58 protein-coding genes and 1 pseudogene (2 of these 59 running past the window's edge) are annotated in these 55,410 nt (G+C 58.3%); 21 read left to right on the plus strand and 38 right to left on the minus strand.

What is annotated here, in order from left to right:
- The 5 genes in view from GCM43_RS10025 to GCM43_RS10045 are tightly spaced (at most 3 nt apart) and all read right to left on the minus strand, a layout consistent with a single transcriptional unit that may run on beyond the window.
- Positions 1-506, minus strand: partial view of an MFS transporter gene (locus GCM43_RS10025; protein ID WP_152243787.1) — the beginning only. Its footprint begins 763 nt before the window's first position; only the first 506 of its 1,269 coding nucleotides appear in the window; it begins with the start codon at positions 504-506; the stop codon falls past the left edge of the window.
- On the minus strand, positions 503-1,084 hold the full coding sequence (locus GCM43_RS10030; protein ID WP_152243789.1) for a chalcone isomerase family protein: 582 nt from the start codon (positions 1,082-1,084) through the stop codon (positions 503-505). Before GCM43_RS10030 ends, GCM43_RS10025 begins: the two co-directional genes overlap by 4 nt.
- A 3-nt stretch (positions 1,085-1,087) precedes the next feature.
- Positions 1,088-2,311: an SAM-dependent methyltransferase gene (locus GCM43_RS10035; protein ID WP_152243791.1), complete on the minus strand. Its 1,224-nt coding sequence runs from the start codon at positions 2,309-2,311 to the stop codon at positions 1,088-1,090.
- Positions 2,308-3,111, minus strand: a complete 804-nt coding sequence (locus GCM43_RS10040; RefSeq protein ID WP_152243793.1) for a DUF1365 domain-containing protein — start codon at positions 3,109-3,111, stop codon at positions 2,308-2,310. Before GCM43_RS10040 ends, GCM43_RS10035 begins: the two co-directional genes overlap by 4 nt.
- A complete protein-coding gene (locus GCM43_RS10045; RefSeq protein ID WP_152243795.1) occupies positions 3,101-4,405 on the minus strand; it encodes an NAD(P)/FAD-dependent oxidoreductase in 1,305 nt (434 codons plus the stop codon). Before GCM43_RS10045 ends, GCM43_RS10040 begins: the two co-directional genes overlap by 11 nt.
- Positions 4,406-4,603: 198 nt before the next feature.
- On the opposite strand from GCM43_RS10045, the gene GCM43_RS10050 reads away from it, so the two are divergent.
- The 5 genes from GCM43_RS10050 (at position 4,604) to rpoH (ending at position 9,707) form a co-directional block, all read left to right on the plus strand.
- Entirely contained in the window at positions 4,604-5,545 is a 942-nt protein-coding gene (locus GCM43_RS10050; RefSeq protein WP_152243797.1) for a MerR family transcriptional regulator, read from the plus strand.
- Positions 5,546-5,677: 132 nt separating this feature from the next.
- Positions 5,678-6,745, plus strand: coding sequence for a signal recognition particle-docking protein FtsY (gene ftsY / locus GCM43_RS10055; protein ID WP_152243799.1), 1,068 nt, complete (start codon positions 5,678-5,680; stop codon positions 6,743-6,745).
- Positions 6,746-6,751: 6 nt separating this feature from the next.
- The gene (locus GCM43_RS10060) at positions 6,752-7,495 is read left to right on the plus strand and encodes a cell division ATP-binding protein FtsE (protein ID WP_152243801.1); all 744 of its coding nucleotides are present in this window, start codon (positions 6,752-6,754) and stop codon (positions 7,493-7,495) included.
- Complete coding sequence (gene ftsX, locus GCM43_RS10065; RefSeq protein ID WP_152243803.1) at positions 7,492-8,412, plus strand: permease-like cell division protein FtsX; 921 nt, start codon at positions 7,492-7,494, stop codon at positions 8,410-8,412. The genes GCM43_RS10060 and ftsX overlap by 4 nt, the downstream gene beginning before the upstream one ends.
- Positions 8,413-8,816: 404 nt before the next feature.
- Positions 8,817-9,707, plus strand: coding sequence for an RNA polymerase sigma factor RpoH (gene rpoH, locus GCM43_RS10070; RefSeq protein ID WP_152243805.1), 891 nt, complete (start codon positions 8,817-8,819; stop codon positions 9,705-9,707).
- An 80-nt stretch (positions 9,708-9,787) separates the two neighbouring features.
- On the opposite strand, the gene GCM43_RS10075 is transcribed toward rpoH, so the two are convergent.
- The 3 genes from GCM43_RS10075 to GCM43_RS10085 form a co-directional block, all read right to left on the minus strand.
- Positions 9,788-10,051: a hypothetical protein gene (locus GCM43_RS10075; RefSeq protein WP_152243807.1), complete on the minus strand. Its 264-nt coding sequence runs from the start codon at positions 10,049-10,051 to the stop codon at positions 9,788-9,790.
- A 457-nt stretch (positions 10,052-10,508) separates the two neighbouring features.
- Positions 10,509-12,107, minus strand: a complete 1,599-nt coding sequence (locus GCM43_RS10080; RefSeq protein ID WP_152243809.1) for an RNA-binding protein — start codon at positions 12,105-12,107, stop codon at positions 10,509-10,511.
- Entirely contained in the window at positions 12,073-12,492 is a 420-nt protein-coding gene (locus tag GCM43_RS10085; RefSeq protein ID WP_152243811.1) for a plasmid mobilization protein, read from the minus strand. The genes GCM43_RS10080 and GCM43_RS10085 overlap by 35 nt, the downstream gene beginning before the upstream one ends.
- Before the next feature lie 313 nt (positions 12,493-12,805).
- Between GCM43_RS10085 and GCM43_RS10090 the strand changes: the two genes are divergently transcribed.
- Positions 12,806-13,183, plus strand: a complete 378-nt coding sequence (locus GCM43_RS10090) for a hypothetical protein (RefSeq protein ID WP_152243812.1) — start codon at positions 12,806-12,808, stop codon at positions 13,181-13,183.
- Between the two features lie 18 nt (positions 13,184-13,201).
- Entirely contained in the window at positions 13,202-13,375 is a 174-nt protein-coding gene (locus tag GCM43_RS25805) for a hypothetical protein (protein WP_193315590.1), read from the plus strand.
- A gap of 418 nt (positions 13,376-13,793) precedes the next feature.
- On the opposite strand, the gene GCM43_RS10095 is transcribed toward GCM43_RS25805, so the two are convergent.
- The 3 genes from GCM43_RS10095 to GCM43_RS10105 form a co-directional block, all read right to left on the minus strand.
- The gene (locus GCM43_RS10095) at positions 13,794-14,357 is read right to left on the minus strand and encodes a hypothetical protein (protein ID WP_152243814.1); all 564 of its coding nucleotides are present in this window, start codon (positions 14,355-14,357) and stop codon (positions 13,794-13,796) included.
- Positions 14,358-14,453: 96 nt separating this feature from the next.
- Positions 14,454-15,008 (minus strand): hypothetical protein, encoded by a 555-nt coding sequence (locus GCM43_RS10100; protein ID WP_152243816.1) that lies wholly within the window; start codon positions 15,006-15,008, stop codon positions 14,454-14,456.
- A gap of 6 nt (positions 15,009-15,014) precedes the next feature.
- Entirely contained in the window at positions 15,015-16,337 is a 1,323-nt protein-coding gene (locus tag GCM43_RS10105) for a site-specific integrase (RefSeq protein ID WP_152243818.1), read from the minus strand.
- Positions 16,338-16,632: 295 nt separating this feature from the next.
- Here GCM43_RS10105 and GCM43_RS10110 point away from each other — a divergent pair, with 295 nt between their 5' ends.
- A complete protein-coding gene (locus GCM43_RS10110; protein ID WP_152243820.1) occupies positions 16,633-17,088 on the plus strand; it encodes a hypothetical protein in 456 nt (151 codons plus the stop codon).
- On the opposite strand, the gene GCM43_RS10115 is transcribed toward GCM43_RS10110, so the two are convergent.
- Both GCM43_RS10115 and GCM43_RS10120 read right to left on the minus strand, forming a co-directional pair.
- Positions 17,085-17,444 carry an antibiotic biosynthesis monooxygenase family protein gene (locus GCM43_RS10115; protein WP_152243822.1) on the minus strand — a complete coding sequence of 120 codons (360 nt, stop codon included), beginning with the start codon at positions 17,442-17,444 and terminating at the stop codon, positions 17,085-17,087. The genes GCM43_RS10110 and GCM43_RS10115 overlap by 4 nt on opposite strands.
- Positions 17,441-18,286, minus strand: a complete 846-nt coding sequence (locus GCM43_RS10120) for a cytochrome P450 family protein (RefSeq protein WP_152243824.1) — start codon at positions 18,284-18,286, stop codon at positions 17,441-17,443. Before GCM43_RS10120 ends, GCM43_RS10115 begins: the two co-directional genes overlap by 4 nt.
- Before the next feature lie 157 nt (positions 18,287-18,443).
- Here GCM43_RS10120 and GCM43_RS10125 point away from each other — a divergent pair.
- The 3 genes and pseudogenes from GCM43_RS10125 to GCM43_RS10135 all read left to right on the plus strand — a co-directional run bounded on the left by GCM43_RS10125 (position 18,444) and on the right by GCM43_RS10135 (position 22,169).
- Positions 18,444-19,059: pseudogene (locus GCM43_RS10125) on the plus strand (helix-turn-helix domain-containing protein).
- A gap of 54 nt (positions 19,060-19,113) precedes the next feature.
- The gene (locus tag GCM43_RS10130) at positions 19,114-19,848 is read left to right on the plus strand and encodes an ABC transporter ATP-binding protein (protein ID WP_152243826.1); all 735 of its coding nucleotides are present in this window, start codon (positions 19,114-19,116) and stop codon (positions 19,846-19,848) included.
- Complete coding sequence (locus tag GCM43_RS10135) at positions 19,845-22,169, plus strand: CPBP family intramembrane glutamic endopeptidase (RefSeq protein ID WP_152243828.1); 2,325 nt, start codon at positions 19,845-19,847, stop codon at positions 22,167-22,169. Before GCM43_RS10130 ends, GCM43_RS10135 begins: the two co-directional genes overlap by 4 nt.
- Before the next feature lie 45 nt (positions 22,170-22,214).
- On the opposite strand, the gene GCM43_RS10140 is transcribed toward GCM43_RS10135, so the two are convergent.
- From GCM43_RS10140 to GCM43_RS10160, 5 genes are all read right to left on the minus strand, one after another.
- Positions 22,215-22,436, minus strand: a complete 222-nt coding sequence (locus GCM43_RS10140; protein WP_319636955.1) for a YqaE/Pmp3 family membrane protein — start codon at positions 22,434-22,436, stop codon at positions 22,215-22,217.
- A 77-nt stretch (positions 22,437-22,513) separates the two neighbouring features.
- Positions 22,514-23,095 carry a TerD family protein gene (locus GCM43_RS10145; protein WP_152243830.1) on the minus strand — a complete coding sequence of 194 codons (582 nt, stop codon included), beginning with the start codon at positions 23,093-23,095 and terminating at the stop codon, positions 22,514-22,516.
- Positions 23,096-23,123: 28 nt separating this feature from the next.
- Positions 23,124-23,819, minus strand: a complete 696-nt coding sequence (locus tag GCM43_RS10150; RefSeq protein ID WP_152243832.1) for a TIGR00266 family protein — start codon at positions 23,817-23,819, stop codon at positions 23,124-23,126.
- A gap of 34 nt (positions 23,820-23,853) precedes the next feature.
- The gene (locus GCM43_RS10155) at positions 23,854-24,429 is read right to left on the minus strand and encodes a TerD family protein (RefSeq protein WP_152243834.1); all 576 of its coding nucleotides are present in this window, start codon (positions 24,427-24,429) and stop codon (positions 23,854-23,856) included.
- Between the two features lie 103 nt (positions 24,430-24,532).
- Positions 24,533-25,603: a DUF475 domain-containing protein gene (locus GCM43_RS10160; protein ID WP_152243836.1), complete on the minus strand. Its 1,071-nt coding sequence runs from the start codon at positions 25,601-25,603 to the stop codon at positions 24,533-24,535.
- A 131-nt stretch (positions 25,604-25,734) separates the two neighbouring features.
- Between GCM43_RS10160 and nhaR the strand changes: the two genes are divergently transcribed.
- The 3 genes from nhaR to GCM43_RS10175 all read left to right on the plus strand — a co-directional run bounded on the left by nhaR (position 25,735) and on the right by GCM43_RS10175 (position 29,546).
- Positions 25,735-26,640: a transcriptional activator NhaR gene (gene nhaR / locus GCM43_RS10165; protein WP_152243838.1), complete on the plus strand. Its 906-nt coding sequence runs from the start codon at positions 25,735-25,737 to the stop codon at positions 26,638-26,640.
- A gap of 131 nt (positions 26,641-26,771) precedes the next feature.
- A complete protein-coding gene (locus GCM43_RS10170; protein ID WP_152243840.1) occupies positions 26,772-28,112 on the plus strand; it encodes an MFS transporter in 1,341 nt (446 codons plus the stop codon).
- 93 nt (positions 28,113-28,205) lie between these two features.
- Positions 28,206-29,546 carry a hemolysin family protein gene (locus GCM43_RS10175; RefSeq protein WP_152243842.1) on the plus strand — a complete coding sequence of 447 codons (1,341 nt, stop codon included), beginning with the start codon at positions 28,206-28,208 and terminating at the stop codon, positions 29,544-29,546.
- On the opposite strand, the gene GCM43_RS10180 is transcribed toward GCM43_RS10175, so the two are convergent.
- From GCM43_RS10180 to GCM43_RS10205, 6 genes are read right to left on the minus strand one after another with little or no spacing between them, the layout of a single operon-like run.
- The gene (locus tag GCM43_RS10180; protein WP_152243844.1) at positions 29,543-30,622 is read right to left on the minus strand and encodes an AI-2E family transporter; all 1,080 of its coding nucleotides are present in this window, start codon (positions 30,620-30,622) and stop codon (positions 29,543-29,545) included. The two genes, GCM43_RS10175 and GCM43_RS10180, sit on opposite strands and share 4 nt — an antisense overlap.
- Positions 30,623-30,666: 44 nt before the next feature.
- Positions 30,667-31,263, minus strand: a complete 597-nt coding sequence (locus GCM43_RS10185) for an SCO family protein (RefSeq protein WP_152243846.1) — start codon at positions 31,261-31,263, stop codon at positions 30,667-30,669.
- Complete coding sequence (cyoE, locus tag GCM43_RS10190; protein ID WP_152243848.1) at positions 31,260-32,159, minus strand: heme o synthase; 900 nt, start codon at positions 32,157-32,159, stop codon at positions 31,260-31,262. Before cyoE ends, GCM43_RS10185 begins: the two co-directional genes overlap by 4 nt.
- Positions 32,156-33,328 carry a COX15/CtaA family protein gene (locus GCM43_RS10195; RefSeq protein WP_152244215.1) on the minus strand — a complete coding sequence of 391 codons (1,173 nt, stop codon included), beginning with the start codon at positions 33,326-33,328 and terminating at the stop codon, positions 32,156-32,158. The genes cyoE and GCM43_RS10195 overlap by 4 nt, the downstream gene beginning before the upstream one ends.
- Before the next feature lie 19 nt (positions 33,329-33,347).
- Positions 33,348-33,902, minus strand: a complete 555-nt coding sequence (locus GCM43_RS10200) for an SCO family protein (RefSeq protein ID WP_226929441.1) — start codon at positions 33,900-33,902, stop codon at positions 33,348-33,350.
- Positions 33,903-33,957: 55 nt separating this feature from the next.
- Positions 33,958-34,647 (minus strand): SURF1 family protein, encoded by a 690-nt coding sequence (locus tag GCM43_RS10205; protein ID WP_319636956.1) that lies wholly within the window; start codon positions 34,645-34,647, stop codon positions 33,958-33,960.
- A 78-nt stretch (positions 34,648-34,725) separates the two neighbouring features.
- Here GCM43_RS10205 and GCM43_RS10210 point away from each other — a divergent pair, with 78 nt between their 5' ends.
- Positions 34,726-34,926 (plus strand): twin transmembrane helix small protein, encoded by a 201-nt coding sequence (locus GCM43_RS10210; protein WP_152243854.1) that lies wholly within the window; start codon positions 34,726-34,728, stop codon positions 34,924-34,926.
- Positions 34,927-35,171: 245 nt separating this feature from the next.
- On the opposite strand, the gene GCM43_RS10215 is transcribed toward GCM43_RS10210, so the two are convergent.
- From GCM43_RS10215 to GCM43_RS10240, 7 genes are all read right to left on the minus strand, one after another.
- Complete coding sequence (locus GCM43_RS10215) at positions 35,172-36,032, minus strand: cytochrome c oxidase subunit 3 (protein WP_152243856.1); 861 nt, start codon at positions 36,030-36,032, stop codon at positions 35,172-35,174.
- A gap of 39 nt (positions 36,033-36,071) precedes the next feature.
- Positions 36,072-36,269, minus strand: a complete 198-nt coding sequence (locus GCM43_RS10220) for a DUF2970 domain-containing protein (RefSeq protein WP_152243858.1) — start codon at positions 36,267-36,269, stop codon at positions 36,072-36,074.
- Complete coding sequence (locus tag GCM43_RS10225) at positions 36,266-36,847, minus strand: cytochrome c oxidase assembly protein (RefSeq protein ID WP_152243860.1); 582 nt, start codon at positions 36,845-36,847, stop codon at positions 36,266-36,268. Before GCM43_RS10225 ends, GCM43_RS10220 begins: the two co-directional genes overlap by 4 nt.
- Before the next feature lies 1 nt (position 36,848).
- On the minus strand, positions 36,849-36,953 hold the full coding sequence (locus tag GCM43_RS26115) for a cytochrome oxidase small assembly protein (protein WP_226929426.1): 105 nt from the start codon (positions 36,951-36,953) through the stop codon (positions 36,849-36,851).
- 49 nt (positions 36,954-37,002) lie between these two features.
- Complete coding sequence (ctaD, locus tag GCM43_RS10230) at positions 37,003-38,607, minus strand: cytochrome c oxidase subunit I (protein ID WP_152243862.1); 1,605 nt, start codon at positions 38,605-38,607, stop codon at positions 37,003-37,005.
- Positions 38,608-38,619: 12 nt separating this feature from the next.
- Entirely contained in the window at positions 38,620-39,825 is a 1,206-nt protein-coding gene (coxB, locus tag GCM43_RS10235; RefSeq protein WP_152243864.1) for a cytochrome c oxidase subunit II, read from the minus strand.
- 458 nt (positions 39,826-40,283) lie between these two features.
- Entirely contained in the window at positions 40,284-41,180 is an 897-nt protein-coding gene (locus GCM43_RS10240) for a methyltransferase domain-containing protein (protein WP_152243866.1), read from the minus strand.
- Between the two features lie 77 nt (positions 41,181-41,257).
- Between GCM43_RS10240 and GCM43_RS10245 the strand changes: the two genes are divergently transcribed.
- Entirely contained in the window at positions 41,258-42,001 is a 744-nt protein-coding gene (locus GCM43_RS10245; RefSeq protein ID WP_152243868.1) for a ComF family protein, read from the plus strand.
- 43 nt (positions 42,002-42,044) lie between these two features.
- Positions 42,045-42,515 carry a tRNA (uridine(34)/cytosine(34)/5-carboxymethylaminomethyluridine(34)-2'-O)-methyltransferase TrmL gene (gene trmL, locus GCM43_RS10250; RefSeq protein WP_152243870.1) on the plus strand — a complete coding sequence of 157 codons (471 nt, stop codon included), beginning with the start codon at positions 42,045-42,047 and terminating at the stop codon, positions 42,513-42,515.
- A gap of 104 nt (positions 42,516-42,619) precedes the next feature.
- Here trmL and GCM43_RS10255 read toward each other — a convergent pair whose 3' ends face one another.
- The 7 genes from GCM43_RS10255 to rfaE2 all read right to left on the minus strand — a co-directional run bounded on the left by GCM43_RS10255 (position 42,620) and on the right by rfaE2 (position 52,561).
- Entirely contained in the window at positions 42,620-43,384 is a 765-nt protein-coding gene (locus GCM43_RS10255; protein WP_152243872.1) for a hypothetical protein, read from the minus strand.
- 15 nt (positions 43,385-43,399) lie between these two features.
- The gene (locus GCM43_RS10260; RefSeq protein ID WP_193315591.1) at positions 43,400-44,446 is read right to left on the minus strand and encodes a hypothetical protein; all 1,047 of its coding nucleotides are present in this window, start codon (positions 44,444-44,446) and stop codon (positions 43,400-43,402) included.
- Positions 44,447-44,645: 199 nt separating this feature from the next.
- On the minus strand, positions 44,646-48,386 hold the full coding sequence (locus GCM43_RS10270; RefSeq protein ID WP_152243876.1) for a tubulin-like doman-containing protein: 3,741 nt from the start codon (positions 48,384-48,386) through the stop codon (positions 44,646-44,648).
- A 40-nt stretch (positions 48,387-48,426) separates the two neighbouring features.
- A complete protein-coding gene (locus GCM43_RS10275; protein ID WP_152243878.1) occupies positions 48,427-48,852 on the minus strand; it encodes a hypothetical protein in 426 nt (141 codons plus the stop codon).
- A 54-nt stretch (positions 48,853-48,906) separates the two neighbouring features.
- The gene (locus tag GCM43_RS10280; protein ID WP_226929427.1) at positions 48,907-50,388 is read right to left on the minus strand and encodes a hypothetical protein; all 1,482 of its coding nucleotides are present in this window, start codon (positions 50,386-50,388) and stop codon (positions 48,907-48,909) included.
- Positions 50,385-51,875, minus strand: coding sequence for a hypothetical protein (locus tag GCM43_RS10285; RefSeq protein WP_152243880.1), 1,491 nt, complete (start codon positions 51,873-51,875; stop codon positions 50,385-50,387). Before GCM43_RS10285 ends, GCM43_RS10280 begins: the two co-directional genes overlap by 4 nt.
- 209 nt (positions 51,876-52,084) lie before the next feature.
- Entirely contained in the window at positions 52,085-52,561 is a 477-nt protein-coding gene (rfaE2, locus tag GCM43_RS10290) for a D-glycero-beta-D-manno-heptose 1-phosphate adenylyltransferase (RefSeq protein WP_152243882.1), read from the minus strand.
- A 175-nt stretch (positions 52,562-52,736) separates the two neighbouring features.
- On the opposite strand from rfaE2, the gene GCM43_RS10295 reads away from it, so the two are divergent.
- From GCM43_RS10295 to GCM43_RS10310, 4 genes are all read left to right on the plus strand, one after another.
- A complete protein-coding gene (locus GCM43_RS10295; RefSeq protein ID WP_152243884.1) occupies positions 52,737-53,672 on the plus strand; it encodes a hydrogen peroxide-inducible genes activator in 936 nt (311 codons plus the stop codon).
- A gap of 81 nt (positions 53,673-53,753) precedes the next feature.
- Entirely contained in the window at positions 53,754-54,608 is an 855-nt protein-coding gene (gene ubiA / locus GCM43_RS10300; protein WP_152243886.1) for a 4-hydroxybenzoate octaprenyltransferase, read from the plus strand.
- A 94-nt stretch (positions 54,609-54,702) separates the two neighbouring features.
- A complete protein-coding gene (locus GCM43_RS10305; RefSeq protein WP_152243888.1) occupies positions 54,703-55,056 on the plus strand; it encodes an ElaB/YgaM/YqjD family protein in 354 nt (117 codons plus the stop codon).
- 54 nt (positions 55,057-55,110) lie between these two features.
- Positions 55,111-55,410: the 5' portion of a phage holin family protein gene (locus tag GCM43_RS10310; RefSeq protein WP_152243890.1), read on the plus strand. It continues 87 nt past the right edge of the window; the window shows 300 of its 387 coding nt (coding positions 1-300); the start codon lies at positions 55,111-55,113; its stop codon lies beyond the right edge, outside the window.

Here is a 55,410-nt window from a genome sequence, read left to right on the forward strand (position 1 = left end):
CCGAGCAGCGACGTGAGCGCTGCGGCCGTCATCACGCCCACCAACGCACAGCCTTCGCGCACGCCGGTCAGGCGCGCACGCAGCCCCTGCGTCTGTGACAGCGCCGCGCCCCAGCTCTGGTGCGCAATGCTGGCCAGGCCATAGCCGCCATACACCAGCAGCAAGGTCACCAGAAACCACGCCAGCGCGCCATATTGACTCAGCGAAGGCGGATGAAACAGCGCGCCAAAACCCAGCAACAGCAAAGGCAGCGACCAGGCGATACAGCCAGCGTAGCTGCGCCGGCCGTTCGCCATCCACCCACCCAGCACCGGGTCGACAAACGCTGCCGCCACCCGCGCAGCGAGCAGCACGCTGCCGATTTGCGCCAGGCTCAAGCTGGTGCGCTGGGCATAGAACTGCGGCACATAGATATAAATGGGCAGCGCCAGCATGGCCAGCGGCAAACCGAACAGCCCATAGCTGAACAGGCTGGCCAGCGACAGCGCATCAGCGCCGCGTTTCATGGCGGCGAGGCGGCCATCGGCTGCGCGTCGCGCAACAGGGCGCTGCGCAAGGCGGGCGCGGTAGTGGCTGGCGACAGCCAGATGGCAAAGAAGGCACGCGCAAAATCGCCATCGGGCACGTCGGCCATCACCTTGCCGTCAAGATAAAAACGCACGCCCGGCGCCACGCCCGCGCGCCAGGCAGCGGCAATGCGCTGTCCCTGTTTTACATCGGGAAAGATGCGCAGCATGGTGTCGCGCCAGACCAGGCGCTGCGGCTCGGTGCCGGCCTTGATCTTTTGCATCTGCTCGTAGCTGGCCTCGGCAATCTTCTGGCCATCGAGTCCGCGCGCATAGCGCAATTCGAGCACGAACGGCGCCGTATCAGGCATGGCCGGCTGATAGCCTGCCGGCCCCACCCACAACTGCGCGTGGTAAAGCCGCAGGCCGAACCAGCTGAAGTCGCCCTCGCCTGCCAGGCGCGCCTCGGGCACGTCGCTGCTGATATAGGCCGGCGGCGGTTCAGCTATCGGCGGCGCGGCCAGGGTTGTCAGGGTCACCAGCGCCAGGCTGGCGGCAAGCAAAAACCGTTTGATCATTTTCTACTCCTTGACCAGCGTAAATTGCACTACATCGGTATTGGCGGCGCGGAACGCCGCTTCGCAATAAGCCAGGTAAAACTCCCAGGTCAGCAGGAAAGCCGTATCGAAGCCCTGCAAGCCCAGCGCCAGGCGCTGCTGCAAAAAACTGATGCGCCACTGGCGCAGCGTTTCTGCATAGTCCAGGCCGAAACAGAAGGCGTCTTCCATGCGCAGGCCGTGCTGCGCGGCAGCCTGGCGAAATGCCGAAGGCGACGGCAGCATGCCGCCCGGGAAGATGTACTGCTGGATAAAGTCGGTGCTCTTGCTGTAGCGCTCGAACAGCTCGTCGGCAATCACGATGGTCTGTATACAAGCGCGTCCACCTTGCCTGAGATTGCGCGCCACGCACTCGAAATAGCCCGACCAATAGCTCTGGCCGACCGCCTCGAACATTTCGATCGAGGCGATCGCGTCATACTGGCCGGCGCTGTCGCGGTAGTCGCACAGGCGCAAGTCGGCTTGCGCCGCCAGGCCAGCGTCCTGCAGGCGCTGGCGCGCGTAGGCCAGCTGTTCGGTCGACAGCGTCAGTCCCGTGACGTAGGCGCCATGTTCGCGCGCCGCCACCTCGGCAAAGCCACCCCAGCCGCAGCCGATTTCCAGCACCGCCGCGCCCGGCTTCAGCTGCAACTGGCTGGCAATGCGCCGGTATTTGGCCTGCTGCGCCTGTTCCAGCGTCGCGCCCTCGCTGAACAATGCGCTGGAATAGGTCATCGACGGGTCGAGCCACAGCTGATAAAAGGCGTTGCCGATATCGTAATGGGCGTGGATGTTTTTCTTGCTGCCGGCACGCGAGTTGCGGTTCAGCAGATGCTTGACGCGGTACAGCAGGCTGCCCCACCAGTTGCCGTAAATGAGCGACTCGAGCTGCGCGCGGTTGCGTATCATCAATTCAATCAGCCCCGGCAGGTTATCGGTCTGCCAGTCGCCAGCGATATAGCTTTCGGCAAAGCCAATGTCGCCCGCGCGCAGCACCGCGCTGCACAGGCGCCAGTCATGCAGTTCCAGCGTGATCGGTGTGCTGGCGTCGCCGAACAGCAGCACGCGGCCGTCCGGCAAATGCAGGCGCAGCGCACCATGCTGCAGTTTCTCCAGCAGCGACAGCAGCATGCGCGCTGCCGCCGGTGCACTTTCCTGGCGGCGCGAAGCGCCCGGCTGCAAGCGCGTGGGCAGGGAATTGGAACTCATCGTGACACCTTTTCTGAGGGAGGCAGCGGTTTATGGAAGAAGGGCACGCGGCGCAGCCACAGGCGCAGAGCCTGCCAGTGGATGCGCGCCATCACGCCGAAAGTCATCAAGGGATAGCGCAGCAGCGCAGCGGCCAGCAGCCGGTCCTGCAAGGGCAAGGCCACGCCAGCCAGGCTGGTCTGCAGCAACGTGCCTTCGCTGTCGTCGTAATCGATACGCGCCAGATGTCGCTCGCTGCCATTGCGCTCATCCTTGCTGCGCATGAAGCGAAAGCGGTAGCCGCCCTCGACCTGGCAAAACGGCGACACATGAAAGATCTTGCGCGCCGTCAACTCACTGCCCCAGACGATGGGCGCACCGTGGTCGAGCAGGTAAAAATGGCGTTCGCCAAAGGTGTTGCGCACATCGCACAGCACCGCGCGCAAGGCGCCGTCACTGCGGTGGCAGAACCAGAAACTGACGGGATTGAACACGTAGCCGAACACGCGCGGCATGGTTTGCAGCCAGATTTCCCCATCGGCATCGTGCACGCCCTGCTCTGCCAGCAAGCCGGTAATCCATTGCAGCAAGGGGGTGCGGCCATCGCCATGGTCACTGTCGCGAAACGACAGGATATTGCGGCCGTTGCGCGAAATCAGGCGGGCGGCAAAATCGCGCTGCCCCATGCTGCGCACCGGCAGGCGCAGATAATAGATGCCGTAGCTGAAAGCATGGTGCACCGGACGCAACCGCGCATGGCGTACCTGCCCCAGGCACAGCTGCGGCTGGGCCAGTGCAACCTGGGTCGGATCACGCGGCACGGTCGAGCTCCGCTGCAATGGCGTTGATGGCCGAGGCCACCATCAAGCCCGACTTCAGACCATCTTCATGAAAGCCGTAGCCGGTCCAGGCGCCGGCAAACCAGGTGTGCTGGCGCCCCTGCAAGCCAGGCAGGCGCTGCTGCGCAGCAATAGCGGCCGCATCGAAAACCGGATGCGCATAAGAAAATTCGTCGATGATGCTGGCCGGATCGGGCTCGTCGATCGGGTTGAGCGAAACGATTACCGGTGTGGTGAATGGTACCGGCTGCAGCTGGTTGATCAGATAGTGCACGCAGACCTGCGGCGCTTCGCCGGCAGCGGCGGCGCTGCCCTGGTAATTCCAGGCCGACCATGCACGCCGGCGCGCCGGCAGGCAGGCAGCATCGGTATGGAGTACAGCGCGATTGGGCTGATAACGCACCGCCTGCAGCACGCTGCGCTCGTCGTCGCGCGCGTCGCCCAGCAGGGCCAGCGCCTGGTCGCTATGGCAAGCGAGCACCACATGGTCGACATGCTCGACGCCAGCGGCGGTCTGCAGCTCGACCATGCGCGCACCGGCATGGCCCTGGCGGCGCACGGCCAATACCGGGCAACCAAGGCGCTGCTGCGCGATGCCGGCCAGCAGTTTCTGCACATACACGCGTGAACCGCCGCGCACGGTGCGCCATTGCGGCCGGTCATTGACCTGCAGCAGACCGTGGTTATGGCAGAAACGGACGAAGGTCGCCAGTGGAAAGGCCAGCATCTGGTTGGCCGGGCAGGACCAGATACAGGCGGCCATCGGCAACAGATACCAATGGCGGAATTGCTCGCCATAGCCGTTCGCGTCGAGAAAATCACCGAGCGAGACGGCCGTCGCTTCGCCGGAAATGGCCATGGCGCTGGCCTGGCGGTTAAAGCGCACGATATCGCGCAGCATGCGCCAGAACGACGGGCGCAGCAGGTTGCTGCGCTGGGCAAATACGGTGTCCAGATTCGCGCCAGCCCATTCCAGCACGCGTGCGCCATTGGCCAGCCCCAGCGGCAGTTTCACGGAAAACGACATGTCGCTGTCTGCTGCTTCAACCCCGAGCTCCTCGAACAGCTGCACCAGATTCGGATAAGTGGCGTGGTTGAACACCAGGAAACCCGTATCGACGCCATGCGTGACGCCGTCCAGCGTAACGTCGACCGTATGGCTATGCCCGCCGAAATAATCGCCGGCCTCGTAAAGCGTGACGTCCTGGCCGGCCTGCGCCAGGCGATAGGCGCATGACAATCCGGCAATTCCTGCTCCTACTACGGCGATCTTCATAAAACACCTGTGTATGTTTGTCCTGGACAAAAAATGCTGTTGCATAGTCAAACAAATATTGACTCATGTCAATGACGCACTGTTGAGTTCGGAAACTTATACGCAGAAAGATTGTCGTCGGATTCATGTGTGTGGCCCAAGGCGCAGGAAAGCGTAAAATACCCTCACGTTTGATACAGGCCTGCGCAGGCCCCTGATATGTCTACTGACTTGCAATACACTCAGGCTTTCAGTATCAGCGACGTCGAGCGCGATACCGGACTGGCCAAAGAAACCCTGCGGGTGTGGGAGCGGCGTTACGCCTTTCCCCAGCCGCAGCGCGACGCCTATGGCGAACGCAGCTACCCTTTTGATCAAGTGCAAAAGCTGCGCATGGTCAAGCATTTGCTCGACATGGGCTATCGCCCGGGCAAAATCATGCAGCACAGTACTGGCGAACTGCAGCAGATGGCCAACGGCGGCGCGTCGGCGCCACGCGCCACTGCGCCAGAACTGACAGCCTATCTGGCCATGTGCCGCAGTCACCGCATGGGCGAACTGGGTGAAGCCATGCGCCGTTCGCTGGCCATGCTGGGCCTGAAAAAATTCACGACAGACCTCGTTGCACCGCTGACCGGCCTGGTCGGCGAAGCCTGGGCCTGCGGCGACCTGGCCGTGTATGAAGAGCATCTGTACAGTGAAACCTTGCAAACGGTAATGCGCCACGCCATTTTTTCGCTGCCGGAAGCAAGCCGCGCCAGCACGCGCACGCCACGCATCCTGCTGACCACCCTGCCGCATGAACGCCATGGTCTGGGCCTGCTGATGGCCGAAGCGCTGTGCGTGGCCGGCGGCGCCCACTGCCAGTCGCTGGGTGTGGAAACGCCGCTGGCCGATATTGCCGCTGCGGCGCGCGGCCAGCATGCCGATATCGTGGCGCTGTCGTTTTCCAGCGGCAGCAAGGAAAGGCAGGCGCGCGACAGCCTGCAGCAACTGCGCGATGCCTTGCCGGCACGTGTGGAAATCTGGGCCGGCGGACGCAGCCCCGTGCTCTACAAACGGCCACCGGCTTTTCTGCAGGTGCTGGACCTGCGCGACGTGGAAGGCACGCTGGCCGACTGGCGACGCCGCCATCAGCGCGAGACGGCAGCGCCACATTAACCCACGTCAACGATATCATCGCAATGTTGCCAATCGAACAGTGCATCATGAAGCGGGCGGCGCGCTCTGGTAGAATAGTTGTTCAGCGTCCGGCGCCGCCGGGCCAAGCGTCAGCACCCGCCCCCACTATCCATGTTTAGTTTCTTCAAGAAAAAACCTGCTCCTGAAGCCGTGCCCGACAGCGCCCCGCCTGTTGCTGCGCCGCCTGCACTTCCCGTCACGCCTACCACGGAAGCCCTGAGCGGCGCACCGGCCGCAGTCGTGCCAGCTATCGTGCCGGTTATCGTGGCGATCGAGCCCGAAAAGAAATCGTGGATGACGCGCCTGAAGGCCGGCCTGTCGAAAACCTCGAACACGCTGTCGGTACTGTTTGTCGGCGCCAAGATCGACGAAGCACTGTATGAAGAGCTCGAAGCGGCGCTGCTGATGTCCGATGCCGGCATCGACGCCACCGATTACCTGCTGACGGCGCTCAAGAAAAAGGTCAAGGAAGACAAGCTGCTCGACGCCGCCGCCGTCAAGGCCGCCCTGAAAGAGTTGCTGATCGAGCTGCTCACGCCACTGCAAAAACCGTTCGAGCTGGGCCGCCACAAGCCGCTGGTGATGATGATCTCGGGCGTCAACGGCGCCGGCAAGACCACCACCATCGGCAAGCTGGCCAAGCACATGCAATCGAACAACCAGTCGGTGCTGCTTGCGGCCGGCGACACCTTCCGCGCCGCCGCGCGCGAGCAATTGATGGTCTGGGGCGAACGCAACAATGTCACCGTGATTTCCCAGGAGTCCGGCGATCCGGCCGCCGTGGCCTACGACTCGGTGCAGTCGGCCAAAGCGCGCGGCATGGATGTGGTGATGGTCGATACGGCCGGGCGCCTGCCGACCCAGTTGCACCTGATGGAAGAGCTCAAGAAAATCAAGCGCGTGATCGGCAAGGGCATGGAAGGCGCGCCGCATGAAACGCTGCTGGTGATCGATGGCAACACGGGCCAGAATGCGCTCACGCAAGTAAAAGCGTTTGACGATGCGCTGCAGCTGAGCGGCCTGGTGATCACCAAGCTCGACGGCACTGCCAAGGGCGGCGTACTGGCCGCCATTGCGCGCGTGCGCCCGGTGCCAGTGTACTTTATCGGCATCGGCGAAAAAATCGAGGACTTGCAGCCGTTCGTGGCTGCCGAATTTGTCGAAGCGCTGCTCGGATAAGCCTACATGATTGAATTTCAGCACGTCTCCAAGCAATACGCCACCGATGCCGTCGCGCTCAGCGATATCTCGCTCAATATTGCCAGGGGCGAACTGGTGTTCCTGGCTGGCCCATCGGGCGCCGGCAAGTCCACGCTGATGAAAATGATCGCGGCCATGGAGCGCCCCACCTCCGGCAAGCTGATCGTCAACGGCCAGGATATGAGTAAACTCAAGCCTGCCGGCGTACCTTTTCTGCGCCGCAATATCGGCATTATCTTCCAGCAGCAAAAGCTGCTCAACGACCGCAGCGTGCTGGCCAATGTGATGCTGCCGCTGCTGGTGGTCGGCGCACCGAAGGCGGCTGCCGAGCAGCGCGCCCGCGCCGCGCTCGACAAGGTCGGCCTGCTTGACCGCGCACTGACGCGGCCGCTGTCGCTGTCCGGCGGCGAGCAACAGCGCGTGTCGATTGCGCGCGCGATTGTCAACCGGCCGCAGATCATCCTGGCCGACGAACCGACCGCCAACCTCGACCGCGCCAGCGCCGACAAGGTGCTCGATGCATTAAAGGCGTTTCACTCGGTGGGCGTAACCTGCCTTATTTCCAGCCATGACGAACAGATGCTCGATGCCGCCGCACGCGTGATCCACCTGAAAAACGGCCAGTTGGTGGCCATCGACAAGGCCACCGAAACACCGGTGTTTGCACCGCCCGACCCTGACTTTGCACCCGATGCCGATCGCGGCGCCGATGCGGGAGAGGCGCCATGAGAGGCTGGTTTCGTCAACACCGCTTTGCGCTCGGCTCGGCGCTGATTCACCTGCGCAAGTCGCCAGGCGGCTTTCTGCTTAACGTGGTGGTGGTGGCGATTGCACTGTCGCTGCCGTTTGCCGGCCTGACCATGCTCGACAATGTGCGCCCGATGTCCGAACAGATGTCGGTCGATCCGGAAATCAGCGTCTTCATGAAAGCGGACACGCCGCGCGCCCAGGCAACAGGCCTGGCCGGCGAGATGCGCAAGATCGTGCAGGATCCGAAAGCAAAAATCGTCTTTATCCCGCGCGAGGATGCGCTCAACAGCCTGAAAAGCAAAAGCGGGCTGGCCGACGTACTCAATACGCTGGGCGACAATCCGCTGCCCGACAGTTATGTGCTGAAACTGAACGCCTTCAATAGCGCAACAGAAGCGCAGGATGTCGATCTGGTGGCCGCGCAACTGCGCGAACTGCCCGGTGTGGAGTCGGCGCAGGTCGATTCGGCCTGGGTCAAGCGCCTTGCTGCCCTGCTCGGCGTGCTGCGCCTGGTGCTGCTGCTGCTGGCCATTACGCTGGGCGTGGCCGTGATTGCCGTAGTGTTCAATACCACCCGCCTGCAGGTGATGCAGCAGCGCGACGAGATCAGCATCTCCAAGCTGATCGGCGCCACCGATACCTTTATCCACCGTCCGTTCTACTATTCAGGCGCCTTGTTGGGCCTGTGCGCCGGGGCGCTGGCGCTGGGCGCGGTGGCGCTGGCGCTGCGCCCGCTCAATACGGCGATTGCCGAATTTGCCCGCCTGTATGCATCGGAATTCCAGCTGACCCTGCTCGACCCGCTGCCGATGGCCGGCCTCTTGGCTGTCAGCGCCGGCCTGGGCCTGATCGGCGCCTTCTTGTGCGTACAGCGCTATCTGGCGCGCCTGAACTGATACCCCTGCGGGCGGCCGTTCGCGCCGCCCGGTCTTCCTTATATTTTTCCCTTGTGCTATCGGCATGGTGCCCCTATGGGGCGAAAGTGCTGTTTGACAAGCTTCTTAAGTCTCGTTTCAGATAATTCCGGTACATTGACAGCATGGAAAAGCCCAGATAACTGGCTATCAAGCGTTTTAACTTCATAGCATTAGGGCTATGAAAACGATAGCAACAGGCAATTGGCACTCTCCATCACAGAGTGCTAAACTGTGGCATACTAGATCGACAAAAGCGCCATGGCGGCCAGATATAGATGGCGCCACGCGTTGCAACTGCAAGACCGGATAAGCAAAATTTGATGGTCATGCCGGCTCGACGAGCGGCATGATTGTTGGAACAAGCAAGACTACGAGGAGTGAATATGACGACGATGTCCGCATTGGTTCCCACCAAAAATAACGCACTGAACCTTGGCTTCACTGGCAACCTGGGCAATATCGACGCCTATATTTCTGCCGTGAATCGTCTGCCGATGTTGACCCATGACGAAGAAATTTCGCTGGCAACGCGTTTGCGCGAAAACAATGACCTGGCCGCCGCGCAAGAGTTGGTGCTGTCGCATCTGCGCCTGGTGGTGTCGATTGCCCGCGGCTATCTGGGCTATGGCCTGCCGCACGCCGACTTGATTCAAGAAGGCAATATCGGCCTGATGAAAGCGGTCAAGCGCTTCGACCCGAACCAGGGCGTGCGCCTGGTGTCGTACGCCATGCACTGGGTCAAAGCCGAGATGCACGAGTACATCCTGAAAAACTGGCGCCTGGTCAAAGTGGCTACCACTAAAGCACAGCGCAAGCTGTTCTTCAATCTGCGTAGCCACAAGACTGGCCTGGACGCGATGACGCCGAAACAGATCGATGCGCTGGCCAAGTTGCTTGACGTCAAGCGCGAGGAAGTGATCGAGATGGAAACGCGTTTGAGCGGCCGTGACATTGCGCTCGAATCGCCGAACGACGATGAAGACGACAAGTTTTCGCCGATCGCCTACCTGTCGTCGGAGCAAAGCGAGCCGACCAAGGTGCTGGAAGCCGAACAGGTCACGCGCCTGCAATCGGAAGGCTTGGAAACGGCGCTGGGCAAGCTTGACGCCCGTTCGCGCCGCATCGTCGAAGCGCGCTGGCTGGCCAACGACGACGGCTCGGGCGCCACGCTGCACACGCTGGCTGAAGAGTTTGGCGTGTCAGCCGAGCGCATCCGTCAGATCGAAGTGGCGGCACTGAAGAAAATGAAGGGCGCGCTGGCTGCCTATATGTAAAGGCACAGGCAGCACGCAGCAAAAAGGCGCCGCAAGGCGCCTTTCTCATTCAAGCCTGAGCTTGTAAGCCTGATACTTGGTCAGGCTGCCAAACCCTTGGCCAGCACCTCGGCCACGACGTCGTTCAGGTCGGCGCCGCGCTCTTTGGCCAGGGTTTGCAATTGTAGTACCAGCTCACTGTTGAGCTTGACAGCGAATGGCACCAGGCCCAGCGCCTGGTCGCGCTTGCGCTGTTCACGGCGGTCAACGACGACCGCCTCCTTGCCGAAAGCACCGGCGCCGGGAACATTCATCTTCCCCATCAGTTTCTTGGCATCGCTTTTAGCCAGGTCGGTCTTTTTCATGGTTGTTTCCTGATTTTCAAAACTACATATTAGCATAAGTCATTGATAAATAAGACAAAAATGTTTTGCCAAATCTATCTATGACAATTTTTTGTCAAAGTTTTTGTGTTGCAAGTCATCACAACGTGAAGACTTGTAACACAAGAACTACAAGGGTGTGGGAAAGTAGTTCCCACGGTCCTAGCCAGGGTTTTTTTTAAGGGGTCAACGCGAGGCAGTACGTGCAGAATTCAGTACAGCAAGAACAACAGCAACAACAACAGCAACAGCGTGAATTAGAAGACTGAGCGAGTCAGTCAAAAGCAACAGCAAAAACGGCTTAGAACGAGCGCAGAGCGACTTTTTGAGCAATCTAGTGTGTATGTAGCACTCAATGCTAAAAATTGCTTTACGGTCGTTCTAAGCCGTTTTTTGTGCTTGAAATGATATAAACGATTTATACTATTTATACAGTTTTTCAGATGTGCGCTGTAGAACTGCTACTTTTGAACCTTTTAGCATTAGCTATCAATGCTGCTTCTGCTGATTGTTCTTGCTTTGCTTTCAATGTTTCGATCTGTTGCTGAAGCTCTGCAATTTTTTGCTTTAGCTCAAAAATTTTCTTAATGTCGCTTTCTTTGAAATGATTCAATTGACTCATTTGCATTTCAAGATTTTGCTTTGAAAATAATACTGTATTGATTTGTACACTAATTAATGCATAGCTTGAGTTAACAGCAACTGCACTAAATGACGATATTGAAGCTGTGGTACTTTTTGAGCTTTCTTCTTTGTTTGCTGTAATAGATTTTATTCTTATTTGACTTGACGATTGAGTCGTTTTTTTCTCTTCTGTACTTGCTTTATTTTCAGTTACTTTTTTTATGTCTTTTGTTGCATCAACAGATTTATCATTATCATTTTTTCTTTCTACTGATTGTTTATTTTGAGCTACTTTCTCATTTGAAAAAGTAGCTTTTTTTGTAGCTAATTTTTTACTTTTTGGTAAATATTTTCTAGTGCTATTTTTCTTGATTTTTTTGATACCTGAATTTTTCAATTTCTCATTAAAAGATTTTTGTATATCAATATGCTTACTCAATTTTTCTTGCTTTGTTTCTCTCTCTTCATTCGATAATTGTTTCAATGAGTCGTCTTTTTCGATAGCTTGATTATTTCTGTGTTCATTTCTTAGCTCGTCAAAATTAGTATCTTTCTTGAACATTGGGCCCATCAGTTTCATAGCTTTTTTTGAGCCAGTCGGAATAAATGAAATATAGCTATATTTATCTTTATCATTCTCTTTGTCTAAAAATTTGACTTCTCCATTTTTCTGTAAAACCCTGATTAATTCTTCCCTTGAATTAATTTTTTTATCTAAAACTTGAGCAGTGAGAAAATTTTGTATTTTATCTTTTTTGGGTTTAACGAAGTTTTTTTGTCGCAATGCCGTTTCGCTTGGGTTTTGTATATCTTTTAGCTCTAAATCATTATGAGCAACAGAAAATGGGTTTCTTATAACTCTATCAAAACCTAATTTGTCATTGAGTAAATCGACATAGTTATCCCTCATATCTTGATTGAGCTCGCCAGGAGGGAAAGGATTAAATGACTTTCCTGTTGTCAATTCCATTTTGACAAAAGCACAGTTTAATTCTATGTTGTCTTTGTCTGTATGTATGTTCCAAAAATCTTGAAAATTTTCTGGGTTTTTCAAACCAGGGAACCAAGTTTCTCTAAAATCTTTTACGATTTCTTTCATTGCTACGACTAATTTTTCTTCATTATATGAACCGTCTGGATTTTTTAATTCAGAAAATTCATTGTCACGAAATGAAATTGTCAAAGAAGAATGGGTGTTTTCAATGCCAGATTCTCTCGCTAAATTTTCTATTTTCTCGATACTATTTTTATCGCCAAAAATTGCAATTGGCTTAAATTTTCTTACTGTATTCGTGTGATCAGTATCTGACTCAAAATAATTTATCGCACTCATTATTGATTTTGAAGATTTGTTAAAACTAATTATTGCCATAATATTCTCACATATTTTTATTTTTTTCTGTCTGTGACTCAATTAAATTTCTTATAGATTTCATCTCATCAAGCAAATTTTCAAGCTGACTATTGATTGTATTTTTTTCTTCTTTTGTAAAAAATTTATTAGAATTTACTTTTTTCGCTAACTGATTTGCATTGCTACCGATTCGATTTAGCTCGGTCAAAAATGGTTGTTGCAATATTTTGAAGTTAAATCTTTCAGTCAAAAAATTATCAATTCTTTCTTCTGCGCCGTCGAAAATACAATTTCTAACATATGCTGACATTGAGTTAAAACCTGCTTGACTGAATTTATTTTCAATGAGTTCTTTCTCGTATGGACTTAACTTAATGTCTAAGCTGTATATTCTCTTATAGATATGGTCGTCGTTTGTTCTTCCTGATTTGATTTTTTTCTGCATTTTTTTTGCCTTTATTTTTATTGTTTTAAGGGGACTGGGGAAACCCCAGAAAAGTCTAGTTGAGAGAGCTAAATATAATTGAAAATTATTTTAGCCCGTATCAGCTAGTAGCCTTGCTTGACCTTATTTTTGTTCTTGTTTTAATCATAGCTTTTTATTTTTCTTTGTAAATAGCATAGTTAAAAGTCGATATCGGATAAAATCCGACAAGTAAAAAATTTATGATTGTCTTCTTTTTTCGGACAAGTCGATATCATTGAACTCTTGTTCTTTTTTTTATGATTGCTAAGATAAGAAAAACCAGGAGACTTTTATGAAAAAACAAAAACAAGAAATAGCTGAAAATCAAAAATCAAAAACTAAAGCTATAAAAGAGCATTTGAAAATTTCCGTATTTTTGAGATTTGATCAGATCGAATATTTAACTAAAGAACACATTGAACTCAATAATTCAAATATGTCTTTAGTCGTTCGTAATGCTGTAGATGTTTTTATTGAAAAAGAAAAAAAGCAAAAATTAGCTGTGCTAAAAAAAATTATTGGCAACGATGTTTATGAAAAACTTAGTCAGCTATCAATAGAATATGAGAAAGAAATTGAAGCTACAATTATTGAACTTATTGAGCTAAATTTTTCAGCTAATGCACAAAACAAAAAAGTAATAATTGATCAGTTCGATTGGAAGGTATAAAAATAGGAGAGTATAAAAATGTTTAATGTAATACTTGAAGTTAAAAAATTAGTGAGTGAAGAAACATTTAAAGAGCTCAAAAATGAATTGCACACATATGAAGACTGGGAGTCTGTTTATGACGAAATTCTTAAAGAAATTGAAGAAGAAGAATTACAAAATTCAGATCACGATAGTGAAAAGAATGACTGACTCGCTCAGTCTTCTAAAACAAAAAAAGACACTCAATGAGTGTCTTTTGCATTGGAATAGTGTAATTTTTCGACGCGGGGAATTTTATTCTTTATTCTATGTTAGTAATGTTTAATATAAACTACTTTGTACTATGTATTAGATATAGTAATGATTGATATATGTTGCTGTATGTCAAGCATTCTTTATCAAACATACAAAAAGTGCTTGGACGACATAACACGAAGGTTTGATTAATAAGCCCTCAGGGGCTTGGTTGAGATTTTAAGGGGCTTGGTTGAGGGGCTTGGACGCCGCGCCGTGAAGGCTTGATTAATAAGCTCTCAGGGGCTTGGTTAAAGGGGTGGGGTGAGATTTTCTTACTATTGACTTATTGCTGTTCTATTTATATACAGTCGTAAAATAATCCCCATAGGGATTATTTTTTGTATCCGAAAATATCTTCTACTTCCTCATCTGTTGGCATATCTGGATGATTTGATGGAACAGTAGCTTTTTTAATTTTCTCTACAAGAATTTGACTGTTGTACTCTTTGAATGTTTCAAAAAATGCCGTTTTTCTCTTCAAATTTCTATGAAAGTTAAATTGTTGTGCATTCATATGGACATACAATAATACAGCTTTAATATCGTTAAAATGAGTGACTTGTGGAACTTCCAACACTTGCAAGACCAGGGGGCTTACATTGAATATTTTTATGTAATTTAATTTTTCAAGCTGTTTTAAGTATCCTGAAATATCACCGTCGTTAATTTTTAATTCTTTAGCTAAACCTGTCTTGTAGATTTCACTATGAACACCTACAAGCCCGTTTTTGTAAGTGACTTTACAAGCCAAGTTAACCATAATATTGAAGAGTGTGTTTTTTGGGCGAGGTATTAAGACTAATTCCCTGAAGACTTTTTTATTTAATGAGAAATAGTCAAATTCTTCATTTGAGTTATTGACAACAGCAGATTTATTATTTATATTTAAAGACATAAGATTTCCCTTTTAATTTTATAGTTAGCACTAATTATTAAAACAGGAAATACAAAAAAATCAAGCCCCATTGCTGGGGCTTTTTTTATTATCGTGTTAAATTTTTGATTTTGCTATTCTGCACTGATAACTTGAATGATTTACGATTGCATAATTTTGCAAATCTAAAATTGATTTCTTATCTTTTATATATTTTGTATTCAATTGATAATCGTCGTCGATAATCGTCAAATTTACTCTGTCAAGATAAATTAATCTTGCTCCAAAATATGATTTTTTGGTTGGTATCCATTTTTTATAAAATGCACTATTGGGTGAATCTGCATTTTTCTCTTGTGTCCAATCAATAGCCATTTTTCGAGGTTCAGCTATAGCACAATCTAAAGCATATACATAAGCATTAGTAGTCTTTTCACATAGCTGAAAATTCTCGTCTTTAATGTTATATGTTCCACTGACGATAGTTATAGACTTCTCATTAACTATAAATTGCTCATAAACTTTTTCTTTTTTTCGAATAATTGGCTTGTCAACTTTCGGGAGATTTATTCCCTCATCTTCTGAAAAACCGTTACATTCAAGAATTTTTTCTTCTGCATTTGCACTCATAGAAATGAGAAAAAGCAGAGTGAAAGATAATTTATTTTTCATATTTTCCTATCGGATTTTAATTCTGGAATATCGTTTTGTTGTTTGCTTGTTGCTATGACCCACAGATTTCATAACTTGATTTTGTGAAGTTATTTCTGTTGGTGGCAATTGATTTATATGATTTCTCTCAAGTGAAGCTATATTCTCAATGCCTAGTATTTCGCTTATAAGAATAGAAAAATCTTGTCCAGTACTTCCAGTTGCTTGACTTAAATTGAATACTAAATTTGATATAGCTTCTCTTCTAAAAAAGTGAAAACGAAAGCCTTTTTTTCTTAAACCCAATTTCTCAATAAGCTTATCAAATGAGCCCGAAAATCCTAAAACACCGTAACTAAAAAGCCTGTCGCCGTTTGTTTTTGGCATATTTTCAAAGATTTCTTTTGCTTCTTTTAATATGTAAACTTTTCGAGGTTGTCCTGATTTTGTTTGATAAAGTTGCACATAGTTTTCAGCTAAATTAACTTGGGCCCAAGTTAACGGGACGATCTCACTTCTACGAAAACCACAGTAATATGAAAGTAACGAGATAGCTTTCAATTCCCAATTACTATATGTATCAAGTGCTTTGAATAAAATATCTTTGTCTTCTGTTGATAAGCGATAACTATTTTTTGAAGAAATATCACTATTAACTAATAAGCTTTTATCATGAGCAAGTACAGGATTTTGAAAATGAAAAAATGATTTATCGTAATACTTCAGTTCATCGAATAATTTTTTAATGAATGAAAGCTCTCTAGCTACAGATATTTTTTTAACTGTTTTTAGTCGTTCTTTTATGTAGTCATTAATTTCAATATATGAAATTTCTTGAACTTTAAATGTGCCGAATTCTTTTTTTTCTTCTGTCTGTGAAAGTGTATTGTTCGCTATCAAAGCAAGCATACCACCAGCTTGTAAGAGTGGGGCTGTTGTAGAGTGGTGACGGTTTGGAATTTTTGTCTTGAGAATTGTTTTAAAAAAAGATTTTATTACTGCTGTATTTCTTTGTTGTGTTTGAGTTTCTTTTTTTCTTGTGTCAATTTTTTCTGCAATATATCTTCTAATGTATACAGAAAGTGGCGGAGCGACTAAGAACTCATTTACTTTTTTTCTTTCTTCTTCTTTATGCTTGTCAAGTGTGCTTAAAAAATAGCTACCTGCTTTAGACTTGAAATTATTCAGTTCGTCTACAGCTTGTTGAAGTGTATCAAAAAGGCTGTCAAGCTTGACTTGCTGGCCATCAACTTTTTTCTGTACTCGCACTCTGTACTTGACAATCTTCTCTTTTGACTTTGTGCTATTTTTCCAGCTAACTGCTGTGATCCCGCGCGGCAACGTAGCCATCTATTTCCCCAAAATTTGACAATTTTATGGAAATATTTTAGGCCGAGAATCAGTTTTTGACAAGCTTTTAAAAACAACATAGAACTTAATTCTATTTAAAATCAATGACTTACGAATTCTAAAAAGTAAATTTTCTGTATGGTTGTTTCCTGATTTTCAAAGCAGCCATTTTACGCAGAATCGCGCCACCTGTGGTGCGCCGCCCTGCAGGTCAATTGCGCGCCATGAAAATGACATTTTGTTATTCTTGACTCATCTGTTCATGTCATACCAAGGATATTATTGAAAGGAAAATATGCAGTCCTCCATCCGCTTTACCCGCCGCTCACCATTCCTGATCTGGCTGTTTGCCTGCCTGGCCCTGCTGGCCGGCTGCGGCGCCACCAGCAGCGTCGGCGACGCCCACAATACGCCGCGCAGCGTGACCCATGTGCTGTCGCCCGGCCAGCAGGTAGCCATTACCGCCACCGATACGCTCAAGTTTGACCGCGTCAACGACAGCCGCTGCCGCCAGGGCGCCGTGTGCGTCTGGAAAGGCTATGTCAGCTACAGCTTCACGCTGGTCGACAACGTAGGCAGTACCGAGATCGTGCTGTCGGACGCCATGCCCGGCGCCGCCAGTTCCGTGACCGTGCGCCACCTGACTTTCACCCTGCTGGACGTCGACCCAGCCACCCCGCCACCGCAGGATGCGATCAACCCGCTGTACCGGGTCAAGGTCAAGATCACGCAAGGCGCGCTGAAAAGCTAGTTGCCCGCCCCGGCGCCATGCTGCCGGCGGCTGTCGCCAGGCGCTTCCAGCCTCTCATTCAAGCCGTAGTCGCGCACCACGCCGGCGATACGCAGCCGGTAGTTGTCAAACACGCCTGCCCGGCCTGCACACTGGGCGGCGCGATGCGCTTCGAGCTGGCGCCACTGCGCCAGGGCCGCTTCATCGCGAAAGAATGACAGCGACAGCAGCTTGCCAGGGTCGCTGAGACTGCTGAAGCGTTCGATCGAAATAAAGCCATCGACGCTGTCAAGCAAGGGGCGCAAGGCCGCGGCAAGGTCAAGATATTGCTGGCGCCCCTTGGCACTGGGCCAGACTTCAAAAATCACGGCAATCATGGCGCACCGCCATCGGAAAATACCGGGATACGGGCGTTTGGCGACGGCCGATAGCGCCACGCAAGCGCCAGCCTGGACAATGCCGGCTGCCACTGTTCCAGCGTGGCCGCCACGATGGTGTGCGCCAGCGCCTGCCCCGGACAGAGGTGGACGCCATGGCCGTAAGGCATGCCGGCACTTGCCAGCAGCACCAGGATCATCTGCCCTTCGGCGATGGCCGCGCCCTCGAGATCGAACGCGCAGGCGGCGTAGCGGCGCGTGTTATGAATGGCGGGATCGTGTTTTGCCACCTCGGCCACCATGGCGGCCCAGCCGGCTGGCGGCGCGGCTTCCCTACTGCCAGCTTTTATCAAAGCCAGCACCGCATTGCCCAACAGGCCGGCGGTGGCTTCACACGTTTGCGACAGCAGGCCCAGTATATTGGCGGGCGCCAGTTCGCCCGTGCCATCGATCTGGCGCAACGTGGCAAGCAGGCTGCCTGCTGCAGGCTCATGCTGCAACAGCGCAGCCAGCTGCGCCTGCAACGCCCCGGCGCCTAGCGCGCCTTGCTGCAGGATCTTTTTCTGCGTGGCATGGCGCGCGCCGTCATTCATGCGCACCAGTTCGGCAAAAATGGCGCCGCTGGCGCTACCCACCAGCGCTGGCGGCACTGGCTGGGCCAGCGGACGCACACGGCAATCGCGATGGTTCAGCACCGCCGCCACGCCGTGGCCGCTGGCCAGCCAGCAGCCAAGTGCGGCATCAAACAGCAACACCGGACCGGCAGCCAGGCGGCGGTAATAATCGTAGGGTGAACCGTGCGTGACGGCAGCAAGCGCGTGGTCAGGGTCGTGGGCGTGCATGGCAACTCCATTGCAATGAATAAGGCCTGCCAGTATGCTGGCGCATCAACCACAACACTTCGCTCACGGACGAATCATGAATGCTGAGACCGTAATCACTGCCGATGCTCGCCTGGCGCAACTGGCCGGTGCGATTGCCGAGCCGGCACGCGCGCGCATGCTGTGCATGCCTGCTCGACGGCCATGCGCGCACGGCAACCGAACTGGCGACGCTGGCCGAGGTGGGCGCCTCGACCGCCAGTGCCCATCTGGCGCGGTTGCGCGATGACGGCCTGCTGTCGGTGGTCGCGCAGGGCAAGCACCGCTATTACCGGTTGGCTGGCAGCGAAGTGGCGCAGGCGCTGGAAGCGCTGCTGGTCATCGCCGGCGTGGCGCGCCAGCCTTTCGTGCCATCGACGCCAGACCGCTTGCGCCACGCACGCACCTGCTACGACCATATGGCCGGCACCGTGGCGGTGGCCTTGCACGACCAGTTGATGGCGCAGCAATGGCTGCATGAGGACGACGGCAACTATGTACTGTCGGAAGCAGGCACGGCCGGCATGGCGGCGCTGGGAATCGATGCGCCGGCACTGGCACGCCAACGGCGGCGCTTTGCCTGCCCCTGCCTGGACTGGAGCGAGCGGCGTGCCCATCTCGGTGGCGCCCTCGGTGCGGCCATCTTGCAGCTGGCTTTGCGCCGGGGCTGGGCAGAACGCGAGTTCGACAGCCGCGCGCTGCGGGTCACGGAAAAAAACCGCCATGACTTGCTGGCTGCTTTTGCTCATTGTTAACTCAGCAGCAAGTCAACCCGCGTATGATCGTGCAACCTCCTTTCAAGGCATTCGATGATACAGTTCCAGGCTCTCAGCAAACGTTACGGCAGCTTCAACGCTGTCCACCCGCTCGATCTGCAGGTGGCACGCGGTGAAGTATTTGGCTTTCTCGGCCCCAACGGCGCCGGCAAGACCACCACCATCCGCATGATGATGGGCATCCTGGTGCCCAGCGGCGGGCGGGTGCTGATCGACGGCCTCGATTGCCAGCGCGACGGCGCCGCCGTCAAGCGCAAGGTCGGCTACCTGCCCGACAATCCGATTTTCTACGACTATCTGCGCGGCCGCGAGATCTTGCAGTTCGTCGCTGAAATGCATGGCTTTACGCGCAGCGAAGCCGCGCAGCGCACGGCGCAGCTGCTGGCCGAATTCGGCCTGGACGAAGCCAGTGAAGAGTTTGCCGTCAACTATTCGCTGGGCATGAAGAAAAAACTGGGGCTGGCCTGCGCGCTGATCCACGAACCGAAGGTGCTGATCCTTGACGAGCCGATCAACGGGCTCGATCCGCGCGCCTCGCGCGATGTACAGGATCGCCTGCTGCGCATTGCTGCCGCCGGCACCACCATCTTTGTCTCGACCCATTTGCTCGACATGGCGCAAAAGCTGTGCAGCCGCATGGCCATTATCGATCATGGGGCGCTAGCCGCGACCGGCAGCCTGCAGGAAATCCGGCAACAGCTGGCCAGCGAAGGCAGCCTGGAAGAGCTCTTTTTGCAGCTGACCGACAAAGCCGGCAACGCAGCATGAGCACCTTGCCTGCCCCCTTGCGCACGGTCGGCCTGCTGATCGGCCTGCGCCTGCGCCGCCTGCTCAACATGCTGGGCCGCGGCCTGGCTTTTCAACGCAACAGGACGGCCAGCCGCCGCGCTGCCACGCCAGGCAAGCGGCGCTTGCGCGCGCTGCTGAGCTTGCTGCTGATGGTGCCGATGCTGCTGTCGTTTGGCCACCTGGCGCGCAGCAGCGTACTCAATCTGTATTGCCAGCTGGGCGCCGCCCACAGTTGCAGCACCGATGCTTTCATGCAGTCGGCAGCTGTGCAACTGCGCAGCGCCCCGTTCGATGGCGCCCTGATCGGCGCGCTGACGTTCCAGCTTGCGCTGCTATGGCTGGTCAGCCTGCTGCTGCCGCTGGCGGCCGGCGAACTGTCGCGCCCGGACTGGGACCTGGAGTGGCTGGTGACCCTGCCCGTATCGAACGGCACGCTGCTATGGGCACGCGTGCTTGAGCGCAGCGTGGCCAATCCGGCGGGCCTGATTGCCCTGCTGCCGACCACGGTCGTCCTGGCGTGGTATTCAGGCTACGGCTGGCTTTCGCTGCTGCCGGCGTTGCTGGCGTGCTGGCCGCTGCTGGTGGTTGCCGCCATGCTGCGCACCATCGTCGATACGGGTTTGCGCCTGTCGCTGTCACCGGCCAGGCTGAGCAATTTGCAGGCAATCATTTCCCTGCTGGCCATGCTGCCTATGTATATCGGCATGTCGTTTGGCATGGGTACGGGCGGCTTTGCATTTGAATGGGCCGCCGCCGCGCCGGCGTGGCTGAGCTGGACCCCGCCTGGCCTGGCCATCCGTGGCATCAACGCCCCGGATGCGCTGACGGCGCTGATCCTTGCGGCCCTGTTGCTGGCGCAACTGGCGCTGGTACTGGCGCTCGGCATGGCGCTGCTGCGCCGCCAGTTGCGCCACGGCGTGGTCGGCCAGGGCCAGCGCGCCAGCGTGCGCCATGCCAGCCCAGTGCAGGCATCGGCAGCGGCGCAGCGCTGGCGTCCTGGCACGGCCATCCAGCGGCGCGAGCTGACGCTGCTGTTGCGCGACCGCAATTTCCTGGTACAGACCATGCTGTTGCCCATCGTCATACTGGGCGGCCAGTTCGCGGTCACTGGCAAGCTACAGGACATGCAAAAGCTGCTGGACAGCCCTGCCCTGCTGGCCTCGACCGGCTTTTTTCTTGGCACCTACACCTTGATGATGTCGGCCTTCCAGAATCTCAACAAGGAAGGCGGCGCATTATGGCTGCTCTATACTTTTCCGCTGGGCGTGGAACAGGCACTGCGGCAAAAAGCCCAGCTGTGGGCGGCGCTGGCCATGCTCTATCCGGCGATCCTTTTTGGCGTGGCGCTGGCCGTACTGCCCGGCTGGCACTGGCAGATGGCAGGCCTGATGCTGCTGGCGCTGGCCGGCATTGCGCTGTATGCCGTCATCGCAGTGGCGCTGGGCGTGTTTGCCAGCGATCCGCTGGCAGTCGAGGCGGCGGCAAAAATGCGCCCGACCTATCTGTACTTGTACATGCTGCTGACCGGCCTGTATATTGCCGCGCTGTCTGCAGGCAGCCTGGTGCAGCAACTGGTGTTCGTGGTGCTGACCGGCGCGCTGGCCGTGGCGCTGTGGCAAAAAGCGCGCGACGAGATACCGTTTCTGCTCGATCCGGCCGCTTCGCCGCCGGCGCGCGTGTCTGCCGCCGACGGCCTGATCGCCACCATGCTGTTTTTCGTGCTGCAGGTGCTGGCCTTGCTGGTGTTGAAGGGCAAGGGCGAAGCCAGCCTGCCGGACATCACACTGGCCTTCGGCATTGCCGGCGCGGCCACCTATGTGCTGACGCGCCTGGTCTACTGGCGCAGCAAGGCCAGCGGCGTGCCACGCATCGGGCACGGCCGTAATGTATGGCGCCATGGACTGACCGGCGCCGCCGTCGCGGCCGCCTGCGGCATCGCTTACACCGTGCTGCTGAAACACAGCGGCCAGCTGCCGCCACCGGCCATTGCACTGGCGCAGGACTGGCACTGGCTGTGGCTGATCGGCCTGACGGTGCTGGCCGCGCCGCTCTGCGAGGAATTCATTTTCCGCGGCCTGCTACAAGGCGGCCTGCGCCGCTCGCTGCCGGCCTGGCAGGCGATTGTTTTCAGCTCCGCCCTGTTTGCCATCGTCCATCCGCCTTTATCGATGCTGCCGGTGTTTGTATTGGGCTTGTCTGCAGGCTGGGCTTATGAGCGCAGCGGTACGCTGGCCGCGCCGATGCTGGTGCATGCCGGCTATAACACGGCGATTCTGGCGTGCCAGTTTGCGATGACGTAAAAAAGCCCGCATCGCTGTGCGGGCTTTTCAAAAGGTGGTGCCTGATCAGATAATCCGGCTGCGCCGGCGCAGGTAGCTGCGGCCCAGTGCGCCTTCGAGTTCCTGTTCGCTTTTATGCTGGTTGACCGTGTGCAGGGCCCACAGGGCCGCTGGCACCCAGCCGATCACAGTAGCCTGCAACAACAAGGTGGCAATCCCGGCCAGCGGACGCCCCAGCATGAAAAAGGTCAGACAGGGAAGCAGCAAGGCTGTCAGCAAACGCATCATCTCAAGCACTCCTTCAATTCAAATGCAGCCGGCAGGGGCCGGTATCCGGTCCGTCCCCGCCTGCTGCGTACTGCTCCTTACAAATGAACGGAAATTTGCGGCATCAGGTCGTCAAAGGTGCGGCCGTTGCCGTTTTCGCCGATCGCATGCATCTTCCATTCGCCGTTATGGCGGTACAGCTTGGCCATGATCTGCGCCGTATGGGCGCCTTGCACGGACAGGTTGAAGCGCGCGATTTCCTGGCTATTGCTGGCATTCACAATGCGGCAATAGGCGTTTTCCACTTGCGAAAAATTCTGGCCGGTAAAGCTGTTGACGGTAAAGACCAGGCTTTTCACACTGGCAGGCACGCGCGACAGATCGACTTCGATCTGCTCGTCGTCGCCATCGCCGGCGCCGGTGCGGTTGTCGCCCGTGTGATTGACGCTGCCGTCTTTGCTTTTCAGCTGGCGGAACCAGACGATATCGGCCAGCTTGCCGCCTTCATCGAACAGCACGCACGAGGCGTCGAGGTCGATGGCTTCGGTTTTCGATCCGAAACCGAGGAAACCCTTGGTCTTGATCGAATCCCAGCCCAGGCCCATGGTGATGCGGGTCAGGCTGGCGCCAGCTTCCTTGTCCAGAGAGATTTTCTGGCCCTTGCTCAAATTGACAGACATTGCTTTACTCCTCAGTTAGTTTGTTGCCTCAAGCCGGCTTGCTTTGTGTCCAGGCCATGAAGCTTGCGCTATTGCGCGAACAGATCAGTACTTTGCCGGCACCGCTGAACTTGAGCACCATGCCTTCGCCGCTGGTCTGGCTGTTGATCAGGTTGCCCAGGAAACCGCCGGAGGCACCGGTCGTCATCGATATTTCATAGTGCAGGCGGCTGTCCCAGCACACCACGTGGGCGTTGTCGATCACGATGTCCTTGCCGGGCGCGACCTCGAGTTCCGAGATCATGCCAAAGCCCGACACTACCAATTGGCCGCTGCCGGCCGTCTCGGTAATGAAAAAGCCGCCGCTCTGCGCAAACAGCGCGTTGCCCAGGCTTTGCGTGCGCACCTTCAATTCCACGCTGGCGGTCGCTGCCACAAAGGCGCCGTCGCTGATCATATATTGCTGGGCGCCCACCTCAAGCACCTGCATGGCGCCGGGCAAGGTCGGCGACAGCAGGCAGTCGCCGTCGCCACGCACGGCTTCGATATGCTGCTGAAAAAACGATTCGCCGTTGGCAAAGGTGCGCATCAGCGCCGCACCGATGCCGCCAGTCATCTTGCCCTTGAGTTCAAGACTGGTTTCCATCATCACCATCGCGTTCGATTCGCAATAAATCTTTTCGCCTTTGGCCAAAGACACATGCAAAAACGGATCGTTATCGCCTGTCAGGTTAAAAACTGGCATCTGCTTTCCTTCCCGATGGTGGTGACCAGCAACCTTAAACGCCGACGCCGAACGAGGCTGCCAACGGACCCAGGCCGCCCTTGTAGCCCTGGCCGATAGCCTTGAACTTCCAGTCGCCGCCGTTGCGGTAGATTTCGCCAAACACCATCGCCGTTTCGGTCGAGCCGTCTTCGGACAGATCGAAGCGGGCGATTTCGGTATTGCCGCTATCGTTGACGCAGCGCACATAGGCTTTCGAGACCATGCCGAAGTTCTGCTTGCGCGCTTCGGCGTCATGGATGGTGACGCAGACGGCGATCTTGTCGACGTCGGCCGGCACTTTGGACAGGTCGACGCTGACCGTTTCATCGTCGCCATCGCCGGCACCGGTGGTGTTGTCGCCCGAGTGGGCAACCGAACCGTCGCTCGATTTCAGGTTGTTGTAGAAGACCATGTCGACGTCGGCGCGCACCTTGCCGTCGGCTTTCAACAGGAATACCGAGCCGTCGATATCGAAGGCGGCGCCGTCGGTAACGCGGGCATCCCAGCCCAGGCCGATGGTCATTTTGGTGATGCCAGGTGCTTCTTTGCTCAGGTTGACGTTGCCGCCTTTTTGCAGACTGATTGCCATGATGTGTTTCTCCTAGAAAAAGAATCAATAATTACTTGCTGACACCTTTGCTGCATCACGCAGGCAAACGGGTGTGGGCGTTTGCCGCGTATTGTTTGACCTGCTACGCCTTCACTGATTCCAGCGCAGAGGTTGTATTTTCTTCCAGCGCCATCCGGCGCTTGTAGCGTACCGACGACCACAGCGAGGCAAGAATAAAGGCCACCCCGATCAGGCCGGTGAACAGTTCCGGTACGTGGTACTTCATGCTGACCAACATGATCACGGCCAGGATGCCGATCGCATAATGCGCACCGTGTTCCAGATAAACGAATTCATCAAGCGTACCCTTGCGTACCAGGAACACCGTCATCGAACGCACAAACATCGCACCGATGGCCAGGCCCAGCATGATGATGACCACGTCCTTGGTGATCGCAAACGCGCCGATCACGCCATCAAAACTGAACGAAGCATCGAGCACTTCGAGGTACAGGAAACCACCGATACCGCCGCGCTTGACGATGTCGCCCACGTTGCCGCTGCCATCATCGTTTTCCAGCAGGCCACTAATCACATCCACGCCGACATAGGTCAAAATGCCCCATACGCCTGCCGTCAGCACCACCAGTTTCTGGCCTTCGGCAATCATCGTCAGACTGGCCATCAGCGTACCGAGCGCCACCATTACCGAGATCGACGAGACCTTGCCCAGTGCGCCCAGCTTTTCTTCAAAGCGGCCCAGCCAGTGCGTTTCCTTCTCGGCGTCCAGGATAAAGTTCAGGAACACCAGCAGCAGGAAAATGCCGCCAAACGCTGCCACTTCGGCATGGTGATTGGTCAGGTGCATCGAATACTGGTCCGGGTTGTTCAGCGCCAGCGTCCACACTTCCATTAGCCCCAGGTCGGCAGCCTGCGCCACGATGACCAGCGGGAACAGCAAGCGCATGCCGAACACGGCAATGATCATGCCCAGGCCCAGGAACAGGTTCTGCCAGAATTTGTCCCAGTTCTTCAGTACCGAAGCGTTCACTACCGCGTTATCGAACGAGAGCGACACTTCCATAATGCTCAAAATAACGGCAATACCGAGCGCCGCAAACATCGCCGGCACGCCGCCATGCGTATAACCCCACCAGGCGGCAACGCCCAGGCAGATAAATGTCACCAGAAATGACATCCTGAAATGCTTCATCCATGCTCCCTTGTCTTTATGTTCTTCAAATCGTCGTTAATGCTCAGACAACGAAGAGCAGTATAGGGTCGCGCGATTGATTTAAAAATAGAAGATAATGGAAGCATTACTTCGTAAAAACGGAAGATTCGATGAAAACTACAGGTTTCAACTACCGCCATCTGTATTTTTTCTGGGTGGTGGCCAAGGAAGGCGGCGTGACGCGCGCGGCCGAGCGGCTGGGGCTGGCCGTGCAGACCATCAGCACCCAGCTGGCGCTGCTGGAAAAGGAACTGGGCAAGTCGCTGCTGCAGCCGCAGGGCCGGCGCCTGGTACCAACCGAAGCGGGCCGGCTGGCGCTCGGCTATGCCGACCAGATTTTCCTGCTCGGCGAGCAGCTGCAAGATGCGCTGGCCGACGCCGATGCCGAAAAGATGCGCCTGACGGTCGGCATTTCGGATTCCTTGCCCAAGCTGATGGCCTACCGCATGCTTGACGCCACGCGCAGCATGAACGTGGCGGTCAAGCTGGTCTGCCTGGAAGATGAATTCACCTCGCTGCTGGCCGACCTGGCGCTGCACAAGCTCGACCTGGTGCTGACAGACCGCGCCGTGCCGGCCGGCGCCAGCCTGCGCGTGGCCAGCCACTTGTGGGGCGAAAGCAGCATGAAGCTGTTCGGCGTGCCGGGCCTGGCGGCGCGCTACCAGCAGGACTTTCCGCGCAGCCTGAACGGCGCCCCGTTCCTGCTGCCTACGCGCAATAACGCCCTGCGCGGGCGTATCGACGAATGGATGGTGCAGCAAGGCGTACGGCCCGACGTGGTCGGCGAATTCGAGGACAACGCCATGCTCAATGCGTTCGGCCGCAAAGGCCTGGGCCTGTTCTTTGCCCCGGCCAGCCTGGCGGCCGAGATTGCCGAACAGTTTGGCGCCGTGCTGGTCGGCGACGCCTCGGCCCTGCGCGAGCAGTTTTATGTGATCTCCAACGAGCGCAAGATTTCCCATCCGGCGCTGCAGGTGATTCTGGACGCCGTGCAGCGAACGGGCAGCACTCATTAGATAATCCGATAAATCCAGCAAGAAATAACGTTTGAACAAATAAACAAAAACGTTTGTAATAACTGTCGAGACTGGCGCGCCGCGGCGCAAGCGGACGCGCCACCATAACAACAGTCAGACAGGAGCACAGCATGACAGCGGCAACGGCAGCAGGCAGGACGATCGATATTCCCGATCTGATCAACAACAATAAAATCGGCTCTTTCCAGATCGGCATGCTGATCCTGTGCGGCCTGTGCGTGATCATGGATGGCTTCGACGTGCAGGCCATGGGTTATGTGGCGCCGGCCATCATTGCGGACTGGAACGTGAGCAAGGCCAACCTGGGCCCGGTGTTTGGCGCGGGTCTCTTCGGCATGCTGGTCGGCTCGCTGGTGTTCAGCATTACCGCCGACAAGTTTGGCCGTCGTCCGGTACTGATCGGCTCGACCATCTTTTTTTCGCTGTGCATGCTGGTCACGCCGCTGGCCAGCACGATCGAGCAGCTGCAACTGATACGCTTCATTACCGGCCTGGGCCTGGGCGCGGTGATGCCCAACGCCATGGCGCTGGCCGGCGAATACAGTCCGCTGCGCAAGAAAGTCACCTTGATGATGCTGGTGTCGTGCGGCTTTACGCTGGGCGCCGTGCTCGGTGGCCTGCTGTCGGCGGCGCTGATTCCTGCGTTTGGCTGGAAGTCGGTGTTTTATGTCGGCGGCGTGGTGCCACTGGTGATTGGCGTGGCGATGTTTTTCCTGCTGCCCGAGTCGATGCAGTTCCTGGTGCTCAAACAGCGCAGCCTGGACAAGGTCGCCCTCTGGCTCAAGCGTATCGATCCCAGCGTGACCATCACGGCCGACACACACTATGTAGTGCATGAAAAAGAGCACAAGGGTGCGCCGGTGCTGCAGCTGTTCAAGGGCGGACGTGCGCGCATGACGATTTTACTGTGGGTGATGAACTTCATGAACCTGCTGAACCTGTATTTCCTGTCGAACTGGCTGCCGACCATTGCCAAGGATGCCGGCCTGTCGACCGCCAACGCGGTACTGGCCGGCACCGCGCTGCAGGTGGGCGGCACCATCGGCACGCTGGTGATGGGCCAGCTGATCGACCGTTCGAGTTTCCGCCGCATCCTGCTGCCCTGCTTCCTGGTCGCGGCCGTGGCGATTGCCCTGATCGGCCGCCCGGATGTGTCGCTGGCCTTCCTGTTCATCACCATCTTTGTTGCCGGCTTTTGCGTGGTCGGTGGCCAGCCGGCCGTCAATGCGCTGGCGGCCAGCTACTATCCGACCACGCTGCGCTCGACCGGCATCGGCTGGAGCCTGGGCGTGGGCCGCATCGGCTCCATCGTCGGCCCGGTGCTGGGCGGCGAACTGATACGCATGAACTGGCCCAACAGCACCATCTTTCTGGTGGTGGCGATTCCCGCCGTGGTCTCTGCAGTCATGGTGATGAGCATGCGTGGCGAGGCTGCCACCGGCAAGAAATAAGCAGCGTGGCCGGGCCGGCGCATGCGCAAAATGTGCATGCGCCGGCCGCGTCGTTTAAGATGACGTTTTTACAGTCCATCTTGTTTGCGCCCCATGCATAATGTTTTGCTTGTCCTGCTGGCCTTTTTCCTGGTCGCGCTCAACGGTTTTTTTGTTGCCGCCGAATTTGGCATCGTTACCCTGCGCCGCACCCGCATCCGCGCGATTGCCAAAACGCAGGGCATCCGGGGCCGCATCCTGGCCAAGGTGCATGGCGAGCTCGACGCTTACCTGTCGGCCTGCCAGCTCGGTATCACGCTCGCTTCGCTGGGCCTGGGCTGGGTCGGCGAGCCGGCCTTTGCCGGCCTGCTCGAGCCGCTGTTTTCCGCAGTCGGCGTCACGTCGCAGGAACTGATCCACGGCGTATCGTTCGTGATTGCCTTCAGCGTGATTTCCTTTTTACATATCGTGGTCGGCGAGCTGGCACCCAAGTCGATGGCGATCCGCAATCCGGAAGCGGTCGGTCTGTGGAGCGCGATCCCGCTGTACGGCTTTTACTGGGCCATGTATCCGGCCATCTACCTGCTCAACGCCAGCGCCAATGCGGTGCTGCGCGTGGCCGGCCTGTCGGGCAAGGGCGGGCACGATGCGCATTACTCGTCGGAAGAACTGAAACTGATCCTGCGCACCAGCCAGCCTGGCGAGAAATTCACGCGCGACGAGCGCAATATCCTGGCCCAGTCGCTCGACTTCGAGCAGATGACGGTACTGGACCTGATGCGCCCGCTAAATGAAGTCGTTGCCCTGTATGCGTCCGAAACGCTGGAACAGAACCTCGACACAGTGCTGCGCAACCGTTTCAGCCGCTATCCGTATTTCGATACCAATGAAGACGATGTGCTGGGCGTGGTGCATTTGAAAGACCTGTTCTTTGCGCAGCAGGCCGGCAAGACCATCAGCTCGCTGATGCCGTTTTTGCGCCCGGTCGAGATTATATCCGCGCGCACGCCGGCGCTGGAACTGTTCCGCCGCTTCCGCGACGGTGCGCCGCACTTTGCGCTGATCGGTGAAAAAGGCAAGCGCCCGGTCGGCTTTCTCACGCTCGACAATCTGCTCGGCGCCATGGTGGGGGAAATTCGCGATGAATTCCGCCGCAACGACAATGACTGGCTCAAGCAAAGCGACGGCACGCTGATCGGCAAGGCCAGCCTGCCGATCTTCTCGCTCGAGCGCATTCTCGGTATCGATATTGAAAACGAGGAGCTGGGACTGGACGATGTGGAATCGGTAGGCGGCCTGATCATGGTCAAGCTTGGCGATATCCCGAAGCAGGGTCAGCGCATCACCTTTGTCGACTTCGATATCGTGGTCAAGAAAATGAACGGCCCGCGCATCGTGCTGATCAAGGTGATTCCGAAACAGGAACGCGACCTCGACGACGACCTGCGCGATTAAGGTTTTTTCGCGCCCAGCCTGTCCTTGCCCTGCGGCACCGTGGTGTCGCCCAGGGTCCAGGTCTGCAGCAGGCTGTACAGCACAGCCAGCAGCGTTGGCCCCAGGAATATCCCGACAAAGCCGAACGCCAGCACGCCACCGAGCACCCCCAGCAGCACCAGCAGAAACGGCAGGCTGCTGCCACGGCTGATCAGCACCGGCTTGACGACATTGTCGACCCCGCTGATCAGCACCGCGCCCCAGATCACCATGAAAATTGCCCAGCCGGTCTGGCCGTCATTGAACAGCCAGATCGCCGCGCCGCCCCAGATCAACGGTGGGCCCACCGGCACCAGCGACAAAATGAAGGTGGCAATACCAAGCAGCGCCACGGCGGGCACGCCGGCAATCAAAAATCCGATCACCGCCACCAGCGCCTGCGCCAACGCCGTGCCCAGCAGGCCATACATCACGCCGCGCACGGTACGGCTGACGGTCAGCGCCACGCCCGGTGCACTGTCGCCGATAATGCGCACGCTGCCGGCCAGCACGGCGTCGCGCAATAGCTGGCCGTCGCGGTAGAGGAAGAAGCTGACAAACACCGCCAGGCTGGTCTGCGCCACCCCGCTGCCGAGCACGATACCGCCGGCGGTCAGGAAATGGCGCGCCGGTTCCAGCATGTTCTTGCCCAGGTTGAGCAGCTCCTGGCGGTCGGCAATAATGCGCTGGAGATAGCCGTCGAGTGTGTCGCCGATCAAGGGAATGTCGATCAGCCAGGCCGGCGGATGCAGATTGCCCGTTTCCAGCGCGTTCCTCAACTGCTCATAGATGCGCGCCACATTGTCGGCCAGGTTGTAGGTGACCAGCACCAGCGGCAGCACGATCACCAGCACCAGCGAGACGGTCATGATGGCGGCGGCCAGGTTGCGCCGCCCTTTCAGGCGCGCCAGCAGCAGCAGGTACAGCGGCCAGCTGGAGATGCTGACGCAGATGGCAAACAGCATCGCCGGCAAAAACGGGCGCAGCACGAAAAAGCAGCCGATCAGCAGGAAGATGACGGCCGCCAGGCGGGCTACGGGTTCAAAACGTTTGTCCATGCGCTGCCATCAGGTAGTTACCCTGGCAACGCCCGGGCTGGCGCTCAGGATAGCAGAAGTTTCAGGTCGTGCGCGATGGCGGCCGGGCTTTCGCCGTGGCGTACGAACAGGCGGATCTTGCCGTCACGGTCAAATACATAGGTGCCGGCCGTATGGTCAACCGTATAGCTGTCGTCGGTTTCGCCTTCGACCTTGGCGTAATAGACCTTGAATTCCTTGGCTACCTTGGCGGTGGCGGCAGCGTCGCCGTACAGCCCGACAAAGCGCTTGTCGAAAGCCGGCACATATTCGGCCAGCAGCGCCTGGGTGTCGCGCTCGGGGTCGACGGTCACGAACAGCACCTGCACCTTGTCGGCCAGCGGGCCCATGTCTTTCATCACCTGGGCCATATCGGCCATGGTGGTCGGGCACACATCGGGGCACTGGGTATAGCCAAAGAACATCAGCACCACCTTGCCCTTGTAGTCGGCCAGCGTGCGCGGCTTGCCAGTATGGTCAGTGAGCGCAAACTCGCGCGCATAGCCAAGGCCGGTCACATCGGTGTTCTTGAAGGCCAGCTTGGGCGCTTCCGGCTTGCCGCAACCGGCCAGCACGAACGTCGTCAACAAGGTAGTGAAAAGCAGGCAGAAGAGTTTTTTCATGAGCCGAGAGGAATATAGTGGTCAACCAGCAGCGCAGCAAACAGCAGGCCAAGATACAGGATGGAATAGGCAAACGCCTTGCGCGCGATCAGGTCGGTGTAGTGGCGATACATCTTCCACGCATAATACAAAAAGCCGGCATTGAGTACCACGGCCGAAGCCAGATAGATCAGGCCGCTCATGCGCACCGCATACGGCATCAGCGTGGTGGCCGCCAGCGCGATCGAGTACAGCCAGACATGGAACTGGGTAAACTGCATGCCGTGCGTGACGGGCAGCATCGGCAGGCCCGAGCGCGCGTAGTCGTCGCGGCGGTACATGGCCAGCGCCCAGAAATGCGGCGGCGTCCAGACAAAGATGATCAGCACCAGCAGCCAGGCCTGCATCGGCACGTCATTGGCCACTGCCGCCCAGCCCAGGGCCGGCGGCATGGCGCCCGACAGCCCGCCGATCACGATGTTTTGCGGCGTGGCCGGTTTGAGCACCATGGTGTAGATCAGCGCATAACCGACAAAGGTGACAAAGGTCAGCCACATGGTCAGCGGATTGACCAGGTAATACAGGATGCCCATGCCCAGGCCGCCGATCACCAGCGCAAACACCACCGTCTGCTTCACGCTGATGTCGCCCATGGCCATCGGACGGCGCGCCGTGCGCGCCATGCGTGCGTCGATTTCACGCTCGGCCAGGCAGTTCACGGCAAACGCGGCGCCAGCCAGCAGCCAGATGCCGATGGTGCCGAACACCACGGCATCCCACGCGGGCAAGGTCTCGCTGGCCAGGAACATGCCGATCACGGCGCAAAAAACAGCCAGTTGCGTCACGCGCGGTTTGGTCAGCGCCCAGTATTGGGCGAGTCGAGGGGTCGGTTTGCTGCTGATGGTCTGAGTGCTCATGGTGAAAGAGGTGCGTTGCTGCCGCCGGCCAGGGGAATGGTAGCGGAGCCGGGGGCGCTGTGGCGCGCCGCATCGAGTTGGAACTTAGCCTTGTAGTTTAACATGGTCAGCAATAATACGAGCAGCGCCGCCCCGCCGTTATGCATGACGGCAATGGCCAGCGGCCAGTTCAGGTAGATGGTGGCCAGCCCGGTGGCGGCCTGCAACACCAGCACCAGCGCGATCAAGCGCGCCGTACCGCGCAGCGACGGCAGGCGCCAGGCGCGCCAGACGGTATAGCCGATAACCAGCAGCACCAGCAACGCAAAGTTGCGGTGTACCCAATGAATCGCCGTCAGCGCCGAGAACGGCAAGTAGTGGCCGGCGGCTGTCTTGCCCAGTTCGCGCCACAGATGAAAACCATGCTCGAAGTCCATCTCGGGGATCACCTTGCCGCCGCACAGCGGAAAGTCGGTGCAGGCCAGCGTGGCGTAATTGGTGCTGACCCAGCCGCCCAGCGCAATTTGCACCGTCAACACAATGGCCGACAGGATCGCCAGCGTGCGCACCGGCGCGAGCATCGAAGCTGGTGCATCGGCGCGCAGCACGGGTGCAACCGCATGATCCTGGCGCCCGCCCAGCCATACCAGCAGCGCCAGCAGGCCCATGCCCAGCAGCAGATGGATGGTGACGATCACCGGCTGCAGCTTGAGCGTGACGGTCCAGGCGCCAAATGCTCCCTGCAGGCAGACAAAGAAAAGCAGTGCGGTCGGCAGCGCCGGTGCAAACTCCTGGCGCCGATTCTTTTTCCATTGACGCCAGGCCTGCACCATCATCGCCACGATCAGCACGCCAATGGCCATGGCCAGGTAGCGGTGCGTCATTTCAATCCAGGCCTTGACCACAGTCACCGGGCCGGTCGGCATCAGCGCTTCGGCCGCCACGATATGTTCATGCGCGAGGAAAGGGTTGGCAGAGCCGTAGCAGCCGGGCCAGTCCGGGCAGCCCAGGCCCGAGTCGGACAGGCGAGTAAAGCCGCCAAACATGATCAGGTCGACCGTCAGGAACACGGCCACCCACACCAGCTTGCGGTATTTATTGGCGTCCGACGAGACCCAGACCATGGTCAGCGGCAGCAGCGCGACCAATAAGCCGGTCAGGCCCAGCTGTGCGAGGGCGGAGAGATGCATTGCAGGCATTGAAGTTTCCTTATCCGATGGCCGAAGCCTTGAGCAGCTTGGCGAGATCCTTCTTCACCTTGCCCGGATCGGCGTGTTTCGGAAAGCGCATCATCAAATTGCCCAGCGGGTCGATCAGGTACAGATGGTCTTCGGCCTTGCCGCCCTGCTCGACCGGCAACCATGCAGAAAGGGCCGCGCCATCGACGCGCAGCATATTGGTACCGTCAAATTCACGCATGACCAGCGTGTCGAGCGGTTCCTTGTCGGTAATCAGCCAGACCCGTTCGATGCGCTCCATTTCCTTGCCCTGCGTCAGGCGCAGCTGCTGCATGGCAAACAGCAGATCCTTGCAGGCCTGCTGGCAGTCCGAGGGACCGGTCTGCAGCATGATCCATTTGCCCTTGAACTGGCTGAGCGGCGACGCTACACCATCGAGTTCAGTGACATGCAGCCTGGCTTCCGGTATCGGGTGCAGGCGCGGATCGATCAGCGCGCCGTAGTTGTTGCGCCCGGAAGGCTTGATCACATAATAGGTCAGATACGAAGCGACAATCGGAAAGGCGCATACGGCCAGCACAGCCATCAGTTTCAGGCGGCCACGCTGCTGGGCACGCCGTCCATCTGCGTTGCTCACCGTTTCAGGGCTGTTTGTTTGCACGTCGAATTCCTGTCAGGACAAAAAATAAAAAAGCCATGGCGGCCAGCGCGATCCACTGGAAGGCGTAGCCGCGGTGCTTGTCGGCGCCCAAGTCGGGCGCAGGCCAGTCACGTACCGGCAGCGCGCTGCTCACCGGCGCCGTCTGCTCGACCAGTATCGGCTGGAACGCCAGGCCGCTGGCTTTGGCCAGCTGGCCGATAGTGATATTTTGCACAATCGCCTGCGGCGCCAGGGGCGCTGCCTGACCCAGCTCCATCACATGACCGGCATGCAGGCGCACCACGCCTTCGATGGTCACCGTACCGCTTGGGGTGGCATAGTCGGGAATACGCGTGCGCTCCTGGTTATTGCGCGGCAGCCAGCCCTGCGCCACCAGTACATGCATGGAGGAGTTGTCGATCTGAAATGGCGTCAGCACATGAAAGCCGGCCTGGCCACGGTAGGGACGGTTATCGAGGTAAACCGTCCAGGCGGGCAAGAAGTGCCCGCTGATGCGCACGCGCCGGTATTCGATGGCTGCGCCGTCCTGCGCCAGCAAGGGCTGCGCACTCAGTTGCAAGGGGGCTTGCCGGTTACCGGCTTCAAGGCGCGCCGCGCGGGCGGTTTTCTCGTCGAAACGGCGCTCCTGCCAGCGCGCCAGCGACATGCCCAGCGCCACCAGCAGCAGCATGACAACAAAAGGAATCCATCGAAAACGAAAGCCGATACGCATTACAATGGAGATTCCTTAGAAGGGCATTGTTCACCCATGAAAATTGCCGTTGCCATCGCCTTTATCCTGATCCTGGCCAGCCTGGGCTCGGCCCTGTTCTTCCTGATGCGCGACCGCGGCAAAAGCAACCGCACCGTCCACGCGCTGGCGCTGCGCGTGGGCCTGTCGATCATGCTGTTCCTGCTGATCCTGCTGGCACACAAGCTCGGGTATATACAGCCGACCGGGATACGCTGACAATACCAGGCTAGCCTATATCACGCAGGTCGGATTAGTCAGCGTCCTAGTGCCACCAGCAAAGCGTATCAGGACTCCAGACGCCCGCACAGGCATTCCGGGCCAAGCGGGCCTGAAAAATGTCGAGGGCAAGGCGCAGCGACGCAGACAGTACGTTAGTACGGCAAGGAGCTGCAACGCCGCCATCGGCATTTTCTCAGGCTCGCGTCTCCGGCCCGCCATTCGGCATCAGGGACTGCCCACGATTATAACCAATACACGACAACATATAGCCCCAGCCAGACAACATCGACAAAGTGCCAGTACCAGGCCGCGCCTTCAAAGCCAAAGTGGTGCTCGGGCGTAAAGTGTCCCTTGAGCACGCGGTACAAAATCACCGACAGCATAATGGCGCCCATCGTCACGTGAAAGCCGTGGAACCCGGTCAGCATATAGAAGGTGGCGCCGTAGATGCCGGACGTCAGTTTCAGGTTCAGCGCGCTGTAGGCATGGATATATTCATACACCTGGAAACCCATGAAGACGGCGCCCAGCACAATGGTGGCAAACAGGAACAGCGCGGTCATGGCACGGTGGCCGGCGCGCAGCGCATGGTGCGAGATGGTCAGCGTGACGCCCGACAGCAGCAGCAGGCCGGTATTGATGGTGGGAATCCAGAACGGCGTCATGGTGGTAAATTCCTGCACCGTGCCAGCCGGCCCCGTACCGCCCCAGTGCGGCGCAAAGTCGGGCCAGATCAGCTTGTGATCGAGGTCACCGAGCCACGGCATGGAAATACTGCGCGCATAGAACAGTGCGCCAAAGAAGGCGCCAAAAAACATCACTTCCGAAAAGATAAACCAGCTCATGCTCCAGCGGTAGGCATGGTCGATGCGTTCGCTGTAGAGGCCTTTTTCCGATTCGCCGATGGCGTCGCCAAACCAGAAATACAGCACCGCGATAATGCCGGCCAGGCCCACGTAATTAACGTACGGCCCCCACGCGGCGTCATTGACCCAGGCCGAAGCGCCGATCATGGTCACCAGCAGGCTGAGGCCGGCCAGCATCGGCCACTTCGACGGCCCTGGCACGAAATAGTACGGTGCGGCAGCGTGGTTGGAACTCATCATCATCTCCTCGAAAACATCGGTAGTTTTTTATGGCTGTTATGGAACGACGAAGTGCACGATCGTGATCAACAGGCCGACCAGGCAGGCCGCCGCCAGCAGGCCGGCAATCACGATATGCACGGGATTGAGCTTGGCAGAATCGGTATCGAAATCACTCTTGCGGCGCAGTCCGGTAAACGCCCAGACCACGGCCTTGAGCGAATACAGAAACGAGGCGCGCGGCGGCTTGTTCATAGCGGCTTTTCGGCTGGCGCAGCCGCCGTCTGGTTCAGGCCGGCAATTTCAAAAAACGTATACGACAGGGTAATGGTCTTCACGTCCTTCGGCAGCGCCGGATCGAGGAAGAACACCACCGGCATCTGCCGCGCCTCATTTGGCTTCAACGTCTGCTGCTGGAAGCAGAAGCACTCGACTTTCTTGAAATGCGGCGTGGCGCTTTGCGGCGCATAACTGGGGATGGCCTGCGCATGCATGGTGCGCGGCTGGGTATTGACGATTTCGTACATGACCGTCACCAGTTCCCCCGGATGCACCTGCATCGACGAGACCACCGGGCGAAAGCGCCATGGACCCTGCGCATTGCCATCGAATTCAACGGTAATGCTGCGCGAAGTATCGACCTGGGTATTGTTGTCATAGGTCACCGTGCCGTCCTTTTGCGTCAGCACATTGATGCCCATCACTTCGCATATCTGCCGATAGACGGGAATCAGGGCATAGCCAAAGCCGAACATTAGCACGGCAATCACGATCAGCTTGCCCAGCATCTTGCGGTTCAGGCCGCGCGTTTCCTGGTGGCTCGGCGTGCTCATGTTACAGCCACAGGCGCTTGGCAAATACGGACAGGAAGAAAAAGGCTGCCAAAGCGGCCAGTATCAGTCCGGTACGCAGGTTGTTCGGTTTTTTTCGCTCGGTCATGACAGGCACTTTATGCAAAGCGGGCCAGCCCATGCCGGCCCATGACAGATTACTTGACGGTCGGCGGCGTTTCAAACGTATGGAACGGCGCCGGGCTCGGCACGGTCCATTCCAGCCCTTCCGCGCCTTCCCATGGCTTGGCTGGCGCAGCCTTGCCGCCACGAATGGTCGGAATCACCACGAATACCAGGAAATACACCTGCATCAGGCCGAAACCGAAGCCGCCGATGGACGCGATCATGTTGAAGTCGGTAAACTGCGCCGGGTAGTCGGCATAGCGGCGCGGCATGCCGGCCAGGCCCAGGAAGTGCATCGGGAAGAAGGTGACGTTGAACGTGATCAGGGACAGCCAGAAATGGATCTTGCCGCGCGTTTCGTTGTACATATGGCCGGTCCATTTCGGCGACCAGTAGTAAAAGCCCGCAAACAGCGCAAACAGCGAACCGGCCACCAGCACGTAGTGGAAATGCGCCACCACGTAGTAGGTATCCTGCAGCTGGATGTCGATTGGCGTCACCGCCAGGATCAGGCCAGTGAAACCACCCATGGTAAACACAAAGATAAAGCCGACCGAGAACAGCATCGGCGTTTCAAACGTCATCGAGCCCTTCCACATGGTGGCGATCCAGTTGAACACTTTCACGCCGGTCGGCACGGCGATCAACATGGTGGCGTACATGAAGAACAGCTGGCTGGTCACCGGCATGCCGGTGGTAAACATATGGTGCGCCCAGACGATAAACGACAGGATCGCAATCGAGGCGGTCGCGTACACCATCGAGGCATAGCCGAACAGCGGTTTGCGCGCAAAGGCCGGCAGGATCTGCGAGACGATGCCGAACGCCGGCAGGATCATGATATAGACCTCGGGGTGGCCGAAGAACCAGAAAATATGCTGGTACATCACCGGGTCGCCGCCGCCGGCGGCGTTAAAGAACGAGGTGCCGAAGTGGCGGTCGGTCAGCGTCATGGTAATCGCCCCGGCCAGCACCGGCATCACGGCGATCAGGAGGTAGGCGGTAATCAACCAGGTCCAGCAGAACATCGGCATTTTCATCAGCGTCATGCCCGGCGCGCGCATATTGAGGATGGTGACGATGATATTGATTGATCCCATGATCGACGAGGCGCCCATCAGGTGCATGGCAAAAATCGCCATATCCATGCCCGGCCCCATCTGGGTCGACAGCGGCGCATACAGCGTCCAGCCGGCCGCGGTGGCGCCGCCCGGCACCAGGAACGAGGTGGCCAGCAGGAGCGCGGCCGGCGGCAGCAGCCAGAACGAGAAGTTGTTCATGCGCGCAAAGGCCATGTCGGAAGCGCCCACCTGCAGCGGAATCATCCAGTTGGCATAGCCGACAAAGGCCGGCATGATGGCGCCGAACACCATCACCAGGCCGTGCATGGTGGTGAGCTGGTTGAAAAATTCGGGGTGGAAGAACTGCAGGCCGGGCTGGAACAGCTCAGTGCGTATCATCAGCGCCAGCACGCCGCCCGACAGCAGCATGATGAACGAGAACCACAGGTAGAGCGTGCCGATATCCTTGTGGTTGGTGGCAAACAGCCAGCGGCGGTAGCCCGTCGGGTGGTCGTGGTGGTCGTGGTGATCGTGGGCGTGATCGTGGGTAGCGTGGTCCAAAGTACTCGTGCTCATGAAAGCTCCTGATTACTTGCGTGCAGCCACGACTTCGGCTGGTTGAACGATGTTTTCTGCGGCCTTGTTCGACCACGAATTACGCGTATAGGTAATGACGGCCGCGATATCGGTGTCGGACAGCTGTTTCCAGGCAGGCATTTCCGCCGGATACTTGCCGCTCTTCTGACCGTTCAGCAAGACATGGATCTGATCGGCTTTGGGGCCATTGACGACCGCCGAGCCGTCGAGCGGTGCAAATGCACCAGGCACACCTTTGCCGTTGGCCTGGTGGCAGACCACACAGTTGGCGGCATATACTTTCTCGCCCTTGACCTTCAATTCGTCGATGGTCCAGGTTTTGGTCGGGTCGTCAGCCAGCGCCGCCATTTCCTTCTGCTTCACATCGACCCAGGCCTTGTAATCATCGGCGGACACCACCTTGACCACGATCGGCATAAAGGCGTGTTCCTTGCCGCACAGTTCGGCGCAGTTGCCGCGGAAAGTGCCGATATGCTCGGCCTTGAACCAGGTGTCGCGCACAAAGCCGGGAATCGCATCTTGCTTGACGCCGAAGGCCGGCACCGACCAGGCGTGAATCACGTCGTTGGCCGTCAGCACCATGCGGATCTTTTTATGCACCGGCACCACGACTTCGTTGTCGACTTCGATCAGGTAGTTTTCACCGCGCTTTTCAGTGGCCGGCGCGCCCGGCGCACCGACTTGCGAACGCGGCGTGGACAGGTTGGACAGGAAGGAAATGCCTTCGCCCTCGCCTTTCAGGTAATCGTAGCCCCATTTCCACTGCATGCCGGTGGCCTTGATGGTGATGTCGGCATTGGCCGTATCCTTCATGCCCACCACCGTGCGCGTGGCCGGCAGCGCCATGCAGATCACGATCAGGAACGGCACCACCGTCCAGGCGATTTCCACCGTCGTGCTTTCATGAAAGGTGGCCGGTTTGTGGCCCAGCGACTTGCGGTGCTTGAGGATGGAGTAGAACATGACGCCGAACACGGCCACGAAGATCACCAGGCAGACAATCATCATCCAGGTATGCAGATCGTAGATCTGCTGCGCGATCTCGGTCGCCGGTGGTTGCAAATTCAACTCGCGCGGCACCGGTCCACCGGTGCCAGGATAGGTCGAGGCAGTTGCTGCCATGGCCCATCGCGCGCTGCCAAACGCTGTCAACGACAGCAAAAGCATCGACGATAGCAGTCGCTTTGCATGTATCATGTTTTCCCCAACCACCCAAAAAATAGTGATATTTTAAACGGCTGCGGAAACCTCCGTACTGCACCGCTGCCGCTCCTCCAAAGAGAGCACCGCGGTTCGGATACTGCCGCAAGCATCTCGACAACCTCGCATCAGCCGATGTCATGCTGGCGGTTTCCACACAAAAGCCGGTGCGGGTCGCCATGCTGCCATCCTGTTTTTTCCGTCTGCCTGCAGATCGCCCTGCAAGCAAGATGGTTACTATACTAATGCAGTCTCTTTGAAAAAGTCTTGCTTTGTTTTAAATTTTTTATGCCGCGCGGCTTTTCCAGAGGAAAAAAGCGGCGGACAATCAACGATTATAATCAAGAAAACTTCGATGCATCAAGCAATATGGGCCGCATGCGTCAAGACATGCGGCCCATATTGGCTTTGTGGTGCCGTTGTGTTGCGTGCAGGCGAAAATCCGGCGGCTACGCTTACTTTGGCTTGCGCGGCAGATCGAAGCGGATAATCGCTTCGCCGTTGCGTGTCACGCGAGGCGCGGGACGGAAGGCATGGCCGTACAGTACCTCGAAACTCAAGCTCAGCTTGCCATCGGCGCGGCGCTGCTTTTCCAGCGCCGCCAGCATGCGGGCCCAGGCCGCCTTGCCCATCAGGCCGCGCCGGCGCGTGGCCAGCGGATTGCCGCCAAAGGCGCGCACGTCCTGCAGCAGTTTGTCGGCCGTGTCGTAGGTGACGGTAATGATTTCCATATCGAGCACAGGCGTGGAAAAGCCGGCTTCGACCAGCATATCGCCAAAGTCATGCATGTCGACAAACGGCAGGCTGTGCGGATGCAGGTCGGCCTCGGCAAAGGCGTCGCGCAGCTCACGGAAGGTGTCGGGGCCAAAGCAGGAAAACATCAGCAGGCCGTCGAGCCGCAGCGCGCGGCGCCATTCGGCAAACACGCGGTCGGGCTGCGCATGCCAGTGCAGCGCCAGGTTCGACCAGATCAGGTCCACGCTGCTGGCTGCCAGCGGCAAATCGCCCAGGTCGCCGCACAGCAGATCGACACCGGTTTTCGATGGCAATAATTTGCTCAGGAACTGATTCAGGCCAGACAGCTTCGAGGCCGGCGCGCGCGCCGCCTGCACCATCGCTTGCGCCGCATCGAGGCCGATAATCTGCGCGGCCGGATAATCCTTGTGCAGCTGCGCCAAGTCGGCGCCCGGTCCGCAGCCGGCGTCGAGCACGCGCAGCGGGGCGATCTTCACCAGCTCCAGGCGCTCATGCATGCGCGAGGACACTTCGCGGCGCAGGAAATCGGACGGTGCAATGCGCGCCGGCTCGGCAAACAGTTCTCGGACATGCACCGCATCGATGGGCGCACTCATTTTGGGCGGATTGGCAGGAACAGACATAATGAATCGGCGGAGTGAGATAATGCCGGCAGTGTACATGGAACGAGGCCATGGCGATCAGGCAGCCTGACTGGACGATGCTGCGCCTATGGGGCAGCGCGCTGCTGCCGGCCCAGTGCGCACTGTGCGCGGCCGCCTGCCGCCAGGCGCTGTGCGATGACTGCCATGCGCAGTATCTGCTGCAGCCTGCGCGCCTGCGCTGCCACCAGTGCGCCAATCCGCTGGCGTCGATGCACGAGACTGCCCTGCTGTGCGGGCGCTGCCAGCGCCACCGGCCCGTGTTTGACGCCACACTGGCGGCGAGCGACTATGCGCCGCCGGTCGACCAGTTGTTGCTGCAGCTCAAATTTGCGGCGCGCCTGCAGCTGGCGCCGCTGTTTGCGCAGCTGCTGGCGCAGGCGGCAGACAGACAGCCGGACTGGCAAACGCCGCAGTTGCTATGCCCGGTGCCGCTGGGCCGCGCCCGCCTGGTCGAGCGCGGCTACAATCAGGCGCTGGAAATCGCCCGGCCGCTGGCGCGCCTGCTGGGCCTGCCGTTACTGCCGAAGCTGGCCGTGCGGGTGCGCGAGACGCCGGCGCAAAGCGGCGTGGCGCCACGCGAACGGCGCGCCAATCTGGCACGCGCATTTGACGTGGCGCCGGCCTATGCCTGGCAACTGGGCGGCTGCCATGTCGGCGTGGTCGACGACGTGATGAGCAGCGGCCATACCGTCAACGCGCTGGCCGCCGCACTCAAGCGCCATGGCGCGGCGCGGGTCAGCATCCTGGTGGCGGCGCGCACGCCGCCACATTGATAAATTTTTTACAATAAGTTTTTATAAGTTCAAGGAGAACATCGTGTTTCATGTTGTACTGGTCGAACCGGAAATTCCCCCCAATACGGGCAACGTCATCCGCCTGTGCGCCAATACCGGCGCGCAGCTGCACCTGGTCGAGCCGCTCGGCTTTCCGCTCGACGACAGCAAGATGAAGCGCGCAGGCCTCGATTATCACGATTACGCCAATATGAAGGTGCACAAGAACTGGCAGGCGTTCCTCGACGCGACCCAGCCCGACCCGGCGCGCATGTTTGCCATGACCACACGCGGCTCGCGCCCGTTTGGCGAGGTGGCCTTTTTGCCTGGCGACGTGTTTGTATTCGGCTCGGAAACGCGCGGCCTCGACCCTGCCCTGCGCGACGGCTTTCCCGCCGAACAGCGCATCCGCCTGCCGATGCGCCCCGACAACCGCAGCCTGAACCTGTCCAATACGGTAGCGGTGGTGGTGTATGAGGCGTGGCGGCAACATGGTTACCAGGGCGGGGCATAGGTCGGATTAGCGGGGCAAAGCCCCGCGTAATCCGACAACACCGCTAACGCCAACAATGGTGTCGGATTACGGCCCGAAGGGCCTAATCCGACCTACGCGTCTATTCAGCGTAGCGCCAGCCGTGGTGCGTCAACCGGTGCGGCATCGATCATGACGAGCTGCGTACGCAAATCGCGTGTGGCGGCCAGCTTGCCGTTGACGTACAGATTGGTCTTGACGCCGTAGACGCCCTGCGAGACGCCGGCCGGCAGCGTCAGTTCGAACGAGTTTTCAAAGCGGCCACCCGAGCTGTTGTTGCTGGCCAGCGCTTTCGAGCCGGACTTGAAGGGCTGGCCTTGCGGGTCCAGCACCACCAGTTCCTCGCGCACGTCATTGACGCTTTGCGCGCTGCCGTTGACCAGTTCGACCACCGAGTTGACCTTGAACGGCTGGCCGCGCTTGACGGTCTGTGAGCTTACCTGCGGCGTGTACGACACCACCTGCGGTTCACGCGGCAGCGAACCGCGCGCGCGGATATAGTCGCGGTCGGCCTGCGCCGCCGTCTTGGTCTGGCGCGAATTGACGTTGATCGCCAGGCAGCCGGCAGCCGCCAGGCCGCCGCCGATGGCGGCGCCCTTGACGATGCCACCCTTGCCGCTGATCAAGCCACCGAGCAAGGCGCCTACCGCTGCACCGGCAGCGGCTGTGACACCGACGCTGCAAGGATCGTCGCTGGTGGCAGCCTGCGGGTTGCTGCCCTGTGAAGTGCCGTCTGCATAGCCGCTGTTCTGGCGCACGCCGTTCGGATTCATCGGCGCCGTGGCGCAGCCGGCCAGCATGGCCGTCAGGGTCAGGGCGGCGGCAGTGCGCAGCGTGATCTTGTTCATCATGGTATTCCCCAAAGGTTATTTGATGGTGGTTTCGGTCTGCAGCACCTGGCGTTCGCGTTCGCGCACGCGGCGCGCCAGGCTGTCGATACGTGCATTGTTCGGATCGACGCGGCGCGCACTGTCCAGATAAGTCTTGGCCGCATCGAATTTTCCTTCCAGCAGGGAACGCTCGGCGTCGCGCAGGAAACCCTGCGCCATCTCGTTGCGCATCGCTGCGCCATTGTCAACCGGTGCCGCCTGAACCGGTGCGCGCTCGACTGGTGCTGGTCTTTCGACCGTGCGCGTCGGCGCAGGTTCCGGCGCCGGGATGACAGCTTGCGCAGGCGCAGGGGCAGCCGCCGCAGTGAGGGCTTGCAAATCCGCTTTCAGCTGCTTCAGTTCCGGGTATTCGCGGTCGATCGCTTCGAGCTTGGCAATGCCGTTTTGCGCTGCGCCAGCGTCTTTTGCATCGAGCGCCTGGCGCACGCCGACCTGTACCGAAGCGGCGGCGGCTTGCTGGCGCGCCAGCTGCTTGCGCAACTGTTCGACCGTGGCGGCGCCGGCGCAGTCGGCGTCGAGCTTGTCGATCGCCTTGCCGGCGCTCATCAGGCGCTGGCCGTCGAGCTCGCGCTCGATGTTGCGCACGCTGCGCTGGCAGGCAGGCGAAGCCGCGCCTGCCTTGTTGATGGCGGCCTGCAAATCTTCGGTCTTGGCACTGGACTTGCCGGTACAGGCCAGCTTGGCGGTCGCCAGCTTGCCGCGCGCGCCGTCGAGACTGCCGTCGGCAATAAGCTTCAGGCCGCTGTCGATCGCATCATTACAGGCAGAATCGCTCTTGCCGCCGGGCTTGCCGTTCATATACACCACCACCACGGCCAGCACGGCCGCACCGATCAGCCAGCGCAGCCATTTTTTGCCCGTCTTAGGCGGTGGCCGGGTTTCGTCGCCACCGGCAAACACGCCATCGAGCTTGGACGAAATGCCGCCTGACGACAAACCAGGCTCCACCTTGCTTTCAGGCACAGCGGCGGGTTTGACTTCAGGCTTGACCTCAGCCACCGGTTCAACGCGCGGCGTCGGCACAGGCGCTGGCGTTGGCAAAGGCTTCGCTTCTACTCTGGGCGCAGGTGCTGGTACTGGCACAGGCAGCGGCCTGATTTCGGCCTTCGGCGCTGGCGCCCTGGCGGCGCCTGCCACAGCGTGGCCGCAAAATGGACAGAACGGTACAGCGCCTGCCAGTACCTCCTCACATTTGACACACTTGTTCACTGCAATTCCTTCATTAAAGCGGCGGTGATGTCAGCGCTGGCGAAGCGTTCGACAGCAATGGCGCCAGCTCCGCAAATTCCGACAGCAAGGCCCAGTCGGCCATGCCGGCGCGCCAGACTTTGGTATTGGCTGGCACGACCTGGCCGGCCTGCACGTACTGCGCAATCATCTGGGCCGTAAAAGGGCCATGCTTCTGGCCGTTGATGCCAAGCTCATACTGGTACTGCGGCGCGCCCAGTCCCGGGCTCAGCGACGGCGATGCAAATGGTGAAGCGGCGAACGGAGAGGCGGCGCCAGTCGATACGGCGGCAGGCGACACTGCGGCAGGCGCTGCGGCGGCAAAGGTTGCTGCCGGAGCCGTTGCAAACAGCGCCTTCAGAACGCCCGGCTTGAGCATCTCCGGCTTGAAGGCAAATTTCAGGCGCGGCATGTCGTCCTTGCCCACGGCGCGCACTTCCCAGTCGTAAGCATCGGCATCGGAGTCGGCAATGACCGTGGTCCATTCCCTGAACTGCGCCAGCATGCGCTCTTCAAGTTGCTTCACTTCTGCTTCGCCCAGCCCCTTGCGGCGGGCGCTGTCGCGCATGTCGCTGGCAATCTCGTTGGCGATGGTATGGCCAAAACCCCTGTGCTCGATCTCGGCGCCACCCTCAAGCGCCACCAGTTGCGTGGTGTAGACATCGGTGGCGTAATACGAGGCCAGCGCAGCCATGGCCACCGTCTGCACCTCATCGCCCTGTGCCAGCAGCTCGCTGACGCGCTCGTCGATCAGATCGCGAAACACTGGCGGCAAGCTGCCCTGGCGAATGGCGCGCTCATTGCCGATACGGCGCAAGTCGCCGCGGCCCATGGAGATCAGATATTGTCCCGGCGGCACCACGCGCCCGCTATGGCGCGTCAGCACGCCAAGCATGATCCCTTTCAGGAACAGGCTGAATTCTTCGGCCAGGCGGCGCATGTCGTCGGTGCTCGGTGCCACCGGATGCGAGAACTGGGTGGTGTCGATATGGGTGTGGGTCGGCGCCTTCTTGTTGTCGCTTTCCTTGCGGTAATTGGTGCGCCAACCTTCCAGGCCGCGCAGTACCGTCAACGGCACGCCGGCCAGCTCACAGTAACAGACAGCCCTTCCGGCAATCCCGGTTTCGACGATATCGACCTGGTTGCTGGTAATACCGGCCTGGGTCGGCACGCAGGCGTTGATCTCCGCGCTGAACCTGGTCTTGAAGGCCTTGGCACCGGCCACGCCTATCATGCACTTGTACTGGTCGGCATTGACTGTGAATTCACCGACCATATTGGCGTCGATCCACGGCATGGCGCAGGCCAGCAGCTTGCTGAAATATTCCTGGCGCCGTGCCGGTTCCATCTGTTCGAGCGCTTCGTACAGCGGATCGCCCAGCGTCGTCGATTGGTCGTCGGCGCCCAGCAGGGACAGACGATTTTCGGCCATGCGCTTGACCTTGAGCAGTATCTGGCTACGCTCGGCCGGCTCGGCCAGCATCGGGAACAACGCCTTCGATCCGCCCATGTCCTGGAACGCTTCATCGGCCCACTCGCGCAGCACGACGGGCGAAGGCATCGCAATATCGCGCACGGTAACCGGCACCACGATCAACGTGGCGTGCTCTTTTTGCAGGTCTTTCTGCACGATCTCATTGGCCAGCTGCAGCTGGGTCAGCATTTCCAGCACGCCGGCGCGCCCTGCCTGCAATTCGCCGACCAGGCCATTCCACACGGCGCGGCCGTCACCATCGACGCCGGTGCGGTTGCCCAGCCAGCGCGAAATATCGCGCAACAACAGCACGGCCTCGTCGGCTGCGCGGGCGCGCAGATGGAACTTGAGGGCATTGGCAATCTCGGTACGCAAATGATCCATCACCACGCCGGCCTGCTTTTCGCCGCTGCCGAAGAAACCGCCGCGGGTTTGCTCCAAGTTATTCAACAGGCGCTCGTATTCGCGCGAACGCACCGCCTCCTTGATTTCGCGATAGCGCTCGGCATTGGTGTCGATCTGCGTGAGCAGGCCGCTGCCTGGCGCCTCGATGCGGTCCTTGATCTGTTCGACCAGCGACAGCACATACTCGAGGCCGCCAAACTCCTTGTTGTCGAGATAACCGTACAGCTGGTCACGCACGTTCTGCTTGATCTCGCCAAACAATTCGGCGCGCCGCTTGGCAATCCGGTCTTCGGTGGTGTCGGCGGTCGAATCCTGGTCGCGCACGGCGTCGCGTTCGAGCTGGCGCACGGCCTCGCGCAATTGTGCCGGCCACTCCTTGCGGTCGTAGCCGCTGCGGATCTCTTCGACCCGGCGATTGACGCGGTCTTCCACGCCGCTGAGCAGGCTGCCCTGGCGTTCGCCCAGCAATTCATCGACAAGCTGAAAGTCGTCAAACGGGCCGTTTGAACGCTTGAGCTCGATGCTCTTGTCGGAAAATAAGGGGAAGTCATGGAACGGCATCGCCCGCAGGCTCATGTGCGAGGCCAGGAAGTCATTGCGCTGCGCATCGTTGGCGCGGTTGGCGCCGGCATCCTGTCCGCCGACACCAAAGAAGGCCTGCAGCATGGCGCCGGCCCAGCGGTGAGCGCGCACATCGCGCGCCGCTTCCTGGCGCGTATCGAGCACGGCCATGCCAAACGAAGAAAACCGCTTGGAAAAATACAGCTGCATGTCGCCAAAGCGGTTTTGCGGCACCAGCGCGCGGTACAGCGAATTCTTGTGTGCGGCCTGGTTGACGGCAACCGAGCGCTTGGCGCGGGCAAAGTCGGCCGAGGCAAAGTCCTCGAACAGGGAATCGGCCACCATCTGGTAGACATCGTCCACATCTTTCGTGTGCTGCTGGGCCAGGTTGCCTGAGTCGACCAGGAACACCTGTTCATACGGTTCGCGCGCCAGTTCGGGACGGTCATAGGCGTCCCAGCGGCCCATATGGTTCTTGTTGCCCATCATTGCCGATTCCAGCTCCATCAGCGCAGCATAGGCATTGGCCTCGACCCGGTCCTTGTTGGCCTTGGTGTAGCCGGTCGGCAGGAACAGCATCAATTCCACATCGGCACGCTCGACTTCATTCTTGGCAATCCAGCGCGCAAGGTAACCCATATCGAGGAAAGCGCCCGAACCGGTACCACCGGCCACCGAGCCGAGCACCACGATGCGGAATCGCCCCAGCTCGGTGCGCAGGCCCAGCTCCTTGAGCTTCGGCTCATGCGACAGGCCGGTTTTCAGGCTTTTCAGCTTCTCGCGCATCTTGTCGCGCACCCGCGTGTATTTGTCGAAAAAATACAGGCGCGAGACGGCCCGCACCTGGCCGGCGCCGGCGCCAAAGTCAAAGCGCAGTTCGGTAATTTTCTGCGGCGTCAGCGGCAGCCACTCCTTGATGTGCGGATAGCGTTCGAGCGCATCGTCATCGCGGCTGTACTTGTCTGCATCGAAGGAGCCGACCACTTTTTCATCATCGGTAAATTTCAGCAGGTCAAATTGCAGATCGCGCGCCTGCGATTCGCCGCTTTCCACCACGGCGCCGCTGTCGAGGTCAAAATGCATGAACTGCGCCACCGGGAAGTCAGTCAGTTTTTCAATCCGCGTACGCTTGCCGGCGCTGCCCCACAAGGTATTGAGGATGCGCCTGCGCACACGCATCAGTACCTGCATGCCGGTGCCGCCGACACCGATAAACAGCGTAGGGCGCAAATCGATAAGCTTTTCCGGCTGGCGGGCGCCCGACGCGCCGATGGTCTGGTTCAAACTGTCTGACATGGTCATTCCTTAACGGGAGTGCAATGGCTGGCGCCGTCGTTTAATTTTTGCTCGAAGTAAAGGTCAGCACCAGCGCGACCAGCGCGACCAGCAACAGCGGGCCCATGAACAGTGGCGCCAGGAATTTATGCGCATTCACCGCGGCCAGCACCACCGCCGTTGCCACGCTGGCCAGAAAAATGAACAGCCACCAGCCCGAGGCATTGGCGCGGTTCGGCGGCAGGCGCTTGGCCACCAGGCCATTCGCGTAAGCATTTTTGGCAAAGAAAAAGGCGATAAACAGCACCAGCAGGACGGCGCCGCCGATCAGCGTGTCGCGCGACGAGGTGTCGGTGGCCAGCACCGGATCCAGCGCTGGCACTGTTTCAACACTGGCGGTGGTGGCGGCCGGCGCCGCTTCGGCCGGCGTGCCTGTCGGCGCTGGCAAGGTAAAGCCTGCGTTGTCTTTTGGAGTATCTTGTGCCATCGTCTGCCTCGAAAAATAAGTGTAAAAACGAAATCAATCAGTCCGCTACCGCGGTCATCCCAGCGCCAGCGTATGTCCATCGGCAACGCGTACGATGGACGGCTTGCCCATGCCGCGCCGGATCTCGCCTATGTCCTGTCCGGCTGCGTCGATAATGCGCAGGCTTTTGAACGGTTTGAGCAGCACCTGGCGCGGCAGGCCATCGACCAGCAGCCGGTAACGCGTGCTGCGCGTGCCGAGCAGGCCAAACACCACCAGCGCCAACAACAACGCCAGGATGGCGCCAACCATCAACAGCACCGGCAGCAGCGGATACTGTATGCGCACCAGCAGCGGGATGGTTGCCTGCGAGGCGCGTACGCTGTCCGGCGGCGTAAACACTTCAGAGATCGGATCGCCGGGAAACAGGTCCTGCAATTCGGCGGCAAAGCTGGCAGACAGGGCCAGGCGCTGCTCCGACAGGCCCAGCGTGGCTTTCATCGGCAGCAGCACCTGCTTGCCCATCGCGCCCAGCGCCTGCGCCGACCAAGCCGACGGAATCTGCGCCATCGGCAAGTCAAAGCGCACTTCAACCTTCTGGCTGGCGCCTGGCTGCAAGGCGCTGATCGAGGCCGGGCTCACTTGCAGCGGCGCGGCCTGGCCGGCCAGCGCCGCGTGCACCGTGGCGTGCTCGATTACATACGGAAAAAACATGTTTTGCAGCGATGCCTGCAGCACCACGCTGGGCACCAGGCTGGCCGCTTCCACATCAAGCACGACGGTGCGTCCGTCGCCGCCCAGGCTGGCATGCACATTGGCGCTGTTCTTGACCGCCTGCGGCACGATGCGCACGGCATCCTGGTCGACCGGTTTGAGCCGCGCCGGCGCGCGCGTCAGCACCTGCGACAGGCGTCCTTCGGCCTGGATGCGGCTCAAGGCGTCGGCAGCGCTCTGGCCATACGCCAGCGCATACACCATCAGCCCCTTGGCGCTGTAGAGCTTGCCCTGAACCGGCATACGCAATGGAAACACCAGTGTCTTGGTAATCGACGGCTCCAGATGCAGCAGGCGATAAAAGTCGCGATTGCGCTCGGCGGTCTGGCTGTCGTTGTTGGGACTGTTCCTGTTATTGGTAAAAATCCAGATAATGCCGGGCGCCGAGCGGAACGGGCCGGTAATGGTCTTGGTGACCGCTTCCTGGAAGTCGGTGTCGGCCAGCGCACCGCTGCTGTTCTTGCGCGCCAGGCCCAGCGGCGCCAGTTGCGTGCTGATCGCGGCCGCACCACGCCCTTGTCCGAGCAACGATGGCGACACATGGCTGCCGCTACTCTGGCTGAACGCCAGCAGGTACACGGTGTCGTCAGGCGTGCTTGCGGCCTGCGCGACGGCGCCGACCAGCGCCTTCAGCTGCGACTGCTGGTCTGCATAGAATGGTTCCATCCAGCCAGAATTTTGCACCAGGAACGCTTGCTGTATGCCTGCGGCCTGCAGCGGCAGGCAGGCGGCGAGCGCCGTGATGACGCCCAGCAGGCGCACAATATGCGCGATCAGTTTCATGCTTGCAATTTCCAGCCATCGATACGACCAAGCAGGGGATGGCAGGCCCACAACATCCCCTGGTGCGCGAACAGCCGCATGCGCCACGGTTCGACGACCGCAAAAGTATGGAATGGCAATTCACGCAGGCTGTCGTCCTGCAGCAGTTGTGCATGCATGCGTTCCCTGGAGTTCAGTACGCCATCGAGGCTGATGCGGGTATCGAAGCGCACGCCCAGCACGCTGTTGCCCGTTTCCAGCACCGGCATCACCGATTTGCTGCTGCCGCTGTCGTCGCCCTGCTCCGGCTCCTGCCACGGTGCGCTCTTGAGCTTGGTAGAAAACCGGTAGTTGATGCTGCCCGAACAAAGCCGTGGCTCCATCGCTTCGGCCGTTTCATCGAGCGTACCGAGCCGCAGGTACAGGTAGCGGTCGGCGCCCGCGTCAAAGCATAATTGCCACAGATCGCCATTGAGCGACAGGTACGGGCAGCCGAAATCGAATTGCGGCACGATTCCGGCCGGCCACTGCGTCCAGGAGGCCGCCATGCTGCCATCCTGGCGCTGCTGCAGGCGCAACTGGCCATGCTCGCAAGGCCAGAACACGTTGCGGCCATAGGCCACCGGTGCGCTGACGCGGCCGGGCACGATGGCGCCGTCGAGGCGCACTTCGTCACCGGCCTGGTGTTGCAAATCAAGATTGAGAAACCGGATAGCGCCACCGGCATCCTGCAACGGCGCCCACAAGCGTCCCTGAAACCAGATCGGCGCCGCCACCGAAGGCGCATCGCCGAAGTGCTCGACCCGGTAGGTCAATGCGGTGATATCGGGCGTGATACAGGCCAGGCCATGATCGCTGGGCACGTACAGGCGGCTGTTCCAGTCGATCGCCATTTCGGCGCGCCAGGCCGTTTCATCGAGCTGGCATTCGGACAGCAGGCCGCCTGCCGACGACTCGAGCGCCAGCCAGTGCTGCGAGCCGGGCATCCAGCCATACAGTGCGCCCTTGCGTGCGTCCAGCGCCAGCAGCGCCGCAGCCGTAGTGCCAAAGCGGGCTGAAAAAAACGCATGCTCTCCTGGCGGCGGAGCCGGCAGCGTAGCGTCCGGATCGATATGGATCGACGCATCGGCCGCCTCACCGGGCGCGCTGCCGCGCGCCAGCTTGAGCACCTGGCCGGTCTGGCGCAGGCCGGTGGCACCCGGCAAGGCGCTGCTGTTGATCGGGCGCGCGCCAAACGGCGGCACCCAGGCGCCAGCCTGGCCACTCTGTGGCGCCGCCTGCAAGGCGTCGCCATTAAAAGGGCTGAACTTGAATTCGGGCGGAAATTGCAGACTGGCCTCACCAGGCAGACGCTTGGTACGCATCAGCTGGCTGATATCCTCGCTGCTCAGGCGCGGCGATACTGGCGCGCCGGCCGCACTGCGCTGTAGCAACATGCCGCATTGTGCTTCGTCGGCAATCCAGGCGCCCGATTGCAGCTGCCATTCTCCCGTGGTTTTATGATCCATTGATTTCTTCTGTCGCAAACGATGACCGCCATGGGATGTGGCGTAAATGGCAAGGCGGCACTACGCGCTGCGGCTGATGCGCAATCAGCTTCGGCAGGTTGTTCATAGTAACGCCTTTTTATCCTTGTGGAAACATTGGCAGGCTGACCCGATGCCGGCAACACCCGACATGATAGTATAAACGCAAGGCGCAAGCGTGCGCCATGGCCTTATTGACCACGCACCTTGTTGAGCAGCTTGGTGGTCGAGCGGTCATGCGCGAAGTCGATGGCCACCGCCTGGCCGCCATACGCCAGCACGGCCTGGCCTTCGGGTATGGCCGCCATGTCGTAGTCGCCGCCCTTGACATAGATTTCGGGACGGACTTCCTGCACCACTTCAAGCGCGCTGTCTTCATCAAACGCCACCACCAGGCTGACCGATTCAAGTGCAGCCAGCACGGCCATGCGGTCATCGCAGCTGTTCAGAGGCCGGTCGTCGCCCTTGCCCAGGCGCTTGACGGACGCATCGGTATTGGCCGCCACCACCAGCGAGGCGCCCAGCGCGCGCGCCTGCGCCAGGTAGGTCACATGGCCGCGGTGCAGGATATCGAACACGCCGTTGGTGACCACCACCGGCTTGGGCAAGGCCGCGACGCGCGCCTGCAATTGCGCGCGGCTGCATAATTTGGTTTCAAAGTCTGGCATGGCTGTCCGTTTTGCTCAAGTTGCGTAAGTCGGTAGGCAGGCGACCGTTCAGGCGCCGCCACGAGCGCCTATTATAGAGGGCGATCCTCTACAATAGACCAACGGCGCGACAGTTGGCCAGGCGCGCACTCCTTCATGCATTGCAAGCGGACACTAGCTGTGTTTCAATCAAACTATGACACTGACTGAACTGAAATATATCGTGGCCGTTGCGCGCGCCAAACACTTCGGCCACGCGGCTGAAGCGTGCTTCGTGGCCCAGCCTACGCTGTCAGTGGCGATCAAGAAGCTCGAAGACGAACTGGGCGTGGTGCTGTTCGAACGCGGCGGCGCGGAAATTTCCGTCACGCCGCTGGGCGCGCAGATCATTGCCCAGGCCGAACGGGTGCTGGAACAGACGGCCGCCATCAAGGAGCTGGCCAAGCAGAACAAGGACCCGCTGGCCGGGCCGTTGCGCCTGGGCGTGATCTACACCATCGGCCCCTACCTGCTGCCGCCGCTGGTCAGGGCCATGATCGACCAGGTGCCGCAGATGCCCTTGCTGCTGCAGGAAAACTTTACCGTCAAGCTGCTCGAACTGCTGCGCCAGGGCGAACTCGATGTGGCCATCATGGCGCTGCCGCTGCCCGAGCACGGCATGGCGGTGCAGACGCTGTACGACGAAGACTTCGTGGTGGCCATGCCGCGCCACCACCCCTGGGCGGCGCGCAAGCAGATCGCCGCGCAGGATTTGAAATCGGAAACCATGCTGCTGCTTGGCAATGGGCATTGCTTCCGCGACCAGGTGCTTGAAGTGTGTCCCGAAATGGCGCGTTTTTCCTCGCCCGGCAACGGCATGCAGCGCACGTTTGAAGGCTCGTCACTGGAAACCATCCGCCATATGGTGGCCAGCGGCATCGGCCTGACCGTGCTGCCGCGCGCCTCGGTGCCCGATATGAACGCTGCCGACGGCATGCTGGCCTACCGGCCGTTTGAAGACCCGGCGCCGTCGCGCCGCGTCGTCATGCTGTGGCGCAAGAGCTTTACGCGCAAGGCCGCCATCGACGCGCTGTGCGCGGCCATTGCCAGCTGCAAGCTACCCGGTGTCGGCACCTACTACCCCGAAGATTGAAGCGCGGCATGCCCGCCGGATAGTTCATTTGCAGACTATTTGCGATAATCGGTATTTCTCTTCAACAAGATTGAGTCTTCCATGAACAAGCTGGCGCTGTATTTCCGCCTGATCCGGCTCGACAAGCCGATCGGCACCGTATTGCTGTTGTGGCCGACCCTGTGTGCGCTGTGGCTGGCGCAGCAGGGCGTGCCCGACTGGCGCATGCTGGTCATCTTTATTCTCGGCACCTTTCTGATGCGTTCGGCCGGCTGCGCCATCAACGACTACGCCGACCAGGATATCGACAAGTTCGTCAAGCGCACCGTCGACCGGCCGATTACCAGCGGCAAGATCAGCGGCAAGGAAGCGCTGGCCGTGGCCGGCGTGCTGACGGTGCTGGCTTTTTTGCTGATCATTCCGCTCAACACCCTGACCAAACAGCTGTCGGTGGCAGCCGTGATCATTGCCGGCACCTATCCCTACTTCAAGCGTTTCTTTGCCATTCCGCAGGCTTATCTGGGCATCGCCTTCGGCTTCGGCATCCCGATGGGCTTTGCCGCCATTACGGGTACGGTGCCGGTGGTGGCCTGGCTGCTATTGCTGGGCAATGTGTTCTGGGCGGTGGCCTACGATACCGAATATGCGATGGTTGACCGCGACGACGATCTCAAGCTCGGCATCAAGACGTCGGCGATCACTTTCGGGCGTTATGACGTGGCCATTATTATGCTGTGCTACGCGCTGTTTTTGCTGCTGTGGCTGGTCTGCGGCTGGCAGCTGGGCCTGCGTTACTGGTACGTGGCAGGCCTGATCGTTGCTGCTGGGTGCGCCATCTATCATTACACGCTGATCCGCGCACGCGAACGGATGCCTTGTTTTGCTGCATTCCGGCATAATAACTGGCTAGGAGCAGCGGTTTTTGCCGGCGTGGTATTGGATTTTGCGTTCCGATAGGATGCAGATAGCCGTTGATGCGGCACAACACCGGCCGGGCGCTGTTGCTTACACTGGGTATTTCACTGTGCTGTTCTAATCGATGAGGTAATACATGAGCTCGACACAAGCAAGCAAAACCGGCGATACCATCGTGGCAGAAGCCGACAAGGCCCGCGAAAAACTGATGGGTGACCTGAAAGGCGTGATCGACGAAGCCGAAGGCTGGCTTGACGACGCTGGCGGCCAGACCAGCGAAAACGTGCGCGCCGTCAAGGAAAAATTCATCGCTGCCGTGTCTACCGCGAAAAAAGACCTGATCAAGCTGGAAGAAGACCTGGTCGACCGCACCAAGAAGGCGGCCAAGGTCACCGACGAGTATGTGCAGGATAATCCCTGGAAAGCCGTTGGCGCGGGCGCCGTGATCGGCGTGCTGTTTGGTCTGCTGCTCGCCTCCTCGCGACGCTAACTCCGCCCGACCGCAGGCAGCGCACGCTGCCTGCAATCACTTGAAAGGCAGCTCATGGCTATCATTCAACATGCTGCCCAGGTCGCATCGACCCTGGCCGCCATCGTCCAGACCCGCCTGAAGCTGGCGGCAGTGGAGATGGAAGAAGAGTCGCTGCGCTATCTTACCTATCTCGGCCTGGCCATGCTGGCCCTGCTGCTGCTGTTTGTCGGCCTGGTGCTGCTGGTGTTCCTGATTATTGTGCTGTTCTGGGATACGCACCGCATTGCCGCCATTGCGATTACCTCGACCGCCTTTATCGTTGCCGCCATCGGCACCCTGGTGGGCGTGCGCGCCAGCTTTCGCAACAAGCCC

The sequence above is a fragment of the Janthinobacterium aquaticum genome (assembly GCF_009208565.1).
Taxonomy (GTDB): domain Bacteria; phylum Pseudomonadota; class Gammaproteobacteria; order Burkholderiales; family Burkholderiaceae_D; genus Janthinobacterium.

Coding starts and splice junctions, on each gene's coding strand:
- GCM43_RS10085 (WP_152243811.1), bottom strand. CDS start 12,492: ATGCAGAAAAAAATCAAATCAGGAAGAACAAACGACGACCATATCTAT.
- GCM43_RS10185 (WP_152243846.1), bottom strand. CDS start 31,263: ATGAAAAAACTCTTCTGCCTGCTTTTCACTACCTTGTTGACGACGTTC.
- GCM43_RS10045 (WP_152243795.1), bottom strand. CDS start 4,405: ATGAAGATCGCCGTAGTAGGAGCAGGAATTGCCGGATTGTCATGCGCC.
- GCM43_RS10060 (WP_152243801.1), top strand. CDS start 6,752: ATGATTGAATTTCAGCACGTCTCCAAGCAATACGCCACCGATGCCGTC.
- GCM43_RS10180 (WP_152243844.1), bottom strand. CDS start 30,622: ATGGACAAACGTTTTGAACCCGTAGCCCGCCTGGCGGCCGTCATCTTC.
- GCM43_RS10110 (WP_152243820.1), top strand. CDS start 16,633: ATGCAGTCCTCCATCCGCTTTACCCGCCGCTCACCATTCCTGATCTGG.
- GCM43_RS10305 (WP_152243888.1), top strand. CDS start 54,703: ATGAGCTCGACACAAGCAAGCAAAACCGGCGATACCATCGTGGCAGAA.
- GCM43_RS10245 (WP_152243868.1), top strand. CDS start 41,258: ATGGCGATCAGGCAGCCTGACTGGACGATGCTGCGCCTATGGGGCAGC.
- GCM43_RS10030 (WP_152243789.1), bottom strand. CDS start 1,084: ATGATCAAACGGTTTTTGCTTGCCGCCAGCCTGGCGCTGGTGACCCTG.
- GCM43_RS10155 (WP_152243834.1), bottom strand. CDS start 24,429: ATGGCAATCAGTCTGCAAAAAGGCGGCAACGTCAACCTGAGCAAAGAA.
- GCM43_RS10170 (WP_152243840.1), top strand. CDS start 26,772: ATGACAGCGGCAACGGCAGCAGGCAGGACGATCGATATTCCCGATCTG.
- GCM43_RS10275 (WP_152243878.1), bottom strand. CDS start 48,852: ATGGCACAAGATACTCCAAAAGACAACGCAGGCTTTACCTTGCCAGCG.
- ftsY (WP_152243799.1), top strand. CDS start 5,678: ATGTTTAGTTTCTTCAAGAAAAAACCTGCTCCTGAAGCCGTGCCCGAC.
- nhaR (WP_152243838.1), top strand. CDS start 25,735: ATGAAAACTACAGGTTTCAACTACCGCCATCTGTATTTTTTCTGGGTG.
- GCM43_RS10100 (WP_152243816.1), bottom strand. CDS start 15,008: ATGAAAAATAAATTATCTTTCACTCTGCTTTTTCTCATTTCTATGAGT.
- GCM43_RS10215 (WP_152243856.1), bottom strand. CDS start 36,032: ATGAGTTCCAACCACGCTGCCGCACCGTACTATTTCGTGCCAGGGCCG.
- GCM43_RS10145 (WP_152243830.1), bottom strand. CDS start 23,095: ATGTCTGTCAATTTGAGCAAGGGCCAGAAAATCTCTCTGGACAAGGAA.
- GCM43_RS10050 (WP_152243797.1), top strand. CDS start 4,604: ATGTCTACTGACTTGCAATACACTCAGGCTTTCAGTATCAGCGACGTC.
- GCM43_RS10295 (WP_152243884.1), top strand. CDS start 52,737: ATGACACTGACTGAACTGAAATATATCGTGGCCGTTGCGCGCGCCAAA.
- GCM43_RS10270 (WP_152243876.1), bottom strand. CDS start 48,386: ATGTCAGACAGTTTGAACCAGACCATCGGCGCGTCGGGCGCCCGCCAG.
- GCM43_RS10280 (WP_226929427.1), bottom strand. CDS start 50,388: ATGAAACTGATCGCGCATATTGTGCGCCTGCTGGGCGTCATCACGGCG.
- GCM43_RS10210 (WP_152243854.1), top strand. CDS start 34,726: ATGAAAATTGCCGTTGCCATCGCCTTTATCCTGATCCTGGCCAGCCTG.
- rpoH (WP_152243805.1), top strand. CDS start 8,817: ATGACGACGATGTCCGCATTGGTTCCCACCAAAAATAACGCACTGAAC.
- GCM43_RS26115 (WP_226929426.1), bottom strand. CDS start 36,953: ATGACCGAGCGAAAAAAACCGAACAACCTGCGTACCGGACTGATACTG.
- GCM43_RS10115 (WP_152243822.1), bottom strand. CDS start 17,444: ATGATTGCCGTGATTTTTGAAGTCTGGCCCAGTGCCAAGGGGCGCCAG.
- GCM43_RS10095 (WP_152243814.1), bottom strand. CDS start 14,357: ATGTCTTTAAATATAAATAATAAATCTGCTGTTGTCAATAACTCAAAT.
- ctaD (WP_152243862.1), bottom strand. CDS start 38,607: ATGAGCACGAGTACTTTGGACCACGCTACCCACGATCACGCCCACGAT.
- cyoE (WP_152243848.1), bottom strand. CDS start 32,159: ATGAGCACTCAGACCATCAGCAGCAAACCGACCCCTCGACTCGCCCAA.
- ubiA (WP_152243886.1), top strand. CDS start 53,754: ATGAACAAGCTGGCGCTGTATTTCCGCCTGATCCGGCTCGACAAGCCG.
- GCM43_RS10195 (WP_152244215.1), bottom strand. CDS start 33,328: ATGCATCTCTCCGCCCTCGCACAGCTGGGCCTGACCGGCTTATTGGTC.
- GCM43_RS10205 (WP_319636956.1), bottom strand. CDS start 34,647: ATGCTGCTGCTGGTGGCGCTGGGCATGTCGCTGGCGCGCTGGCAGGAG.
- GCM43_RS10240 (WP_152243866.1), bottom strand. CDS start 41,180: ATGAGTGCGCCCATCGATGCGGTGCATGTCCGAGAACTGTTTGCCGAG.
- GCM43_RS10105 (WP_152243818.1), bottom strand. CDS start 16,337: ATGGCTACGTTGCCGCGCGGGATCACAGCAGTTAGCTGGAAAAATAGC.
- GCM43_RS10220 (WP_152243858.1), bottom strand. CDS start 36,269: ATGAACAAGCCGCCGCGCGCCTCGTTTCTGTATTCGCTCAAGGCCGTG.
- ftsX (WP_152243803.1), top strand. CDS start 7,492: ATGAGAGGCTGGTTTCGTCAACACCGCTTTGCGCTCGGCTCGGCGCTG.
- GCM43_RS10160 (WP_152243836.1), bottom strand. CDS start 25,603: ATGAAGCATTTCAGGATGTCATTTCTGGTGACATTTATCTGCCTGGGC.
- GCM43_RS10285 (WP_152243880.1), bottom strand. CDS start 51,875: ATGGATCATAAAACCACGGGAGAATGGCAGCTGCAATCGGGCGCCTGG.
- rfaE2 (WP_152243882.1), bottom strand. CDS start 52,561: ATGCCAGACTTTGAAACCAAATTATGCAGCCGCGCGCAATTGCAGGCG.
- GCM43_RS10175 (WP_152243842.1), top strand. CDS start 28,206: ATGCATAATGTTTTGCTTGTCCTGCTGGCCTTTTTCCTGGTCGCGCTC.
- GCM43_RS25805 (WP_193315590.1), top strand. CDS start 13,202: ATGTTTAATGTAATACTTGAAGTTAAAAAATTAGTGAGTGAAGAAACA.
- GCM43_RS10075 (WP_152243807.1), bottom strand. CDS start 10,051: ATGAAAAAGACCGACCTGGCTAAAAGCGATGCCAAGAAACTGATGGGG.
- GCM43_RS10120 (WP_152243824.1), bottom strand. CDS start 18,286: ATGCACGCCCACGACCCTGACCACGCGCTTGCTGCCGTCACGCACGGT.
- GCM43_RS10255 (WP_152243872.1), bottom strand. CDS start 43,384: ATGATGAACAAGATCACGCTGCGCACTGCCGCCGCCCTGACCCTGACG.
- GCM43_RS10150 (WP_152243832.1), bottom strand. CDS start 23,819: ATGCCAGTTTTTAACCTGACAGGCGATAACGATCCGTTTTTGCATGTG.
- GCM43_RS10225 (WP_152243860.1), bottom strand. CDS start 36,847: ATGAGCACGCCGAGCCACCAGGAAACGCGCGGCCTGAACCGCAAGATG.
- GCM43_RS10140 (WP_319636955.1), bottom strand. CDS start 22,436: ATGATGCGTTTGCTGACAGCCTTGCTGCTTCCCTGTCTGACCTTTTTC.
- coxB (WP_152243864.1), bottom strand. CDS start 39,825: ATGATACATGCAAAGCGACTGCTATCGTCGATGCTTTTGCTGTCGTTG.
- GCM43_RS10035 (WP_152243791.1), bottom strand. CDS start 2,311: ATGAGTTCCAATTCCCTGCCCACGCGCTTGCAGCCGGGCGCTTCGCGC.
- GCM43_RS10135 (WP_152243828.1), top strand. CDS start 19,845: ATGAGCACCTTGCCTGCCCCCTTGCGCACGGTCGGCCTGCTGATCGGC.
- GCM43_RS10090 (WP_152243812.1), top strand. CDS start 12,806: ATGAAAAAACAAAAACAAGAAATAGCTGAAAATCAAAAATCAAAAACT.
- GCM43_RS10200 (WP_226929441.1), bottom strand. CDS start 33,902: ATGGCTGTGCTGGCCGTATGCGCCTTTCCGATTGTCGCTTCGTATCTG.
- GCM43_RS10130 (WP_152243826.1), top strand. CDS start 19,114: ATGATACAGTTCCAGGCTCTCAGCAAACGTTACGGCAGCTTCAACGCT.